This window comes from Streptomyces sp. NPDC048277 (assembly GCF_040652235.1).
Lineage (GTDB): Bacteria > Actinomycetota > Actinomycetes > Streptomycetales > Streptomycetaceae > Streptomyces.
Map to the genome: position 1 here is coordinate 1 of NZ_JBEZLQ010000021.1, position 57671 is coordinate 57671.

At 71.0% G+C, this 57671-nt stretch carries 47 protein-coding genes, 1 rRNA gene and 1 riboswitch (1 of these 49 running past the window's edge); of the genes, 32 read left to right on the forward strand and 16 right to left on the reverse strand.

What is annotated here, in order from left to right; translation table 11 throughout:
• The 11 genes from rrf to AB0D85_RS36020 form a co-directional block, all read left to right on the forward strand.
• A 5S ribosomal RNA gene (rrf, locus tag AB0D85_RS35970) occupies nucleotides 1-95 on the forward strand; the annotation flags it as partial.
• A gap of 112 nt (nucleotides 96-207) precedes the next feature.
• Entirely contained in the window at nucleotides 208-816 is a 609-nt protein-coding gene (locus AB0D85_RS35975; protein ID WP_362329609.1) for a CDP-alcohol phosphatidyltransferase family protein, read from the forward strand.
• Between the two features lie 126 nt (nucleotides 817-942).
• Nucleotides 943-3438, forward strand: coding sequence for a mannose-1-phosphate guanyltransferase (locus AB0D85_RS35980; protein ID WP_362329612.1), 2496 nt, complete (start codon nucleotides 943-945; stop codon nucleotides 3436-3438).
• A 107-nt stretch (nucleotides 3439-3545) separates the two neighbouring features.
• Nucleotides 3546-4457, forward strand: coding sequence for a DUF881 domain-containing protein (locus tag AB0D85_RS35985; RefSeq protein WP_362329614.1), 912 nt, complete (start codon nucleotides 3546-3548; stop codon nucleotides 4455-4457).
• Nucleotides 4454-4786, forward strand: a complete 333-nt coding sequence (locus AB0D85_RS35990) for a small basic family protein (protein WP_046727248.1) — start codon at nucleotides 4454-4456, stop codon at nucleotides 4784-4786. Before AB0D85_RS35985 ends, AB0D85_RS35990 begins: the two co-directional genes overlap by 4 nt.
• A gap of 5 nt (nucleotides 4787-4791) precedes the next feature.
• On the forward strand, nucleotides 4792-5628 hold the full coding sequence (locus tag AB0D85_RS35995) for a DUF881 domain-containing protein (RefSeq protein ID WP_362329618.1): 837 nt from the start codon (nucleotides 4792-4794) through the stop codon (nucleotides 5626-5628).
• A 190-nt stretch (nucleotides 5629-5818) separates the two neighbouring features.
• Nucleotides 5819-6649 (forward strand): FHA domain-containing protein, encoded by an 831-nt coding sequence (locus tag AB0D85_RS36000; RefSeq protein ID WP_362329621.1) that lies wholly within the window; start codon nucleotides 5819-5821, stop codon nucleotides 6647-6649.
• 41 nt (nucleotides 6650-6690) lie between these two features.
• Nucleotides 6691-7428: a MerR family transcriptional regulator gene (locus tag AB0D85_RS36005; RefSeq protein WP_362329624.1), complete on the forward strand. Its 738-nt coding sequence runs from the start codon at nucleotides 6691-6693 to the stop codon at nucleotides 7426-7428.
• A 91-nt stretch (nucleotides 7429-7519) separates the two neighbouring features.
• Nucleotides 7520-7993 (forward strand): bifunctional nuclease family protein, encoded by a 474-nt coding sequence (locus AB0D85_RS36010; RefSeq protein ID WP_026253112.1) that lies wholly within the window; start codon nucleotides 7520-7522, stop codon nucleotides 7991-7993.
• A 265-nt stretch (nucleotides 7994-8258) separates the two neighbouring features.
• The gene (locus AB0D85_RS36015) at nucleotides 8259-8942 is read left to right on the forward strand and encodes a MerR family transcriptional regulator (protein WP_362329628.1); all 684 of its coding nucleotides are present in this window, start codon (nucleotides 8259-8261) and stop codon (nucleotides 8940-8942) included.
• A gap of 92 nt (nucleotides 8943-9034) precedes the next feature.
• Nucleotides 9035-10387, forward strand: coding sequence for a DNA polymerase IV (locus tag AB0D85_RS36020; protein WP_362329631.1), 1353 nt, complete (start codon nucleotides 9035-9037; stop codon nucleotides 10385-10387).
• Nucleotides 10388-10472: 85 nt separating this feature from the next.
• Here the strand turns inward: AB0D85_RS36020 and AB0D85_RS36025 are convergent, their stop codons facing one another.
• Nucleotides 10473-10853: a PRC-barrel domain-containing protein gene (locus AB0D85_RS36025; RefSeq protein WP_362329634.1), complete on the reverse strand. Its 381-nt coding sequence runs from the start codon at nucleotides 10851-10853 to the stop codon at nucleotides 10473-10475.
• 114 nt (nucleotides 10854-10967) lie between these two features.
• A riboswitch (glycine riboswitch) is annotated at nucleotides 10968-11061 on the forward strand.
• Nucleotides 11062-11235: 174 nt separating this feature from the next.
• Between AB0D85_RS36025 and gcvP the strand changes: the two genes are divergently transcribed.
• Nucleotides 11236-14121, forward strand: coding sequence for an aminomethyl-transferring glycine dehydrogenase (gcvP, locus tag AB0D85_RS36030; protein WP_362329637.1), 2886 nt, complete (start codon nucleotides 11236-11238; stop codon nucleotides 14119-14121).
• A gap of 50 nt (nucleotides 14122-14171) precedes the next feature.
• Here the strand turns inward: gcvP and AB0D85_RS36035 are convergent, their stop codons facing one another.
• Genes AB0D85_RS36035 through modA form a run of 3 tightly spaced genes read right to left on the reverse strand, consistent with a single transcriptional unit; the run spans nucleotide 14172 to nucleotide 16912 of the window.
• Nucleotides 14172-15227: an ABC transporter ATP-binding protein gene (locus tag AB0D85_RS36035; RefSeq protein WP_362329640.1), complete on the reverse strand. Its 1056-nt coding sequence runs from the start codon at nucleotides 15225-15227 to the stop codon at nucleotides 14172-14174.
• Between the two features lie 6 nt (nucleotides 15228-15233).
• Entirely contained in the window at nucleotides 15234-16082 is an 849-nt protein-coding gene (locus AB0D85_RS36040) for an ABC transporter permease (protein WP_362329643.1), read from the reverse strand.
• Complete coding sequence (modA, locus tag AB0D85_RS36045; protein WP_362329646.1) at nucleotides 16079-16912, reverse strand: molybdate ABC transporter substrate-binding protein; 834 nt, start codon at nucleotides 16910-16912, stop codon at nucleotides 16079-16081. Before modA ends, AB0D85_RS36040 begins: the two co-directional genes overlap by 4 nt.
• A gap of 207 nt (nucleotides 16913-17119) precedes the next feature.
• On the opposite strand from modA, the gene AB0D85_RS36050 reads away from it, so the two are divergent.
• Nucleotides 17120-17608, forward strand: a complete 489-nt coding sequence (locus tag AB0D85_RS36050) for a molybdopterin-dependent oxidoreductase (protein ID WP_362329649.1) — start codon at nucleotides 17120-17122, stop codon at nucleotides 17606-17608.
• 25 nt (nucleotides 17609-17633) lie between these two features.
• Here the strand turns inward: AB0D85_RS36050 and AB0D85_RS36055 are convergent, their stop codons facing one another.
• From AB0D85_RS36055 to AB0D85_RS36070, 4 genes are all read right to left on the reverse strand, one after another.
• Entirely contained in the window at nucleotides 17634-18029 is a 396-nt protein-coding gene (locus AB0D85_RS36055; protein WP_362329652.1) for a helix-turn-helix transcriptional regulator, read from the reverse strand.
• A gap of 50 nt (nucleotides 18030-18079) precedes the next feature.
• A complete protein-coding gene (locus tag AB0D85_RS36060) occupies nucleotides 18080-18601 on the reverse strand; it encodes a hypothetical protein (protein ID WP_362329655.1) in 522 nt (173 codons plus the stop codon).
• 133 nt (nucleotides 18602-18734) lie between these two features.
• Nucleotides 18735-20690, reverse strand: a complete 1956-nt coding sequence (locus AB0D85_RS36065) for an amino acid transporter (protein WP_362329658.1) — start codon at nucleotides 20688-20690, stop codon at nucleotides 18735-18737.
• A 585-nt stretch (nucleotides 20691-21275) separates the two neighbouring features.
• Nucleotides 21276-22835: a Na+/H+ antiporter gene (locus AB0D85_RS36070; protein ID WP_362330085.1), complete on the reverse strand. Its 1560-nt coding sequence runs from the start codon at nucleotides 22833-22835 to the stop codon at nucleotides 21276-21278.
• A gap of 183 nt (nucleotides 22836-23018) precedes the next feature.
• Between AB0D85_RS36070 and AB0D85_RS36075 the strand changes: the two genes are divergently transcribed.
• The gene (locus AB0D85_RS36075; protein WP_362329661.1) at nucleotides 23019-25514 is read left to right on the forward strand and encodes an ATP-binding protein; all 2496 of its coding nucleotides are present in this window, start codon (nucleotides 23019-23021) and stop codon (nucleotides 25512-25514) included.
• Between the two features lie 181 nt (nucleotides 25515-25695).
• A complete protein-coding gene (locus tag AB0D85_RS36080; RefSeq protein WP_362329664.1) occupies nucleotides 25696-27513 on the forward strand; it encodes an NAD-binding protein in 1818 nt (605 codons plus the stop codon).
• A gap of 8 nt (nucleotides 27514-27521) precedes the next feature.
• Here AB0D85_RS36080 and AB0D85_RS36085 read toward each other — a convergent pair whose 3' ends face one another.
• On the reverse strand, nucleotides 27522-28022 hold the full coding sequence (locus AB0D85_RS36085) for a hypothetical protein (protein ID WP_362329667.1): 501 nt from the start codon (nucleotides 28020-28022) through the stop codon (nucleotides 27522-27524).
• A 286-nt stretch (nucleotides 28023-28308) separates the two neighbouring features.
• Here AB0D85_RS36085 and AB0D85_RS36090 point away from each other — a divergent pair, with 286 nt between their 5' ends.
• The 7 genes from AB0D85_RS36090 to AB0D85_RS36120 all read left to right on the forward strand — a co-directional run bounded on the left by AB0D85_RS36090 (nucleotide 28309) and on the right by AB0D85_RS36120 (nucleotide 38212).
• Nucleotides 28309-30150, forward strand: coding sequence for an APC family permease (locus tag AB0D85_RS36090; RefSeq protein WP_362329671.1), 1842 nt, complete (start codon nucleotides 28309-28311; stop codon nucleotides 30148-30150).
• A 298-nt stretch (nucleotides 30151-30448) separates the two neighbouring features.
• On the forward strand, nucleotides 30449-30538 hold the full coding sequence (gene kdpF / locus AB0D85_RS36095; protein WP_016434100.1) for a K(+)-transporting ATPase subunit F: 90 nt from the start codon (nucleotides 30449-30451) through the stop codon (nucleotides 30536-30538).
• 7 nt (nucleotides 30539-30545) lie between these two features.
• Nucleotides 30546-32207 (forward strand): potassium-transporting ATPase subunit KdpA, encoded by a 1662-nt coding sequence (gene kdpA, locus AB0D85_RS36100; RefSeq protein WP_362329675.1) that lies wholly within the window; start codon nucleotides 30546-30548, stop codon nucleotides 32205-32207.
• Nucleotides 32207-34330, forward strand: a complete 2124-nt coding sequence (kdpB, locus tag AB0D85_RS36105) for a potassium-transporting ATPase subunit KdpB (protein WP_362329678.1) — start codon at nucleotides 32207-32209, stop codon at nucleotides 34328-34330. Before kdpA ends, kdpB begins: the two co-directional genes overlap by 1 nt.
• 24 nt (nucleotides 34331-34354) lie before the next feature.
• The gene (locus AB0D85_RS36110) at nucleotides 34355-34987 is read left to right on the forward strand and encodes a potassium-transporting ATPase subunit C (RefSeq protein WP_362329681.1); all 633 of its coding nucleotides are present in this window, start codon (nucleotides 34355-34357) and stop codon (nucleotides 34985-34987) included.
• The gene (locus AB0D85_RS36115) at nucleotides 34987-35670 is read left to right on the forward strand and encodes a response regulator (RefSeq protein WP_362329684.1); all 684 of its coding nucleotides are present in this window, start codon (nucleotides 34987-34989) and stop codon (nucleotides 35668-35670) included. The genes AB0D85_RS36110 and AB0D85_RS36115 overlap by 1 nt, the downstream gene beginning before the upstream one ends.
• 1 nt (nucleotide 35671) lies before the next feature.
• Complete coding sequence (locus AB0D85_RS36120) at nucleotides 35672-38212, forward strand: DUF4118 domain-containing protein (RefSeq protein WP_362329687.1); 2541 nt, start codon at nucleotides 35672-35674, stop codon at nucleotides 38210-38212.
• Between the two features lie 4 nt (nucleotides 38213-38216).
• On the opposite strand, the gene AB0D85_RS36125 is transcribed toward AB0D85_RS36120, so the two are convergent.
• A complete protein-coding gene (locus AB0D85_RS36125; protein ID WP_362329690.1) occupies nucleotides 38217-38756 on the reverse strand; it encodes a universal stress protein in 540 nt (179 codons plus the stop codon).
• A 333-nt stretch (nucleotides 38757-39089) separates the two neighbouring features.
• Between AB0D85_RS36125 and AB0D85_RS36130 the strand changes: the two genes are divergently transcribed.
• From AB0D85_RS36130 to AB0D85_RS36165, 8 genes are all read left to right on the forward strand, one after another.
• On the forward strand, nucleotides 39090-39437 hold the full coding sequence (locus AB0D85_RS36130; protein ID WP_362329693.1) for an SAV_915 family protein: 348 nt from the start codon (nucleotides 39090-39092) through the stop codon (nucleotides 39435-39437).
• Between the two features lie 23 nt (nucleotides 39438-39460).
• Nucleotides 39461-40795 (forward strand): diaminopimelate decarboxylase, encoded by a 1335-nt coding sequence (gene lysA / locus AB0D85_RS36135; RefSeq protein ID WP_362329696.1) that lies wholly within the window; start codon nucleotides 39461-39463, stop codon nucleotides 40793-40795.
• A 56-nt stretch (nucleotides 40796-40851) separates the two neighbouring features.
• On the forward strand, nucleotides 40852-42669 hold the full coding sequence (locus AB0D85_RS36140; RefSeq protein ID WP_362329700.1) for an APC family permease: 1818 nt from the start codon (nucleotides 40852-40854) through the stop codon (nucleotides 42667-42669).
• 100 nt (nucleotides 42670-42769) lie between these two features.
• Nucleotides 42770-44272, forward strand: coding sequence for a glycoside hydrolase family 43 protein (locus tag AB0D85_RS36145; RefSeq protein WP_362329703.1), 1503 nt, complete (start codon nucleotides 42770-42772; stop codon nucleotides 44270-44272).
• Nucleotides 44273-44409: 137 nt separating this feature from the next.
• Nucleotides 44410-45705 carry an extracellular solute-binding protein gene (locus AB0D85_RS36150; RefSeq protein WP_362329706.1) on the forward strand — a complete coding sequence of 432 codons (1296 nt, stop codon included), beginning with the start codon at nucleotides 44410-44412 and terminating at the stop codon, nucleotides 45703-45705.
• A gap of 5 nt (nucleotides 45706-45710) precedes the next feature.
• Complete coding sequence (locus tag AB0D85_RS36155) at nucleotides 45711-46712, forward strand: sugar ABC transporter permease (RefSeq protein ID WP_362329710.1); 1002 nt, start codon at nucleotides 45711-45713, stop codon at nucleotides 46710-46712.
• A complete protein-coding gene (locus AB0D85_RS36160) occupies nucleotides 46709-47545 on the forward strand; it encodes a carbohydrate ABC transporter permease (protein WP_362329713.1) in 837 nt (278 codons plus the stop codon). The genes AB0D85_RS36155 and AB0D85_RS36160 overlap by 4 nt, the downstream gene beginning before the upstream one ends.
• Nucleotides 47546-47569: 24 nt before the next feature.
• Entirely contained in the window at nucleotides 47570-48622 is a 1053-nt protein-coding gene (locus AB0D85_RS36165; RefSeq protein ID WP_362329717.1) for an endo-1,4-beta-xylanase, read from the forward strand.
• A gap of 117 nt (nucleotides 48623-48739) precedes the next feature.
• Here the strand turns inward: AB0D85_RS36165 and AB0D85_RS36170 are convergent, their stop codons facing one another.
• Both AB0D85_RS36170 and AB0D85_RS36175 read right to left on the reverse strand, forming a co-directional pair.
• Entirely contained in the window at nucleotides 48740-48946 is a 207-nt protein-coding gene (locus AB0D85_RS36170) for a DUF5999 family protein (RefSeq protein WP_362330088.1), read from the reverse strand.
• A gap of 279 nt (nucleotides 48947-49225) precedes the next feature.
• A complete protein-coding gene (locus tag AB0D85_RS36175) occupies nucleotides 49226-49810 on the reverse strand; it encodes a hypothetical protein (protein ID WP_362329720.1) in 585 nt (194 codons plus the stop codon).
• 555 nt (nucleotides 49811-50365) lie between these two features.
• On the opposite strand from AB0D85_RS36175, the gene AB0D85_RS36180 reads away from it, so the two are divergent.
• A complete protein-coding gene (locus tag AB0D85_RS36180; RefSeq protein WP_362329723.1) occupies nucleotides 50366-51886 on the forward strand; it encodes a glutamate--cysteine ligase in 1521 nt (506 codons plus the stop codon).
• Between the two features lie 74 nt (nucleotides 51887-51960).
• Here AB0D85_RS36180 and AB0D85_RS36185 read toward each other — a convergent pair whose 3' ends face one another.
• Nucleotides 51961-53730: a substrate-binding and VWA domain-containing protein gene (locus tag AB0D85_RS36185; protein WP_362329726.1), complete on the reverse strand. Its 1770-nt coding sequence runs from the start codon at nucleotides 53728-53730 to the stop codon at nucleotides 51961-51963.
• Nucleotides 53731-53910: 180 nt separating this feature from the next.
• Between AB0D85_RS36185 and AB0D85_RS36190 the strand changes: the two genes are divergently transcribed.
• Entirely contained in the window at nucleotides 53911-54651 is a 741-nt protein-coding gene (locus tag AB0D85_RS36190) for a type II CAAX endopeptidase family protein (RefSeq protein ID WP_362330091.1), read from the forward strand.
• Here the strand turns inward: AB0D85_RS36190 and AB0D85_RS36195 are convergent.
• The 3 genes from AB0D85_RS36195 to AB0D85_RS36205 form a co-directional block, all read right to left on the reverse strand.
• Complete coding sequence (locus tag AB0D85_RS36195) at nucleotides 54641-55453, reverse strand: PhzF family phenazine biosynthesis protein (protein ID WP_362329729.1); 813 nt, start codon at nucleotides 55451-55453, stop codon at nucleotides 54641-54643. The genes AB0D85_RS36190 and AB0D85_RS36195 overlap by 11 nt on opposite strands.
• A 394-nt stretch (nucleotides 55454-55847) precedes the next feature.
• Complete coding sequence (gene argG, locus AB0D85_RS36200) at nucleotides 55848-57296, reverse strand: argininosuccinate synthase (protein WP_362329732.1); 1449 nt, start codon at nucleotides 57294-57296, stop codon at nucleotides 55848-55850.
• A gap of 54 nt (nucleotides 57297-57350) precedes the next feature.
• A protein-coding gene (locus AB0D85_RS36205) for an FAD-dependent monooxygenase (protein ID WP_362329735.1) crosses the window boundary here: on the reverse strand, nucleotides 57351-57671 show its 3' portion. It continues 777 nt past the right edge of the window; 321 of the gene's 1098 nt are visible here — the last part of the coding sequence; its start codon lies off the right edge, out of view — the gene reads right to left on this strand; the stop codon is at nucleotides 57351-57353.

Genomic DNA, 57671 nt, shown 5'->3' on the forward strand with positions numbered 1-57671 from the left:
AAACGCCCGGTTACATTCCGAACCCGGAAGCTAAGCCTCACAGCGCCGATGGTACTGCAGGGGGGACCCTGTGGGAGAGTAGGACGCCGCCGAACTCCTTTTAGAGCTCTGGCTCTTGGGCAACAAGCCCAAGAGCCAGAGCTTTTTTGCGTTGGGGTAAGGTCAGGGGGAAAAGTTGGCTCGTTTCCCACCACAGGAGGCCCCCGGGTGGAGGTCCAGGAGACCCGTGTCCAGACGGACCGGGTCCTCACCATCCCGAACATCCTCAGCATGGCGCGTCTCGTCGGCGTACCCGTCTTCCTGTGGCTGATCCTCAGGCCCGAGTTCGGCGGGCCCAAGAGCGACGGCTGGGCCCTGCTGGTGCTCCTGTTCAGCGGCGTCAGCGACTACCTGGACGGCAAGCTCGCCCGGCGCTGGAACCAGATCAGCAACCTGGGCCGGCTTCTCGACCCCGCCGCGGACCGGCTCTACGTTCTGTCGACGCTCGTCGGGCTCACCTGGCGCGAGATCCTGCCCCTCTGGCTGACGGCCGCGCTGCTCCTGCGTGAACTGATTCTGCTGGTGATGGTGGGGATCCTTCGGCGCCACGGCTATCCGCCGCCCCAGGTGAACTTCCTTGGGAAGGCCGCGACGTTCAATCTGATGTACGCGTTCCCGCTCCTGCTGCTCAGTGACGGAAGCGGTTGGATCCCGTCACTCGCTGCCATTTTCGGATGGGCGTTCGCAGGATGGGGTACAACGCTCTACTGGTGGGCAGGAGTGCTCTACGTGGTGCAGGTCCGTCGCCTGGTTCGCGCGGACGCCACAGCCGATTGAGCTCGGCGATTGTCCGGACGTAGTGGCCCTCGATTGCTCTCGATGGCCCGCGGCGGAAAAGTGCGGGACAATCTGGACGGGTGAAGTCGGCTAGACCGTCATCTCTTAGAGGAGGACGCTTCCGACATGAAGGCCGTCGTGATGGCCGGTGGTGAAGGCACACGCCTTCGCCCCATGACCTCAAGCATGCCCAAGCCGCTCCTTCCGGTGGTGAACCGCCCGATCATGGAGCATGTGCTACGGCTGCTCAAAAGGCATGGGCTCACCGAGACCGTCGTCACCGTGCAGTTCCTGGCATCGCTCGTCAAGAACTACTTCGGGGACGGCGAAGAGCTTGGAATGGAGCTCACCTATGCCAACGAGGAGAAGCCACTCGGTACAGCCGGAAGCGTCAAGAACGCCGAAGAGGCGTTGAAGGACGATGCTTTCCTCGTCATCTCCGGCGATGCGCTGACCGACTTCGACCTCACCGAACTGATCAACTTCCACAAGGCGAAGGGCGCGCTCGTCACGGTCTGTCTGACGCGTGTGCCCAATCCGCTGGAATTCGGCATCACCATCGTCGATGAGGAAGGAAAGGTCGAACGGTTCCTCGAGAAGCCGACCTGGGGACAGGTCTTCTCCGACACGGTGAACACGGGCATCTATGTCATGGAGCCCGAGGTATTCGACTATGTCGAGGCCGATGTTCCGGTCGACTGGTCCGGCGATGTCTTCCCGCAATTGATGAAGGAAGGCAAGCCGATCTACGGCTATGTCGCCGAGGGCTACTGGGAGGACGTCGGCACCCATGAGTCGTATGTGAAGGCCCAGGCCGACGTCCTGGAGGGCAAGGTCGACGTCGACATCGACGGCTTCGAGATATCCCCGGGCGTATGGGTGGCCGAGGGGGCCGAGGTGCACGCCGAGGCCGAACTGCGTGGGCCGCTGTACATCGGTGACTACGCCAAGGTCGAGGCCGGCGCGGAAATCCGCGAGCACACCGTCGTCGGGTCCAACGTCGTCGTGAAGAGCGGTGCCTTCCTGCACCGGGCCGTCGTCCACGACAACGTGTACGTCGGGCAGCACAGCAATCTGCGGGGCTGTGTCGTCGGGAAGAACACCGACATCATGCGGGCCGCCCGGATCGAGGACGGGGCGGTCATCGGTGACGAGTGCCTGATCGGTGAAGAATCGATCGTTCAGGGCAACGTCCGGGTCTATCCGTTCAAGACCATCGAGGCCGGCGCGTTCGTCAACACGTCGGTGATCTGGGAGTCCCGGGGGCAGGCGCATCTGTTCGGCGCTCGTGGTGTGTCCGGCATTCTGAACGTCGAGATCACCCCGGAGCTGGCCGTACGGCTCGCCGGCGCGTATGCGACCACCCTGAAGAAGGGCTCCACGGTCACGACGGCCCGCGACCACTCCCGTGGTGCCCGTGCGCTCAAGCGGGCGGTCATCTCCGCGCTCCAGGCCAGTGCCATCGAGGTACGGGACCTGGAGAACGTACCGCTGCCCGTGGCGCGGCAGCAGACCGCGCGGGGCAGTGCCGGCGGCATCATGATCCGGACTTCGCCAGGGGTGCCGGACTCCGTCGACATCATGTTCTTCGACGGGCAGGGCGCCGACCTCTCGCAGGCCAGCCAGCGCAAGCTGGACCGGATCTTCGCGCGGCAGGAGTACCGGCGCGCGTTCCCCGGCGAGATCGGCGACCTCTACTTCCCGGCCAGCGTCTTCGACTCGTACACGGGTTCGCTGCTGCGGAACGTCGACACGACCGGGATCGCCGAAGCGGGCCTCAAGGTCGTCGTGGACGCCTCCAACGGCAGCGCCGGGCTCGTCCTGCCCAGCCTGCTCGGCAAGCTGGGCGTGGACTCGCTGACCATCAATCCCGGGCTGAACGAGGCCAGGCCCACCGAGACGGCCGATCAGCGGCGGTCGGGTCTGGTGCGCCTCGGTGAGATCGTGGCGTCCTCCGGGGCCGCGTTCGGCGTGCGGTTCGACCCGGTCGGTGAGCGGCTGTCCCTGGTGGACGAGAAGGGCCGCATCATCGAGGACGACCGGGCGCTGCTCGTCCTGCTGGACCTGGTCGCCGCGGAGCGGCGCAGCGGCCGTGTGGCGCTTCCGGTCACCACGACCCGGATCGCCGAGCAGGTGGCCGCCTATCACGGCACCCAGGTCGAGTGGACGACCACCTCTCCCGACGACCTCACCCGCGTGGGCCGTGAGGAAGGCAGCATCTTCGGCGGTGACGGCAAGGGCGGGTTCATCGTCCCCGAGTTCAGCAGCGTCTACGACGGTACGGCCGCCTTCGTACGCCTGATCGGCCTGGTGGCGCGGACGCAGCTCACGCTGAGCCAGATCGACGCCAGGATCCCGCGGGCGCATGTCCTCAAGCGGGACCTGGCCACGCCCTGGGCTGTCAAGGGGCTGGTCATGCGGCGTGTCGTGGAGGCGGCCGGTGACCGCTTCGTCGACACCACCGACGGGGTACGGGTCGTCGAGACCGACGGGCGCTGGGTGATGGTGCTGCCCGACCCGGCCGAGGCGGTCACGCATCTGTGGGCGGAGGGGCCCGACGACGCCTCCGCGCAGGCCCTGTTGGACGAGTGGTCGGCGATCGTGGACAGCGCCGGACGATAAAAACCGCAGCACGCGTGCGTGCCGGACAGGTGTCCCCAAGGGGCCCGGTCCGGCACGCCGGTGGGGCCATTCGGAGGTACTGGTCGCGACGTGCGACGATGTGCGGCATGCCGCAGCAACCCCCCGTTCGGAGCAGCGCCACCCGGCCGCAGCGCCCGGACGCCTCCATGTCGTTGATCACCAACGTCATGGACCACAGCCTCGACGACGGGTACGCCGAGGCGGCCGCCCGCAAGAGGGCGCAGGGGGAGGGCGGCGGGATGCCGAAGACCCTCCGGGCCAAGCTGGGCCTGGCCGGCGGTCTGGTGCTCGCGGCCCTGGTGGTGACCGTGGGAGCGGCGCAGGCGCGGGTGACGGCGCCCGTCGTGGCCAAGGAGCGCCAGGAGCTCATCGACCGTATCGACCGGGAGACCGCGGCCGCCGACAAGCTCGAGACGAATGTCGACAAACTGCGTGACGATGTCAGCGCCCGCCAGCGTGCGGCGCTGAAGGAGAGCGGCGGCAGCGGGCAGGCGGACCTGGTGGGCATGCTCTCGGGCGCCACCGCGGTGCACGGGCCCGGTGTGAAGCTGGTCGTGAACGACGCCAAAGAGGCGTCCTCCGGCGGCGACGCCGGCAATCCCCGGGAGACCTCCGGGTTCTCCGACACCGGCCGGGTCCGCGACCACGACATGCAGCGTGTCGTGAACGGGCTGTGGGCCTCGGGTGCCGAGGCGATCTCCGTCAACGGACAGCGGCTGACCGCCCTGTCCGCGATCAGGGCCGCGGGAGACGCGATACTGGTCGACAACAGGCCGTTGGTACCGCCGTACACGGTGCTGGCGGTGGGGGACGGGCAGAAGCTCGCCTCCAGGTTCCAGGACAGCCCGGACGGGCTGTACCTGCACGCCCTGGAGCAGAACTTCGACATCAGGGCGACGATCTCCACGGAGAGCGACGTCCGGCTGCCCGCCGCACCCAGCGTGATCGTACGTACAGCACAGCCGTACACCGAGAAGACTGAGAAGGGCACATCGTGATCGCCGTACTTGGCCTCGTCGTGGGCGTCGTGGCCGGACTGTTGGTCCGTCCTGAGGTTCCGGCGGTCGTCGAGCCGTATCTGCCGATCGCCGTCGTCGCGGCGCTCGACGCCGTCTTCGGAGGGCTGCGGGCCATGCTCGACGGGATCTTCGACGACAAGGTCTTCGTGGTGTCGTTCCTGTCCAACGTGGTGGTGGCCGCGTTGATCGTCTTCCTGGGCGACAAGCTGGGCGTGGGCTCGCAGCTGTCCACCGGCGTCGTCGTGGTCCTGGGTATCCGTATCTTCTCCAACGCCGCGGCGATCCGGCGGCACGTCTTCCGGGCGTGAGCGGCATGAGCGAGCACGAGAAGCGGCCGGAGAACCCGCTGCGCAAGGAACTGCCCGACGAGGTGCCCGCCGCGGCGCCGGCGGCCGAACCGGCTGCCGATCGCAAGCCGGAGGCCGGGCTGAGCGGCCGGCAGCGGCTGGTGCAGGGGCTGTGGCCGCTGCGCGTCAGCCGGGCCCAACTGATCGTCGCCCTGCTGCTGTTCGGGCTCGGTTTCGGGCTGGCGGTGCAGGTGGCGTCGAACAGTGACAGCGACAGCGCGCTGCGCGGGGCCCGTCAGGAGGATCTTGTTCGCATCCTCGATGAACTGGACGACCGTACTCAGCGTCTTGAGGACGAGAAGACAGGACTCGACAAGCAGCGTCAGGAGTTGCAGAGCAGCTCCGACCAGGCGGCGGAGGCGCGCAGACAGACGGCCGAGAAGGAGCGGCAACTCGGCATTCTGGCGGGCACCGTGGCGGCGCAGGGTCCTGGCATCACGATGACGGTCGACGACCCGAAGGGGACGGTGCAGGCGGACATGCTGCTCGACGCGATCCAGGAGTTGCGCGCGGCCGGCGCGGAGGCGATCCAGGTCAACGGGGTACGGGTCATCGCAGGTACCTACCTGTCGGACTCGGGCAAGAGCGTGAGCGTCGACGGGAACAAGATCACCCAGCCCTACGTTTTCAAGGTGATCGGCAAGCCGCAGGACCTCGAACCGGCCCTCAACATCCCCGGAGGCGTGGTGCAGACCCTCGAGAAGGAACAGGCGACCGTGACCGTCGAGGGGTCGGCGAAGATCGTCGTGGATGCCTTGCGACCGGCGAAGCAGCCTGACTACGCTCGGTCGTCCTCACAGTGAACCGGTGGTGCATGGGGGACGTCCGGCGAGGGCATGAGGATGCGGGGGGTCGGCGCACCGGGGACCCGGTGCGTGGTGGAAACTGTCTGGTGGATACGGACGTTGTGTGGTTGTCCGGGTCGGCCGGTTTATTCAGTCAGGGTTCGTCCTGCCCCACGGGCGGGTCTGTTTCGGTCAAGGGGAATCGCCCGTGAAGTTGTTTGCGAAGTTGTTCGGCAAGAGCGCGCGAGAGGGCAGCGACAACGCGACCGCCCGCCATCGCGCACAGCCCGATGATGAGGGCCAGCGCCCGCTGTTCCGTGATCAGGTGACTGGTCAGGGGGGTGACATTTCGGGAGGTCAGGGCGCGCCGTCAGTTGACCCGTCCCAGTCCGGCGGCATAGGTTTCGGGCAACCGTCAACCTCAGGTGCGGGTGGAGGGTTCACCTCCGGCCCGTACGCGTCCAACGCCCCGGCGGGGCAGCCGCGGCAGGAGGATCCGTCCATGTCGGCCCTGGTTTGTACGAGGTGCGGTAACCGCAACGCGGAGAACGCCCGCTTCTGTTCCAACTGTGGTGCCCCGCTGCGTGCGGGCGCCGTCCCCGAGCGTGCCGCCGAGACGACGTCCACGATCTCGATCTCCGGCCTGGAGGCCTACGACGCCGAGGTCACCGGCCAGACCCAGATGCCGGCGCTCTCGCCCGAGGCGCAGGCGGCCGTCGACGCGCTGCCGCTGGGCTCCGCGCTGCTGGTCGTGCGCCGTGGCCCGAACTCCGGCAGCCGGTTCCTGCTGGACAGCGACCTGACCACGGCCGGGCGTCACCCGCAGAGCGACATCTTCCTGGACGACGTGACGGTCTCGCGTCGGCACGTGGAGTTCCGCCGCCAGCCGGACGGCTCGTTCACGGTGGCCGATGTGGGCAGCCTCAACGGCACGTACGTCAACCGGGAGCGCATCGACCAGGTCGCTCTGTCGAACGGCGACGAGGTCCAGATCGGCAAGTACCGGCTGGTCTTCTACGCGAGCCGGCACGGCATCTGACCCCCGGACCTCGTCCGGGGGGAACCCAGGGAAGAAGGTCCATGCTGCACACACCGAGCGGCGGTACCGGCCATGGCACCGCCGCCACGGAACCCGGGCTGATGAGCATCGGCACGGTGCTGAACGTGCTGCGCGACGAGTTCCCCGAAGTCACCATCTCCAAGATCCGTTTCCTGGAGTCGGAGGGGCTCATCGAGCCGCGCCGGACTCCTTCCGGGTACCGCAAGTTCAGCGCCGGGGACGTGGAGCGCCTCGGACACGTCCTGCGGATGCAGCGGGACCACTATCTGCCGCTCAAGGTCATCCGGGAGTACCTGGACGCCATGGAGCGCGGGGAAGCCGTGCAGCTGCCCGTCCTCGGGCGGCAGCGGGACGGCGAGGGCGTACTGACGGCCCCTGAGGCGCCCACGGTGGCGCGGATCGGGCGGGACGAGCTGCTCGCGGCCGCCGAGATCGACGAGGTCCGCCTCAAGGAGTGGGAGTCGTACGGGCTGATCGCTCCCCTGGAGGACGGCGTGTACGACGTGGAGGCGGTCACCGTGGCCGTGCTCGTCGCCGAGCTGGGCCGGTTCGGGATCGAGCCGCGCCATCTGCGGGTGATGAAGGCCGCCGCCGACCGTGAGGCGGGTCTGGTGGACCAGGTGGTGGCCCCGCTCAGGCGTCATCGCAACCCGCAGACCAGGGCGCACGCCGAGGCGCGTACGAAGGAGCTGGCGGCGCTCACGATGAAGCTGCACGCCGCACTGGTGCAGACCGCGCTCGGGGTGCGGCTGCCGTGATCGTTGTGACAGGTCCCGGGCGGAGGCCGGATCGGGCGCGCGTTTTTGGCCCGACTACCCAAACGTCCCGGGCACGGCCTAGGGTTGCTGTGTGAACGAGCTCGATGTCGTAGGTGTCCGGGTGGAAATGCCCTCCAACCAACCGATCGTGCTCCTGCGCGAAGTGGGAGGCGACCGTTACCTCCCCATCTGGATCGGGCCGGGGGAGGCGACGGCGATCGCCTTCGCCCAGCAGGGCATGGCCCCCGCGCGACCGCTGACCCACGACCTGTTCAAGGACGTGCTGGAGGCCGTCGGCCAGGAGCTCACCGAAGTACGCATCACGGATCTGCGTGAGGGCGTCTTCTACGCGGAGCTGGTGTTCGCCAGCGGCGTCGAGGTGAGCGCCCGTCCGTCCGACGCCATAGCGCTGGCGCTGCGCACGGGAACGCCGATCTACGGCAGTGACACGGTGCTGGACGACGCGGGCATCGCGATCCCGGACGAGCAGGAGGACGAGGTGGAGAAGTTCCGCGAGTTCCTCGACCAGATCTCGCCCGAGGACTTCGGCACCAGCAGCCAGTGAGACCGCAGCGGCCCGTCACCCACCGGAAGGTCGGGGACGGGCCGGTTTGTGGCTGGTCACAGCCGAAACTCATGGGCAATTGCCAGCGGCCATTGAGAGCGTCCTACGGCTTCCCGCCAGAGCATTCGGCTAGCCTTTCCCCGCGGTGGGGCACGGGAAACCACTCCTAGGGTGATTATCACTCGGCGTGCCGAGTGTGGCGATCGTTGACGCACCCCTGGTGACTGCCTACCGTCGAGAAGGCAGGTCAAGGACGGAGGTCGGCGTGAGAAGCAGCGGCGACGGTACGGCTGGGGGTGCCCCGGGACGCGGTCTCGGGGAGAGCGGTCCGTACCCTCCCCCGGGCTCTCGACTTCGTTCGAGTTGGGGGGACCCCCATCACAGCAGCACTACCGGTCACGCTCCGCAGCGGCCGACGGCAGTGCCGAGCGGCGAAGGGGCGGCGTCCATGGCGACCGAGGAGATCGGCTACCGCGGGCCCACGGCCTGCGCGGCGGCCGGCATCACTTATCGGCAACTCGACTACTGGGCCCGCACCGGCCTGGTCGAGCCGAGCGTGCGGCCCGCCTACGGGTCGGGTACGCAGCGCCTGTACAGCTTCCGGGACGTCGTCGTCCTGAAGATCGTCAAGCGGTTCCTGGACACCGGGGTGTCGCTCCAGAACATCCGCACCGCGGTCCAGCACCTCAGGGAACGCGGTTTCCGCGACCTGGAGCGCATGACCCTCATGAGCGACGGCGCGACGGTCTACGAGTGCACGTCCCCCGACGAGGTGCACGCCCTGCTCCAGGGCGGTCAGGGCATCTTCGGCATCGCGGTCGGCGTGGTCTGGCGGGACGTGGAAAGCGCGCTCTCGCAGCTGCACGGCGAGCGGGTCGACACCGGCGAGACACTCGTCGGGCCCAACCCCGCCGACGAGCTGGCCAGACGGCGCAACCGAGCGGTCTGAAGTCCTGGGCCCAAGGCCCCGGAACGTCCTGTGATGCCCCGGCACGGTCGAGTGCCGGGGCATTGTCAGTGGCGTGGTGCAGCATCGGAGTTGTGAGAAACGCGCCCACGATCCTGCATCTCGACATGGATGCCTTCTTCGCCTCGGTGGAGCAGGCGTCCAAGCCGAGCCTGCGCGGGAAGGCCGTGGTCGTGGGCGGCCTGGGACCACGCGGTGTGGTGGCCACCGCGTCGTACGAGGCCCGGGTGTTCGGTGTGCACTCGGCGATGCCGATGGCCCAGGCGCGCAGGCTGGCGCCGAACGCCGCGTATCTCGTGCCGCGCTTCGGGCTGTACCGGTCGATCAGCGACCAGGTGATGGCGCTGCTGCGCGCGCTGTCGCCGCTGGTGGAGCCGCTGAGCCTGGACGAGGCGTTCGTGGACCTGGAGGCCGGTGGGGCGGCCTGGGACGAGGCGTCGGCACGGCTGGCCGGGCAGAAGCTCCGCGCGGACATACGGGCGGTCACGGCGCTCACCGGGTCGGTGGGGCTGGCCGCCTCCAAGATGCTCGCGAAGATCGCCTCCGAGCGGGCCAAGCCGGACGGGCTGGTGCTGATCGAGCCGGGCACGGAGCGGGCGCTGCTGGGACCGCTGTCGGTACGGACCCTGCCGGGGGTGGGGCCGGCGACGGGGGACCACCTGCGGCGGGCCGGGATCAGCACGGTCGAGGAGATCGCCGAGGCGGGGGAGGACGAGCTCGTACGGCTGCTGGGGAAGGCGCACGGGCACGCGCTGTACGCGATGGCCCTGGCGCACGACGAGCGGCCCGTGGTGGCCGAGCGGGAGACCAAGTCGGTGTCCGTCGAGGACACGTACGACGTGGACATCCATGACCGGCTGCGGGTGGGGCTGGAAGTGCAGCGGCTGGCCGACCGGTGTGTACGGCGGCTGCGGGGGGCCGGGCTGTCGGGGCGGACCATCGTGCTGAAGGTGCGGCGGTACGACTTCTCGACGCTCACCCGGTCGGAGACGCTCCGGGGGCCCACCGACGATCCGGCCGTGGTGCGGGAGGCGGCTGCGCGGTTGCTGGACTCGGTGGACACGACGGGGGGTGTGCGGTTGCTGGGGGTGGGGGTGTCGGGGCTGGCCGACTACACGCAGGAGGATCTGTTCGCGCAGGCGGCGGCCGGGGAGGGGGTGGACGTCCTGGCGGCGGAGGCCGTGCCCGAGCCGGTCGCCGAGCAGGAGGCGGTGGCCGAGCGGCGATGGCCGGCAGGGCACGACGTACGGCACGCGGAGTACGGACACGGATGGGTGCAGGGGAGTGGACTGGGGAGGGTGACGGTGCGCTTCGAGACGCCGGGGTCCTCGGAGCCGGGGAGGGTACGGACTTTCCGGGTCGATGACCCTGGGCTGGAGCCGACGGACCCTTTGCCACTGGTGCCGGGAGGACAGGGGGTGCGGTGAGCGCCCCGTCAGGGGCGCGGGGAACTGCGCGACCAGCCCCCACCGGCCCGCAGGCGACCGACAGCAGCGCACCCACCTTCGGCGCTCACGCCCCCGCGTCCTCCGTTCCCGCCAGTTTGCCGAAGTCGTGGTCCGGGTGGTGCGGGGGTGGTGCGGTCGTGTCCAGGCCGTAGTGGTGGTAGAGCTGGAGCTCCTGCTCCGGGGACAGATGGCGGCCCACGCCGAAGTCGGGGGCGTCTTTGATCAGGGCGCGGTCGAAGGGGACCTGGAGGGTGCCCTCGACCAGTTCGCTGGGCTCCAGGGGCACGAAGGCGTCCCGGGAGAACAGGCCGGTGCGTATGGCCGCCCACTCCGGCACACCGGTCGCGTCGTCGAGGTACACCTCGTCGATCGTGCCGATCTTCGTGCCGTTGCGGTCGAACGCCTTGCGGCCGATCAGGTTGCGCGGATCGATGTCGGTCTGCACGGGCCCTCCACTTGGTCGCAACTCATCCGTAAGCACTACAAAAGAGCACATTCAAGGAGGCGGCCACTCGAAGGCCCGTGCGTTGCCCTCGCTGGTAGGCTGGCAGACGGCTGCTGACCCCGTGCGGGAGAGTCCTCCGGACAACCGGAGGCGCCGAAGGAGCAAATCCTCCCCGGAATCTCTCAGGCCCACGTACCGCACGGACGAGGTCACTCTGGAAAGCAGGGCGGATGTCGACGGCGTCCGCCCTCACCGACGGTGAAAGCCGGAGCCCACGGGCGTCCGGTGAAACTCTCAGGTTGAGATGACAGAGGGGGAGGCCGTCGGGGTACCCATGCCGGGTGCCCCTCGAAGGTCGCGTTCAGACCAGGAGGCCTCCGCAATGACCGCCCACCGCCCTTCGCTTTCCGAACTCGAACAGGGGATTCCGTTCGAGCAGCGTCACATCGGGCCCGATGACGAGGCCCGGGCGAAGATGCTCGCCCAGGTCGGGTACGGCTCGCTGGACGAGCTGACCGCCGCCGCCGTGCCGGACGTGATCAAGAACGCCGACTCCCTGGAGCTGCCGGGCGCGCGTACCGAGGCCGAGGTGCTGGCCGAGCTGCGGTCGCTCGCCGATCGCAACCAGGTGCTCGACTCGATGATCGGCCTCGGGTACTACGGGACCTTCACCCCGCCCGTCATCCTGCGCAACGTCATGGAGAACCCCGCCTGGTACACGGCCTACACCCCGTACCAGCCGGAGATCTCCCAGGGGCGCCTCGAGGCCCTGCTGAACTTCCAGACCATGGTCGCCGACCTCACCGGGCTGCCCACCTCCGGTGCCTCGCTGCTCGACGAGGGCACGGCCGCCGCCGAGGCCATGGCCCTGTCGCTGCGCATGGGCAAGAACAAGAACGGCGTCTTCGTCATCGACGCGGACGCGCTGCCGCAGACCGTCGCCGTCATCCGGACCCGGGCCGAGCCGACGGGCGTGGAGGTCGTCGTCGCCGACCTCGGCGACGGCATTCCGGCGGAGCTCGCCGCGCGTGAGATCAACGGCGTGCTCGTCCAGTACCCCGGCGCCTCCGGTGCCGTACGCGACATCAGGCCGATCGTCGAGCAGGCGCACGAGCTGGGCGCGCTCGTCACCGTCGCCGCCGATCTGCTCGCGCTGACCCTGCTGACCTCGCCGGGTGAACTCGGCGCCGACATCGCCGTCGGCACGACCCAGCGGTTCGGCGTGCCGATGGGCTTCGGCGGGCCGCACGCCGGTTACATGGCGGTCCGCGAGAAGTTCGCCCGCAGCCTGCCCGGGCGGCTCGTGGGCGTGTCCGTGGACGCCGACGGGCACAGGGCCTACCGGCTGGCCCTGCAGACCCGTGAGCAGCACATCCGCCGCGAGAAGGCCACCAGCAACATCTGCACCGCGCAGGTGCTGCTCGCCGTGATGGCCGGCATGTACGCCGTCTACCACGGGCCCGACGGGCTCAGGGCCATCGCGCGGCGCACCCACCGGTACGCCACGATCCTCGCCGCCGGGCTGAAGGCCGGCGGGGTCGGGATCGTGCACGGCGCCTACTTCGACACCCTCACCGCGCGCGTGCCCGGCAAGGCCGCCGAGATCGTCGCCGCCGCCCGGCAGGGCGGGGTCAACCTGCGGCTCGTCGACGCCGACCACGTCTCCATGGCCTGCGACGAGACCACCACCCGCGCTCAGCTCGGCGCCGTGTGGACGGCGTTCGGGGTCGAGGGCGACGTCGAGGCGCTGGACGCGGCCGCCGAGGACACCCTGCCCGAGGCGCTGCTGCGCGCCGACGGCTTCCTGGGCCACCCCGTCTTCCACGACCACCGTTCCGAGACCGCGATGCTCCGCTACCTGCGCAGGCTCGCGGACCGGGACTACGCGCTGGACCGGGGCATGATCCCGCTCGGCTCCTGCACCATGAAGCTCAACGCGACCACCGAGATGGAGCCGGTCACCTGGTCCGAGTTCGGCCAGCTGCACCCCTTCGCGCCCGCCGAGCAGGCGCAGGGCTATCTGACCCTCATCCGCGAGCTGGAGGAGCGGCTCGCCGAGGTCACCGGCTACGACAAGGTGTCGCTCCAGCCCAACGCCGGCTCGCAGGGCGAACTGGCGGGGCTGCTCGCCGTACGCGCCTACCACCGGGCCAACGGCGACGCGCAGCGGACCGTCTGCCTGATCCCGTCCTCCGCGCACGGCACCAACGCCGCCAGCGCCGTCATGGCCGGGATGAAGGTCGTCGTCGTGAAGACCGCCGGGGACGGCGAGATCGACGTCGAGGACCTGCGGGCGAAGATCGAGCAGCACCGGGACGAGCTCGCCGTGCTGATGATCACCTACCCGTCCACCCACGGGGTGTTCGAGGAGCACGTCGCGGACATCTGCGGCCAGGTGCACGAGGCCGGCGGCCAGGTGTACGTCGACGGCGCCAACCTGAACGCCCTGGTCGGCGTCGCCAAGCCGGGCCACTTCGGCGGTGACGTCTCCCACCTCAATCTGCACAAGACCTTCTGCATCCCGCACGGCGGCGGCGGTCCGGGTGTCGGTCCGGTGGCCGTACGGGCCCACCTGGCGCCGTACCTGCCGAACCACCCGCTGCAGCCCGCCGCCGGGCCGGAGACGGGCGTCGGACCCATCTCGGCCGCGCCATGGGGCTCCGCGGGGATCCTGCCGATCTCGTGGGCGTACGTCCGGCTCATGGGCGGCGAGGGCCTCAAGCGCGCCACCCAGGTGGCCGTGCTCAGCGCCAACTACGTCGCCAAGCGGCTGGAGCCGCACTTCCCGGTGCTCTACACCGGGCCCGGCGGGCTGGTCGCGCACGAGTGCATCATCGATCTGCGGCCGCTGACCAAGGCGACCGGCGTGAGCGTCGACGACGTCGCCAAGCGGCTGATCGACTACGGCTTCCACGCGCCGACGATGTCGTTCCCGGTGGCCGGCACGCTGATGATCGAGCCGACCGAGTCCGAGGACCTCGGCGAGCTGGACCGGTTCTGCGAGGCGATGATCGCCATCCGCGCGGAGATCGACAAGGTCGGGGCGGGGGAGTGGCCCGCCGACGACAACCCGCTGCGGGGCGCTCCGCACACCGCAGGCGCGCTCGGCGGGGAATGGAAGCACGCCTACACCCGGGAAGAAGCCGTCTTCCCGGCCGGGGTGTCCGCCGCCGACAAGTACTGGCCGCCGGTGCGCCGGATCGACCAGGCCTTCGGCGACCGGAACCTGGTGTGCTCGTGCCCGCCGCTGGACGTGTACGAGGACTGATCCCCAGCAGGCACCGTGGAGGCCCCGCTTCGGCGGGGCCTCCCGCGTGTCTACGCCGGGTACGCGTGCGTCTGCGTGGCCTTCACCGTCGCCCAGACCGTGGCGCCGGGATGCAGGTCCAGTTCGGCGGCGGCGACCGTGGTGAGGTCGGCGGCGAGGGGGAGCTCGCCGGTCAGGTCGGCGCGGATCTGGTCGCCGTGGGTCTCCAGGCCGGCGACCTCGCAGCGCCAGAGGTTACGGGCGCTGGCGCCGCTGGGGCGGTCCCGGAAGAGGGTGACGGCGCTCGGCGGGAACGCCACGAAGACGTCACCGGCCAGGTCCTCCGTGGTGGTGATCGCGGGGCCTGTGTCCAGTTTGACCGTGTGGCCCTCGGACCGGCCCCGGTAGAGGTTGAGGCCGACCAGGTGGGCGATGTAGTCGGTGCGCGGGTGGCGGGCGATGTCGGCGGGGATGCCCTCCTGGACGACCCGGCCCTCCTCGATGACGATCAGGCGGTCGGCCAGCACCATGGCATCCAGCGGATCATGCGTGACCAGTACGGCCACGGCCTCGAACTCGGCCAGGTGGCGGCGGAGTTGGGACCGTACGTCGAGGCGGGTGCGGGCGTCCAGGGCCGCGAGGGGTTCGTCCAGGAGCAGCAGACGGGGACGGGTGGCCAGGGCGCGGGCCAGCGCGACGCGCTGGGCCTGCCCGCCGGAGAGACGGCGGGGTTTGGCGCCGGCGTGCTCGGCGAGGCCCATGCGGTCCAGCCATGCGGCCGCCTGGGCGCGGGACTCGGCCTTGGTCGCGCCCTGGCAGCGGGGGCCGAAGGCGACGTTGTCGAGGGCCGTGAGGTGGGGGAAGAGGAGGTAGTCCTGGAAGACGACGCCCACCGGACGGGACTCGGGGGGCGTACGGTCCAGCTCCGTGCCGTCGAGGCGGAGGTGGCCGGTGGTGAGCGGGGTGAGGCCGGCGAGGGCCCGGAGGGCGGTGGTCTTGCCCGCGCCGTTGGGGCCGAGGAGCGCGACGACCTCGCCGGGGGCGGCGGCGAGGGTGATGTCGAGGCGGAAGGCGGGACGGGTGACGACGAGGCGGGCGTCGAGGCCGTCGGGGGTCGGATTGGTCATGTTTCCTTACGCCCCCGCCATCCACCGGTCCCGCAGCCCCGCGAGGACCGCGATCGACACGGTCAACAGCACCAGGCTGAGCGCGATCGCCGCCTCGGGGTCGTTCTGGAGGGCCAGGTAGACCGCGAGCGGCATGGTCTGGGTGCGGCCGGGGAAGTTGCCGGCGAAGGTGATCGTCGCTCCGAACTCGCCCAGGGCCCGGGCCCAGGCCAGGACCGCGCCGGCCGCGATGCCCGGTGAGATCAACGGCAGCGTGACCCGGCGGAACGCCGTGAAGCGGGACGCGCCCAGGGTGGTCGCCGCCTCCTCGTAGCGGGGGTCGGCGGCCCGCAGTGTGCCCTCGACGCTGATCACCAGGAACGGCATGGCCACGAAGGACTCGGCGACGACGACTCCGGCCGTGGTGAACGGGAGTGTGATGCCGAACCAGGAGTCCAGCCACTGGCCGACCACCCCGTTGCGGCCGAGGGCGAGGAGCAGGGCCACACCGCCCACCACCGGGGGGAGGACGAGGGGGAGGGTGACCAGCGCCCGTACGAAACCCCGCCCGGGGAACTCCGTGCGGGCCAGGAGCCAGGCCAGCGGGACGCCCAGGAACAGGCTCACGGCCGTCGCCGCCGTCGCGCTGAACAGGGACAGCTGGAGGGCCTGCCACACCTCCGTGCTGGTCAGCAGGGACGGCAGGCTGCTCCAGGGGGCCCGCACCAGGAGCGCGAGCAGCGGCAGGAGGAGGAACGCCAGGGCTACCGCTCCGGGGAGGAGGAGCGGTAGCGGTACGGCTGTCCGGACGCGCCGGCGCCGCAAGCCGCCCGTGAGGGTGTCGGCCGCGGCACCGGACTCGTCGGCCTTCGTCACGGCTTGAGGAACCCGGCCTGGTTCAGGACCTGCTGGCCCTCGGCGGACTGCACCAGCGCGATGAACGCCTTGGCCACCGCCGGGTTCGGGGCGTTCTTCAGCAGGGCGATCGGGTAGTCGTTGATGGCGTTCGCGGACTCGGGGAACTCCACGCCCTCCACCTTGCTGCCCGCGGCCTTCACGTCCGTCTTGTAGACGACGGCCGCGTCGGCCTCCTTGAGGACCACCTTGTTGAGGGCGGACTTCACGTCCTCCTCGTAGGAGACCGGGGTCAGCTTGAGCTTGCTGGCGTCCAGGGCCTTCTGCGCGGCGGCGCCGCACGGCACCGTCTTGTCGCAGAGCACGACCTTCAGGCCGGACTTGGTGAGGTCCTTGAGGGAGGAGATCTTGTCGGGGTTGCCCGGCAGGGTGGCGATCTCCAGCTGGTTGCGGACGAAGGTGGCCGGGGTGGTGGCAGTGTCCTTCTTGTCGGTCACGATCGCCATGGTCTTGGCGCTCGCGGCGGCGAACACGTCGGCCGGCGCACCGCTGGTGATCTGCGCGGCGAGGGTGTCACTGCCGCCGAAGCTGAAGGTGACGGTGGTGCCGGGGTGGGCCTTCTCGAAGTCGGCCTTGAGCGTGGTGAAGCTCTCCTTGAGGGAGGCCGCCGCGAAGACGGTGATCGAGCCCGACAGCTTGGGCGACGCCGACGACGAGGTGTCCGACTTCGTCTTCGCGGACGAGTTGTCGTCCGAGGACGAGGACGAGCAGGCGCTCAGGGCCAGCAGCGCCGCGACCGAGACACCGGCCACCTGGAGCGTCCGCCGGGTCCGGCGCGCGGAACGGGTCATCACGAGTGAACTCCTCTGAACTCATGGGAAAAAGCTGTCGCGCCCTGCAGCGACCCGGGTATCGGCCGCCAGCCGATGATACTGCCGCATTTGCCAGGCGTAAGTCTCCTGTCACATCGCATGAGCTGCATACTTGTGACTTGAGCCTGGCATGTGCGTTTGTACGGTGATGTGCTGTGGGTACCGTCACTCGGGAGGTGGCCGCACATGACGCTCGCCCAACTCGTCCTCACCGGAGATCTGGCGCGACCGGTCCGGCTCACCGTGCCCGACCTCCTGCGCTGGCCCCAGCACCGGGTGCGGGTCAGCTTCGAGTGCGCCACCAGCGGCGTCCAGCACCACGGCTTCACCGGCCCACGGCTGTACGACGTCCTGACCGACGCCGGACCGGGCTTCGACCCCGTCCGGCGCAAGGACCGGCTGCGCTTCCTCATCGCGGTCACCGGCGCCGACGGGCACCACGCCCTGCTCTCGTGGGCCGAGATCGACCCCGATTTCGCCCATGCTCCCGTTCTGCTCGGTGTGAGCATCGACGACACCCCGCTGGACCGGGCGGGTCCGCAACTGGTCCTGCCGCAGGACCGCTGCGGGGCCCGGCACATCAGCGGCATCAGGGCGATACGGGTGGACGGGGAATACGGCGGCCGGCATCCCGCGCCCGCCGCACCCGGCCGCGCGTCAGCGGCGACTCCGTGAGCCGCGGGAACCCGGCCTCACCCGGTCACACGCGGTCGATGTGCACGTTCGTCGACTTCACCCGGGCGGTGGCCTCCATGCCCACCTCCAGGCCCAGTTCCTCCACGGCCTCGCGGGTCAGGAGGGAGACCAGGCGGTGCGGGCCGGCCTGGATCTCGACCTGGGCGGCCACGTCACCGAGCTTGATCGCGGTGACGATGCCGGGGAAGGCGTTGCGGACCGAGGTGTAGGAGGCGTCCTCCTCGCCCGCGCCGGCCTTGGCCAGTTCGACGGAGAACGCGGCGAGGTCCGTGCCGTCGATGAGCCGCCGGCCGCCCTCGTCGCGATGGGTGGCCATCCGGCCCGCGTCCGCCCAGCGGCGGGCGGTGTCCGGGCTGACGCCGAGCAGCCGTGCCGCCTGGCCGATCGTGTAGGAAGGCATGCGCTCACGATAGGGCCGGGGGGCGGGGCACACGGACATCGGGGCGCTGGTCAGGTGAGGCCGGACGCCTCCAGGACCGCGCGTGCGGTCGTGTCGTCGATCTCGTGGCCGAGCCGGGCGAGGACCTCGGCGCCCCGGCGCAGGGTGCCGCGTTCCAGGGAGCGCCGGACACCGGTGTCCAGTTCGTGCCAGAGCAGGGGGTTGGCGTGCAGGACGCCGGGGTCGAGCTCCAGCCGGTTGCCGGCGGTGTCGCGCAGGACCAGATGGGTGGAGAGGTCGCCGTACTGGCCGACGTAGACGAGGGAGTCGGTACGGACGCTGCGGCGGCGGAGCGGGCCGTGCACGGCCAGCCAGCCGGGGCCCGCCGTGACCCGGGCAGGCAGCAGCATGCTGAGGATCGCGGTCGACAGGGCGACCCAGAGCAGGGCGCGGGCCGGGGTGAGGGTGCCGGCGTCCCAGTCCACCAGGAGCGTGAGGCAGCCGAAGCCGAGAGCGCAGCCCAGGGCCAGGCACGCGCTGCCGCGCCAGGTGCGGTCACCGGCCGCCCGGCCCCTGCGTCTTCTGTCCTCCATGGGGCCGACGGTAGGGGCCGGTGGACGCACGGGACCGGCCCCTGACAGGGTTCTTATGCGGACCGAGCGGTTATTGACGGGATTCTTACGGCGCGACCGCGTCCCGGGGTGGACGCGTCCCCGGGGTGGGGGCTCAGCCCGTGTGGACGCGCGGCCGCCGGGCGCGGTCCGGCTCCGCCTCGCGCAGCACCTCGCGGGTGACCGGGGCGACCTCGCCCTGGCCGAAGAGGAAGAAGCGCAGGAAGTTGGCGAACGGGCTGCCCTCGGTCCACTCGAAGTAGATGTGCGGGATGCAGCCGGTCTCGTCGCGGACGTGCAGCAGCAGCGCGGCGAGGGCGTTGGGGATGGAGGCCGACTCCAGGGTCAGGACGCGGTAGCGGTTGTGCAGCACCTCGCCGCGTACCGTCAGGCCCGCCTCGAACTCGGAGGGGTCGGTGACCGTGACCTCGACGAAGACGAAGTCCTCCTGCTCGGGCATGTCGTTGTCGGCCCGGATCTGGTCGATCTTGTCACGGTACTCGGCCTTGTCGCGCCGGTCCGGCTCATTGGCGATGAACCGCATCTTGCGGCTGGCCATGTCACGGATGAAACGATCCGCCATGTCGTCGAGCGTCACGCTCGTCACGCGCAGTTCGAAGGCACGGGCGAGCCGGGACAGCAGCGAGACCAGGATGATGCCGACGATAAAGCAGGCACCGATCTTCACACCGTCGGGGCGTTCGATGACGTTGACGACGGTCGTGTAGAGGAAAACCGCCGAGATCACCGCGAACGCGATGGTCCACCTGCGCTGCCCGGCCTTGCGGGAGGCGATGGTCACCGCGACGGCGGCGGAGCTGATCAGGACGAGGACACCGGTGGCGTAGGCGCCGCCCTGCGCGTCCACGTCGGCGTCGAAGATCCAGGTCACCAGGAAGGCGATCAGGGTGAAGACGATGACCATCGGGCGCACCGCGCGGGCCCAGTGCGGGGCCATGCCGTAGCGGGGCAGATAGCGGGGCATCAGGTTGAGCAGGCCGGCCATCGCGGAGGCGCCGGCGAACCACAGGATGCAGATGGTCGAGACGTCGTAGACCGTGCCGAAGGCGCCGCCCAGGTACTGGTGCGCGAGGTAGGCGAGCGCACGGCCGTTGGCGGCGCCGCCGGCCTTGAACGCGTTCTCGGGGATCAGCAGCGTGGTGATGAAGCTGGTCGCGATCAGGAAGCAGCTCATGATCAGGGCGGCCGTGGTGAGCAGCTTCTTGGTGTCCCGGATCCGGCCGGTGGGCCGTTCCTCGGTGTCCCCCGCGTCGCCCTTGACGTGAGGCATGACGGCGACGCCGGTCTCGAAGCCGGACAGGCCCAGGGCGAGCTTCGGGAACACGATCAGGGCCACGCCGATCATCACGAAGACGTTGCCGTGTTCCGCGGTCAGCGCGCTGGTCCAGTCGGTGACGACATGCTCGGCGGTCAGGACGTGGTAGAAGCCGACGATCACGACGACGACGTTCAGCGCGAGGTAGACGCCGACCAGGGCGACCGCGACGCCGATCGCCTCCAGGAACCCCTTGAGGAAGACCGCGCCGAGCAGGGCCACCAGGAACAGCGTGATGACCATCTGGTGGCCGTGCAGGGTGCTGGTCAGATGCGGGTTCTCGACCAGGTGGGTGGAGGCGTCGGCGGCCGACAGGGTGATGGTGATCAGGAAGTCGGTGGCGGCGAAGCCGAGCAGGGTCAGTACGAACAGCTTGCCCTGCCAGAAGGAGAGCAGCCGCTCCAGCATGGCGATGGAGCCCTCGCCGTGCGGGCTCTCCTCGGCGACGCGGCGGTAGACCGGCAGGGCGCCGGCCAGGGTGACGATGACCAGCACGATGGTCGCGATCGGCGACAGCAGACCGGCCGCCAGGGCGGCGATGCCCGGCTGGTAGCCGAGGGTCGAGAAGTAGTCCACACCGGTCAGGCACATCACCCGCCACCAGCGCTGGCCCTGGTGCGCGGGCTCGGGCTGTGCGTGGGGCCCGGTGTGGCCGCCGCCCTTGCCCATGTCGGACAGCCCCTCCAGCATCCAGGCGCGCAGGCGACTGGGAGGGGGGTGTTCGGTCGTGGCCATGGGGTGGGCTCCTGGTGTCCGGCGCGGGGTGGTTGCGGCGCAGTTCGATTCCGGCCATCACGCGGACGGCGGCACCAGCGTAAGCAGAGAGTGACGCGTGGGCCCACGGATAGCGGCGGGCTGGGCGTCAAGCTTGCGTTAAGAATGGCCTGGCGGGCGGCGGTCGAGCATCAAGAAGAGGTGGCCCGGGGGCCGAAACGAGGCGCTGGGCTGTACGGGGGACGGCGGGCGGGTGCGGGGTACCGGACACCGAGCGTTATCCCGTACGACACCCGGCCCGCGCCTCTTCTCACCCGCTCCGCCCTTCGTGTACGAACGGACTGCCGACCGCGTGGCGCACTTACTCGCCGACCAGCCCGAAGCCGACGGTCCAGGTGCGAACCGCTGTGGGCGTGCGGGCCGTTGCCGCCGGCGGTGGGGCTGACGGCGCCGGGGCTCGGACCTCGGCCTGCGGAGTTCCCTGCGGGACGCACGGCACGCGACTGCCCAGCGGCGCGGGGCTGTGCCGACGCCCGGTTCCGCGGTGCGGTCGCGACCGGCACCCAGGCACCCGTAGCCGAAGAACCGGCCCCTTCCCGCGGAGCGCTATGCGTCCGCCAGCCTCGCCTCCTCCAGGTCCAGCGAGCGCTGCAGCCGCCGCCGCGTGGTGTCGCTGATCGAGTGCTCGTCGTAGAGACGCCGTAGCTCCTGCGCCTCCACCGCTATCAGGTCGCGGCGCAGGTGCCGGTAGACCAGGTCGGCCGACTCGACCGTGCTGTCGGCCAGCCGGTCGCGGGCGTCGTCCAGGCGGGCGTTCAGACCGCGCCGGAGCCGGTCGAGGACCACGTCCGGCACCGCCTCCAGCTCGGACAGCTCCTCCAGGCGCCGGATGCCCGCGTCCGCCAGCCGGCAGCGGGCGGCGGCCTCCTCGCGCTCGGTGTGGTCGGGCTCCAGGGCGATGCCGGAGCGGCGCACGACCGGGGCCAGGGTGAAGCCCTGGACGACCAGGGTGACGACCACGACCGACGTGGTGAGGACCAGCACCAGCGGGCGCTCGGTCAGCGCCGAACCGTCCTTCGCCGCCACCGGGATCGACAGCGCGGCCGCCAGCGGCACCACGCCCCGGGTGCCGGCCCAGGTCAGCACCACCGGCAGCCGCCAGCTCGGCCGCTGTACGCCGCCCTTGCGCTGGACCAGCGCCGACAGCGGGGCGAGCCACAGCAGCCGTACCGCGATCAGTGTGCCGGCCACCGCCAGCGCGTACAGCGGCCATGCCCTGTCACCGTCGGACAGCGCCCGCACCTGGGCGGGCAGCGCGAGCCCTATCAGGCTGAAGACCACGCTCTCCAGCAGGAAGACGACGGTGCCGTAGACGGCGTGCAGCTGGAGCCTGATGCGGGCGTTGGTGAGCCGGTCGCCGCGCCCGCCCAGGACCACGCCCGCGACCACCACGGACGTGACGCCGGAGGTGTGGGCCGCCTCCGCGAGGACGTACGCCGTGTACGGCGTCACCAGCGATATGACCGTCTCCAGGACCGGGTCCTCGGTGCGCCGCCTGATCACCGTGACGACACCGGCGACGAGCGCGCCGATCAGCGTGCCGCCGCCCGCCAGCAGCAGGAACTCGCCGCCCGCGGCGCCCCAGTTCGCCGCCGCCGAGGCCACCGCGACGCTCACCGCGACCCGGTAGAGCACCAGGGAGGTCGCATCGTTGAAGAGGCTCTCCGCCTGGACGAGCATCTGCACCCTCGGCGGCAGCGCCAGCCGGCGGCCGAGCGCGGTCACCGCGACCGGGTCGGTGCTGGCCAGGATCGCGCCGAGCACCAGCGCCATCTGCCAGGACAACGGGGTGACCAGCGAGGCCACCATGCCGACGGCCGCCGCCGAGGCCAGCACCAGTCCTATGGCGAGCACGCCTACCGGCTTCCAGACGGCCTTCAGCTCGCGCCAGGAGACGTCCTCGGCGCTGGCGTAGAGCAGCGGCGGGAGGACGACGAGACCGATGATCTCCGGGCTGATCCGGATCTGCGGGGTGCCCGGCAGCAGGGCCACGGCGAGGCCGGCGACCACGAGTAGCGAGGGGGCGGGAATCCGCCACCGGCGCGCGAAGGTCGCCACGAGCGTGGCCAGTACCACGAGTGCCAGAACCGTACCCACGCCGCGCATGCCGTCCCCCTGGGGCCCGAACGGGAGCCACTCCGACTCCCGGCCGACCAGACTTCCCGGCACACCGCGTTCACCCTATCCGGCCAAAGGTCGTCAAGACAGTGTCAACGTCGTCGTCGGCGGCGCCAGAGACGCGTCAAGACGGCGTACCCGGCGCGGTGCCGCGCGCTTCTCTTTGAGGTGATGAACGACGTACCGCGCGGACGACTGAAGGTCTATCTCGGGGCCGCCCCAGGGGTCGGCAAGACCTACCGCATGCTCGACGAGGCCCGGCGCCGTGCGTCCCGGGGCGCGGACGTGGTGGTGGGGTTCGTGGAGTGCCACGGCCGTCTGCGGACCGAGGCCATGACCGACGGTCTGGAGGCGGTGGCGCGGCTGCGCTGCGACTACCGGGGCGGCGAGTTCGAGGAGATGGACGCCGCCGCCGTGCTGGAGCGCCGCCCGCGGGTGGCGATCGTCGACGAGTTCGCCCACACCAACATCCCCGGCGGCGGCCGGCACCCCAAGCGCTGGCAGGACGTCGAGGACCTGCTCGCGGCCGGCATCGACGTGATCACCGCCGTCAACATCCAGCACCTGGAGTCCCTCAAGGACGTGGTCGAGAAGATCACCGGGGTACCGCAGCACGAGACGGTGCCCGACGACGTCGTCCGGCGGGCCGAGCAGATCGAGTTCGTCGACATCCCGCCGGAGGGCCTGCGCCGCCGGATGGCGCACGGCAACATCTACGCCCCCGAGAAGATCGACGCGGCCCTCGCCAACTACTTCCGCCCCGGCAACCTCACCGCCCTGCGCCAGCTGGCCCTGCTCTGGGTCGCCGACCGGGTCGACGAGGCCCTCCAGTCGTACCGCGCCGAGCACGCCATCGGCGGGGTGTGGGAGACCCGGGAGCGGGTGGTGGTCGCGCTGACCGGCGGTCCCGAGGGCGACACGCTGGTACGACGGGCCGCGCGCATCGCCGACCGGTCGGCCGGCGGCGACCTGCTCGCCGTGCACGTGGCCCGCAGCGACGGCCTGGCCGCCGGTGTCTCGCACGCCTCGCTGGCCCGGCAGCGCAGGCTCGTCGAGGACCTCGGCGGCAGCTACCACTCGGTGGTCGGCGACGACGTGGCCACCGCGCTGGTCGAGTTCGCCCGCGCCGGGAACGCCACCCAGCTCGTCCTCGGCACCAGTCGCCGGGGCCGCCTCGAACGTTTCCTGACGGGGCCCGGCACGGGCGAGACCGTCACCGCGCTGTCCGGGGACATCGACGTCCACCGGGTCACCCACGAGCGCGCCGGACGCGGCACCCTGCTGCCCTCCCGCCGCCGTACCCTCTCCACCCGCCGCCTGATCGCCGGCCCGGTCGCGGGGCTCGTCCTCCCCGTGCTGCTCACCGTCGCCCTCGCCCAGGTCCGCGGCACCGTCAACCTCACCAGCGAGGCCCTGCTGTTCCTGCTCGCGGTGGTCGGCGTGGCCTGCATAGGCGGGGTCGCCTCCGCGGTGATCGCCTCCGTCACCGCGTCCCTGCTGCTCAACTACTGGTTCATCCCGCCCATCGGCCGGTTCACCCTCGACGACCCCAACGCCCTGCTCGCGCTGGGGGTGTTCGCGGTCGTCGCCGCCACCGTCGCCGGGGTCGTCGACCGCTCCCTGCGGCTGTCCCGGCGCGCGGCCCGGGCCACCGCCGAGGCGGAGACCATGTCGTCGCTGGCCGGCAGCATCGTGCGCGGCGGCCAGACCATCCCGGCCCTGCTGGAACGCACCCGCGAGACCTTCGGCACGGACTCCGCCGAACTCGTCGACGAACCGCCCGACGGCGCCGACGTCACCGCGGTGCCCGCGGGACCCGGCAACTACCTGGTCCTGCGCGGCCGTACGCCCTCCGCCTCCGAACGGCGGGTGCTCGCCGCGTTCGCCGCCCACGTCGGCTCGGCCGTGGAGCGGGCCCGGCTCGCCCAGGCCGCCGCCGAGGTCGAGCCCGTCCGCGCCGCCGACCGCATGCGCACCGCCCTGCTGCGCGCGGTCGGCCACGATCTGCGCACCCCGCTCGCGGCGGGCTGGGCGGCGGTCACCTCGCTGCGCAGCCGGGAGGTGGAGTTCACCCCGGAGGACCGCGACGAACTCCTCGCCACCGCCGAGGAGTCCATGGCCCGGCTGAGCCGTCTCGTCGACAACCTCCTCGACCTCAGCCGCCTGGAGGCGGGTGTGCTCACCCTCAACCTGCGGGCCACCGCTCTGGAGGAGGTGCTTCCGGCGGCCCTGGCGGACACCCCGGCGGTGGACGTCCACGGCGAGCTGGAGAACCTGCCACCGCTGCTGGCCGACCCGCCGTTGCTGGAGCGGGTGATCGCCAACCTGGTGGGCAACGCGGCCCGCCACAGCCCGCCCGGCATGCCGGTGCTGGTGACGGCGAGCGCGCTGGGGGGCCGCGCGGAGCTCCGGGTCGTCGACCGGGGGCCCGGACTTCCGGTGAACGGCCGGGACCGGCTCTTCGAGCCCTTCCAACGGCTCGGCGACACCGACAACACCACCGGCCTGGGCCTCGGCCTCGCCCTCGCACGCGGGCTCACCGAGGCGATGGACGGCACCCTGACCCCCGAGGACACCCCGGGCGGCGGACTGACCATGGTCGTCTCGCTGCCCCTGGCCGATCGGGCCCGGCCCCTCCGGACACCGCAGCGCGTGGGGGGTGCCTGATGAGCACCCGGACCGGCCGACGGGGCCAAGGGGGTGCGGCGGTCCTCTTGGCATGTTCTTGACGGATATTTGAACGGGGGGCAGGGGCCCGGCCGGAACCGGCGTCACGGCCGGTGCCGTTCAGGCTGATGTGACGTCAACCCTCCCCGTGCCAGCGGTAACTGGAGAGCGAACCGGGCACATGGTGATCTGCGGCGACGACGGGCTCGCCCACCGGCTCGCCGTCGAACTGGACGCCGTGTGCGGCGAGGTCGTCACGGTGGTCATGCCGTCCGCCGCCGACGTGCACGGCGCCCAGGTCGCCGCCCTGCACCGCGACCCGGACTCCGCCGTCCACCTGCACGTCTCCGCCCGCCCGGACGAGGCCACCCTGCGCGCGGCCGGCGTCGAACGGGCCGCCGCGCTCGCCCTCACCTACCGCGACGACCAGGTCAACGTCACCGCCGCCCTGCTGGCCCGCACCGTCAACCCCTCCGTACGGCTGGTCGTGCGGATGTTCAACCGCGAGCGCGGCAGCCATCTGGAACGGCTGCTGGACCGGGCGGCCGTCCTGTGCGACGCCCCCGCGGCGGACACCTCCACCACCGTCCTCTCCGACGCCGACACCGCCGTACCGGAGCTCGTCGCGGCCGCCGCCGTCGGCCACGGCCACACCCTCCAGGTCGAGGGCAAGGTCTTCCGCGGGGTCGTACGGCCGGCGGGCACCCCGCAGCACGCCACCGATCTCGCCACCCTCGCCGTGCTCTCCGGCGCCCACGAGGACGACCCGGCCAGCCAGGACAGCGCCGAGACGGCCGGCGAGGACGGCACCCAGCTGCTGCCGGACGACCACACGGCGTACCACCGGCAGTTCACCCACGGCCGGCTGATGCTGGAGGAGGTCGTCCACCGCCGCACGGCCGAACCGGCCCGCCGCACCTGGCACTTCCGGCCGGTGCGCTGGGTACGGGCGCGCTTCGCCCATCTGCCGTGGCGGGTCTTCCTGTCCCGCCAACTGGCCGCCGTCTACGGCTCCTTGGCGGCCGTGGTCGTCGCGCTGGCCACCGCCACCGCGCTCTTCGCCGACGAGCACCCCTGGTGGAAGAACGTCTATCTGCCGCTCCTGGACATCTTCACCATGGGCGATCCGGCCACCGAGGAGTCGCCCGCCCGCCGCATACTCCAGCTCGTCGCCGGCTTCGTCGGACTCGCCGTGCTGCCGCTCGTCGTCGCCGCGACCATGAACGCCACCGAGGCGTTCCGTACGGCCTCCGTGAACCATCCGCCCGGGGAGGAGGTCAGCGGCCATATCGTCCTGGTCGGCCTGGGCATGGTCGGCACGCGTGTACTGGACCGGCTGCGCACCACCGGGCACCGGGTCGTGGCCATCGAGCGCGACCCGCGCGCCCGGGGCGTCGCCCTCGCCCGCGAACTCGGCGTCCCGCTGATCCTGGAGGACGCGACCGCCCCCGGCGTGCTGGAGACCGCCCGGGTCCGGCAGTGCCGCTCCCTGCTCGTCCTCACCCGCGACGACGGCATGAACCTCGACATCCTCATGGCCGTGCGGGAGTACAACCCCGGGGTACGGGTGGTGGCCCGGCTCTACGACGACGACTTCGCCGCGACCGTCCAGCGCACCCTGCGCGCGTCGTACCCGGACGCGCTGACCCGTAGCAGGAGCGTTTCCGCGCTGGCCGCGCCCTCCTTCGCCGCCGCCATGATGGGGCGTCATGTGCTGGGCGTGATGCCGGTGGAGCGCGGGTCGCTGCTGTTCACGTGCGTGGATGTGGCCGGGCACCCGGAGCTGGAGGGACGGTCCGTGCACCAGGCGTTCCGGCGGCGGGAGTGGCGGGTGCTGGCGGTGGGGCCGGTCGGTGGCGGTACCGGGATCCTGGGGGCCGACGCCTTCGACTGGCGGCCGGCGCAGGGACGGGTGCTGGCGGCGGGGGACCGGGTGGTCATGGCCACCACCCGGCGGGGACTCGACGTGCTGATGACGGGCGTGCCGGGGAGGGGCTGAGACCGGGCCTACTCCAGGCCCGACGCCTTGAACACGCCCAGGGCGTTCTCGCGGTCGACCTGTTCGCCGAGGCGGCTGAGCGCGAGCGAGCCGCAGAGCAGGGTGCCGGCCGCGGCGGCCTTGCGGGCGCCCTGGTCCACGCGCAGCCAGAGTTCGGGGTTGTCGACGAGGACCTGGGGGTCGATCTCCAGCCGGTCGCCGAGGGTGTCCCGGAACAGCAGGCGGGGGGAGATGCCGTCCAGGCGGCGGACGGAGACGAGGAGGTCCGTGCGGACCCTGCGGGTGCACAGCAGCCGACGGGAGGTCAGCCAGCCGTCCCCGGCACGGACCCTGGCGGGGCAGAGGACCGTGAAGAGGAGCAGGGCGAGCGTCGTCCAGAGGGAGCCGCGCCACCAGCCGAGCGTCCCTGATCCCCAGTCGATCAGCAGGAGCAGGGTGAGGAGGGCGCCTGCGCAACGGGCCGATGCGTAGACGTCTTTGGACCAGCGGCGGTCCTCGGAGGGCTGCATGGGGTGACGGTAGGGAGTGGGGGAGCACAGCGTCAGCAGGTGCGTGGTGTCTTTGACGGGACTCTGACGGTCGTGGGTCGCTGCGGGACGGTGGGGGTTGATCGCGCCCACGCGGCGGTAGCCGCACATCCAATACAGCCCCGCGCCCCTGACGGGGCGCTGACGTCAAGGGCGTATCAAAGTCGAAGCCCCCCGCGCGAAGAACGCGCAAGGGGGCGGCGGGCGTGGCCGGAACGGGTCGGAACCTTGTCGGGCGTTTGTCCCGTTCGTTAAGGAGCACCCTTCCATGTCCGTACTGATCGCCGAACCGGGCGCCGTTCCCGCAGGTGAGGAGCCGCCTGATTGCGGTGAGCGGCACCGGCTCACCGCCGTCACCGGACTCGCCGCGCTGTCGCTGGACGCGATGGCGTCGGTGGCGTACGGACCGGAGGCCATCGTGCTCGTGCTGGCCGCCGCCGGTGCGCACGGACTCGGCTGCACGCTGCCCGTCACCCTCGCCATCGCGGCCCTGCTCGCGGTGCTCGTCGCCTCGTACCGGCAGGTCATCGCGGCCTTCCCGGACGGGGGCGGGTCCTATGCCGTGGCCCGGACCCATCTCGGGGCCCGGACCAGCCTCGTCGCCGCGGCCTCCCTGGTGCTCGACTACGTGCTCAACGTCGCCGTCGCCGTCACCGCCGGAGTCGCCGCGCTCACGTCCGCCTTCCCGGCGCTGTACCCGGACCGGCTGTGGCTCTGCCTGGCCGTGCTGGTGCTGGTCACCGGCGTGAATCTGCGGGGGATCGTGGAGTCGGCCAAGGCGTTCATCGTGCCGACCGCGGTGTTCGTGGGGTCCATCCTCGTGCTGATCGTCGTGGGGCTCTTCCGGTCCTCGCCGGCCAGTACCGTCACCGCCGCCGGACATGCCTCCGCGCTCGCCGACAACGCCTCCAGCGTCGGCGCCCTGCTCCTGCTGAAAGCCTTCGCCTCCGGCTGTGCCGCGCTCACCGGCGTCGAGGCCATCGCCAACGCCGTGCCCTCCTTCCGCGTCCCGCGCGTCAGGCGCGCCCAGCGAACCGAGGTCGCCCTCGGGGCGGTGCTGGGCGTGATGCTGATCGGTCTGTCGGTGCTGATCGGCCGCTTCCACCTCCAGCCGGTCCAGGGCGTGACCGTCCTCGCCCAGCTCGCCGACGCCTCCCTCGGGCACGACTGGGGCTTCTACGTCATCCAGTTCGCGACGATGATCCTCCTGGCCCTGTCCGCCAACACGTCCTTCGGCGGGCTGCCGGTACTGCTCGAACTGCTCGCCCGGGACAACTACCTGCCACATGTCTTCGCGCTCAAGGCCGACCGCCAGGTGCACCGGCACGGTGTGCTCGCCCTGGCCGCGGTCTCGGCGGCGCTGCTGGTGTTCTCCGGCGGCGACACCGACACGCTGGTGCCGATGTTCGCCATCGGGGTCTTCGTCGGCTTCACGATCGCCCAGGCGGGCATGGTGAAGCACTGGTGGCTGGAGCGCGGTGCCGGGTGGCGGGGGAAGGCGCTGCTCAACGGGTTCGGGGCCGTGCTGACCGGCGTCGCGACCGTCGTCGTCACCGCCGGCAAGTTCACCGAGGGCGCCTGGCTCGTCGTGCTGATGCTGCCGTTGCTCGTCGGCGCCTTCGTCGCGGTGCACCGCGCGTACCGGCGGATCGGGGAGCGGCTCGGGCTCGGGCGGATTCCCGAGCCGCCGCACCGGGAGCGGTCGGTCGTGATCGTGCCGGTGTCGTCGCTGTCCCGGCTCACCTCCGAGGCGCTCTCCGCGGCCGCCTCCCTCGGCGACGAGGTCCGTGCCGTCACCGTCTGCCATCCCGACCCCGAGGACCGGGCCCGGCTGCACGCCCTGGAGCGGGCCTGGGCCGAGTGGGACCCCGGCGTGCCGCTGGTCCGGCTGACCTGCGAGCGGCGCACGCTCGGCCGTTCCGTCGCCGTGTACGTCCGTGAGGTGACCGCGGCCGAGCCGGCCACCCGGGTGACCGTGCTGATCCCGGAGACCGAGCCCGAGCGGCTCTGGCAGCAGCTGCTGCAGAACCAGCGCGGTGCCGTCGTCGCGCATGCCGTGCGGCGGGAGACCGACGCGGTGATCTGCCGTCTGCGGTTCCGCCTGTCCTGACGCGTCCGATGCGCCTGAGACCGACGTTCCCCCAGTTCAGGGGGGTTTCGGCAGCCGAATGGCGCTTTCCGGTCGCGGGTCGGTACGGCACGCGTAAGAGTCCCGTCAAAGGCGCGAACGCCGCCGTAAGGGACCCGTCAACGGGGGCCGAATCCGGCCGGAAAGACGCTTTCCTCTAACAGTCCACGTCCGTTCCGCACCTCATCCAGGAGTTCACGATGGCCGATCTGGCCTTCGTCGTCACCGTTCTCGCGGGTTTCGCGCTGGTGGCCCTCGTCGCCAAGGGGGTGACCAAGCTGTGACCGCCGAGAACATCGTCGGCCTCGTCGTGGCCGTCGCCCTGCTGGGCTATCTCGTCCTCGCCCTGATCTTCCCGGAGAGGTTCTGAGACAGCCATGGGTCCCGTAACCGCCGCCGTGCTCCAGCTCGTCGCTCTCATAGGCGCGCTGGCGCTCGCCTACATCCCCTTCGGCACCTACATGGCCAAGGTCTACTCCGCCGACCGGCACTGGCGCGTCGAGAAGTGGATCTACAAGGGCATCGGCGCCAACCCCGACACCGAGATGCGCTGGCCCGCCTATCTGCGCGGCGTCCTCGCCTTCTCGGCGGTCGGCGTCCTCTTCCTCTACCTGCTGCAGCGGCTCCAGGGCGTCCTGCCCGGCTCGCTCGGCTTCTCCTCGGTGAACCCGGCGCAGTCGTTCAACACGGCCGTCTCCTTCGTGACCAACACGAACTGGCAGTCGTACTACGGCGAGCAGACCATGGGGCACGTCGTGCAGACCGCCGGTCTGGCCGTCCAGAACTTCGTGTCGGCGGCCGTCGGTATCGCCGTCGCCGTGGCGCTCGTACGCGGCTTCGCGCGCTCGCGCACCGGTGAGATCGGCAACTTCTGGGCCGACCTGGTGCGCGGCACGATCCGCATCCTGGTCCCGTTCGCCGCCCTCGCCGCGATCATCCTGGTCGCCTGCGGTGCCATCCAGAACTTCTCCGGCATCCACGAGGTCGGCCAGTTCATGGGCGGCTCGCAGCAGTGGAACGGCGGCGCCGTCGCCTCCCAGGAGGCCATCAAGGAGCTGGGCACCAACGGCGGCGGTTACTTCAACGCCAACTCCGCCCACCCCTTCGAGAACCCGACGCCCTTCACCAATCTCTTCGAGATCTTCCTGATCCTGCTGATCCCGTTCTCGCTGACCCGCACCTTCGGTGTGATGGTCGGCTCGGTGAAGCAGGGCTACGCGATCCTCGCGACGATGGGCACCATCTGGCTGGGGTTCGTGGCCCTGATGATGTGGACCGAGTTCGCCCACCACGGCCCGGCCCTCCAGCTCGCGGGCGGCGCCTACGAGGGCAAGGAGGTCCGCTTCGGCGTCGGCGGCTCGTCGATCTTCGCGGTGTCGACCACGCTCACCTCGACCGGCGCGGTGGACTCCTTCCACTCCTCGTTCACCGGCCTCGGCGGCGGCATCACCCTGCTCAGCATGATGCTGGGCGAGATCGCGCCCGGCGGTACCGGCTCCGGCCTCTACGGCATCCTGATCATGGCGGTCATCGCGGTGTTCATCGCCGGTCTGATGGTCGGCCGTACGCCCGAGTACCTGGGCAAGAAGATCGGTGCCCGCGAGATCAAGCTGTCGGCCGTCTACATCCTGATCACCCCGGCGCTCGCGCTGGTCTTCGCGGCCGTCTCCATGGCTCTGCCGACGCCTCCGCACTCGATGCTGAACTCCGGGGCGCACGGCTTCTCCGAGGTGCTGTACGCCTTCACCTCGGCGGCCAACAACAACGGCTCGGCCTTCGCCGGCCTGAACGCGAACACCGACTGGTACAACACCATGACCGGACTCGCGATGCTGTTCGGCCGCTTCCTGCCCATGGTGTTCGTGCTGGCGCTGGCCGGCTCGCTCGCCGAGCAGCGGCCCGTCCCGGCCACGGCCGGCACCCTGCGCACCGAGAAGCCGCTGTTCACCGGCCTGCTGGTCGGCGCGATCCTGATCATCACCGGTCTGACCTACTTCCCGGCCCTGGCGCTGGGTCCGCTGGCCGAGGGGCTGGCGTGATGACCACCCGAACGGAAGCCCACGAGGACACCATGTCCACTCCCACCCTTGCGCCCCACCAGGACGCGCCCACCGGGCACAAGCCCGCCGAAGGCCGTGTCGGCGCGGGCCTCTTCGACCCCAAGCAGCTGGTCAGGTCCCTCCCCGAGGCCTGCCGCAAGCTCGACCCGCGGGTGATGGTCAAGTCGCCGGTGATGTTCGTGGTGTGGGTCGGCTCGATCCTGACCACGGTCTTCTCCTTCAAGGACCCGGGCGACTGGTTCGGCTGGACCATCAGCGCCTGGCTGTGGCTGACCGTGATCTTCGCCAACCTCGCGGAGGCGGTCGCCGAGGGCCGCGGCAAGGCGCAGGCCGACACCCTGCGCAAGGCCAAGACCGACACCGTCGCCCGGCGGCTGACCGGCTCCACCGAGGAGCAGGTGCCCGGCACCGAGCTGAGGATCGGCGACCTGGTCGTCTGCGAGGCCGGCGACATCATCCCCGGCGACGGTGACGTCATCGAGGGTGTGGCCTCCGTCGACGAGTCGGCGATCACCGGCGAGTCGGCCCCGGTCATCCGGGAGTCCGGCGGTGACCGCAGTGCCGTGACCGGCGGCACGAAGGTGCTGTCCGACCGGATCGTCGTCCAGATCACGACGAAGCCGGGCGAGACCTTCATCGACCGGATGATCAGCCTCGTCGAGGGCGCGGCCCGGCAGAAGACGCCGAACGAGATCGCGCTGAACATCCTGCTCGCCTCGCTGACGATCGTCTTCCTGCTGGCCGTCGCCACCCTCCCGCCCTTCGCCGACTACGCGGGCACCCACCTGACCATGGTCGTGCTGGTCGCCCTGCTGGTCTGCCTGATCCCGACCACCATCGGCGCGTTGCTGTCGGCGATCGGTATCGCGGGCATGGACCGCCTGGTGCAGCGCAATGTGCTGGCGATGTCGGGGCGTGCGGTCGAGGCCGCCGGCGACGTCTCCACCCTGCTGCTCGACAAGACCGGCACCATCACCCTCGGCAACCGCCAGGCGTCCGAGTTCGTGCCGGTGCGCGGGACGACCGAGGCCGAGGTCGCCGACGCGGCCCAGCTGTCGTCGCTGGCCGACGAGACCCCCGAGGGCCGCTCCATCGTCGTACTGGCCAAGGAGAGGTACGGGCTGCGCGAGCGGCACCAGGGGGAGCTGGCCGGTGCGGAGTGGATCGCCTTCACCGCCCAGACCCGGATGTCGGGTGTGGACGTCGACGGACGCAAGATCCGCAAGGGCGCGGCCGGTTCGGTCATCGCCTGGGTCCGCGAGCAGGGCGGCACGGTCGCCGAGGACGCCGACACCCTCGCGGCCGCCATCTCACAGGCGGGCGGCACCCCGCTGCTCGTCGCGGTCGAGGACGCCGGGGGCGCCCGGATCCTGGGCGTGATCCACCTCAAGGACGTCGTCAAGGACGGCATGCGGGAGCGGTTCGAGGAACTGCGCCGGATGGGCATCAAGACGGTCATGATCACGGGTGACAACCCGCTGACCGCCAAGGCGATCGCCGAGGAGGCGGGCGTCGACGACTTCCTCGCCGAGGCCACCCCCGAGGACAAGATGGCCCTCATCAAGCGGGAGCAGGCGGGCGGCAAGCTGGTCGCGATGACCGGTGACGGCACCAACGACGCGCCGGCCCTCGCCCAGGCGGACGTCGGCGTGGCCATGAACACGGGTACGTCGGCCGCCAAGGAGGCCGGCAACATGGTCGACCTCGACTCCAACCCGACCAAGCTCATCGAGATCGTCGAGATCGGCAAGCAACTCCTCATCACCCGGGGCGCGTTGACCACGTTCTCCATCGCCAACGACGTCGCGAAGTACTTCGCGATCATCCCCGCGCTGTTCGCGGCCGTCTACCCGGGCCTGGACAAGCTCAACATCATGGGCCTGTCCTCACCGGACTCCGCGATCCTGTCGGCCGTCATCTTCAACGCGCTGATCATCATCGCGCTGGTACCGCTCTCCCTGAAGGGCGTCCAGTACCGGCCGGTCAGCGCCGACAAGATGCTGCGGCGCAACCTGACGATCTACGGCATCGGCGGACTGATCGCGCCCTTCATCGGCATCAAGATCATCGACCTGCTCATCTCCCTCATCCCCGGGCTGTAATTATTTGAAAGCGTGCTGATCGCCATGAACAACTCCGTTACGAACACTGCCCGGTTGCTGGGTGCGGGGCTGCGGGCGCTCCTCGTGCTGACCCTGGTGACGGGTGTGATCTACCCGCTGGTCGTCACCGGCATCGCCCAGGCCGCGTTCCATCACAAGGCCAACGGCTCCGAGATCACGTCGGAGGGCAGGGTCGTCGGCTCCTCGCTCATCGGGCAACAGGGCTACAGCCTCGACTACTTCCAGTCGCGTCCGGCGAACGGCCTGGGCACCAACTCCGTCAACACCCAGTACAAGCTGATCCTTTCGGGTGCGACCAACCTCGCCGCCGACAACAAGAAGCTCGTCGCGTCGGTCGCGGAGGCCAAGGCCAAGGTGGTCAAGGACAACTCCACGGCCGACTACAAGGTCCTGCCGTCCCAGGTCCCCGCCGACGCCGTCACCTCCTCCGGCTCCGGACTGGACCCGGACATCTCCCCGGCGTACGCGGAACTCCAGGTGCACCGGGTGGCCGAACGCAACCACCTGCCGGTCGCCTCGGTGGAGAAGCTGGTCAAGGACCACACCGACGGCCGCACCCTCGGCTTCATCGGCGAGCCGCGGGTGAACGTCCTGGAACTCAACATCGCGCTCAAGGAACTGACCAAGGGCAGCTGATGACCCGGGTGCTGGTCGTGGAAGACGACCCCCAGCTGGTACGGGCACTCGTGATCAACATGCAGGCACGCCAGTACGGAGTGGACGCGGCGCCCGACGGCGCCACGGCCCTCCGGCTGGCGGCCGCACGCCGGCCGGACGTGGTGATGCTCGATCTCGGACTGCCCGACATGGACGGGGTCGACATCATCAGGGCGCTGCGCGGCTGGACCCGGGTACCGATCCTGGTGCTGTCGGCGCGTCAGGCCTCCGACGAGAAGGTCGCCGCGCTGGACGCGGGTGCGGACGACTACATCACCAAGCCGTTCAGCATGGACGAACTCCTCGCCCGGCTGCGGGCGGCGGTCCGCCGTACCGAGGACGTGCCGTCGGCCCCCGGGACCACTCTGGTGGAGACGGACGACTTCACCATCGATCTGCTCGCCAAGAAGGCCGTACGCTCGGGCCGCGACATCCGCCTCACCCCCACCGAGTGGCATCTGCTGGAGATCCTGGTCACCAACCCCGGCCGGCTCGTCACGCAGAAGTACCTGCTGCGCGAGGTGTGGGGTGTATCGCAGCGCAACAAGACCAACTACCTGCGGGTCTACATGGCCCAGCTCCGCCGCAAACTCGAGGCGGACCCCTCACACCCCCGGTACCTGATCACCGAGCCCGGCATGGGCTACCGCTTCGAAGGATGACATGGCACGCGGCAGGCTCCGGATCTACCTCGGCGCGGCTCCCGGCGTGGGCAAGACCTACGCCATGCTCTCCGAGGCCCACCGCAGGACCGAACGCGGCACGGACTGCGTCGTGGCGTTCGTCGAGCACCACGGGCGGCCGCGCACCGAGGTGATGCTGCACGGCCTGGAGGAGATCCCGCGCCGGGAACTGGAGTACCGGGGCGCGGTGTTCACGGAGATGGACGTCGACGCCGTCCTCGCCCGCGGCCCCCGGGTCGCCCTCGTCGACGAGCTGCCGCACACCAACATCCCGGGCTCCCGCAACGCCAAGCGCTGGCAGGACGTGGAGGAACTGCTGGCGGCCGGGATCGATGTCGTCTCGACGGTGAACATCCAGCACCTGGAGTCGCTGGGCGATGTCGTCGAGTCCATCACCGGGGTACGGCAGCAGGAGACCGTGCCCGACGAGGTCGTGCGGCGCGCGGACCAGATCGAGCTGGTCGACATGTCCCCGCAGGCACTGCGCCGCCGTATGGCGCACGGCAACATCTACAAACCGGACAAGGTCGACGCGGCCCTCTCGAACTACTTCCGGCCCGGCAACCTCACCGCCCTGCGCGAACTCGCGCTGCTGTGGGTGGCGGACCGGGTCGACGAGTACCTGAACGCGTACCGCAGCGAGCACCGGGTGTCGGCGATCTGGGGTTCACGGGAGCGGATCGTCGTCGGGCTGACCGGCGGACCCGAGGGGCGCACCCTGATCCGGCGGGCCGCCCGGCTGGCCGAGAAGGGCGCCGGCGGTGAGGTGCTGGCCGTCTACATAGCGCGCAGCGACGGCCTCACCTCCGCCTCCCCGAAGGAACTCGCCGTCCAGCGCACCCTCGTCGAGGACCTCGGCGGCACCTACCACCATGTCGTCGGCGACGACGTCCCGGCCGCGCTGCTCGACTTCGCGCGCGGGGTCAACGCCACCCAGATCGTCCTCGGCGTCTCCCGGCGCCGGAGCCGGCAGTACGTCTTCGGGCCGGGCGTCGGCGCCACGGTCGCCCGGGACTCCGGACCCGACCTCGACGTCCACCTCATCACGCACGACGAGGCCGGCAAGGGGCGGCTCCCGCTGGGGCGTTCGGCACGGCTCGGCCGGTCCCGGCTCATCTGGGGCTGGCTGACCGGCGTGCTCGGGCCGGCCCTGCTCACCTGGCTGCTGACCGGCGCCGCCCCGGAGGTGGGCCTGGCCAACGACATGCTGCTGTTCCTCGCCCTGACCGTGGCCGCGGCCCTGCTCGGCGGTCTGCTGCCCGCGCTGACCTCGGCGGTCGTCGGCTCCCTGCTGCTCAACTGGTTCTTCACCCCGCCCGTCCACACCCTCACCATCGCCGACCCCGAGAACATCGTCGCCATAGCGATCTTCGTCGGGGTCGCGGTGTCCGTGGCGTCGGTGGTGGACCTGGCGGCACGGCGCACCCAGCAGGCGACCCGGCTGCGCGCCGAGTCGGAGATCCTGTCCTTCCTCGCCGGCAGCGTGCTCAGAGGGGAGACCAGCCTGGAGGCGCTCCTGGAACGGGTCCGCGAGACCTTCGGCATGGAGTCGGTCGCGCTGCTGGAGCGGGCGGACGACGTGGCGCCGTGGACCTGCGCCGGCAGCGTGGGGCCACAGCCGTGCCGGACACCGGAGGACGCCGACGTCGACATGCCCGTCGGCGACCATATGACCCTCGCCCTGTCGGGGCGCGTACTGCCGGCCTCCGACCGGCGGGTGCTCGCCGCGTTCGCCGCCCAGGCGGCCGTCGTCCTCGACCGGCAGCGGCTCCGGCAGGAAGCCGGCCGGGCGAAGGAACTGGCGGAGGGCAACCGCATCCGTACGGCGCTGCTGGCCGCCGTCAGCCACGATCTGCGCACCCCGCTGGCCGGCATCAAGGCCTCGGTGTCGTCGCTGCGTTCGGACGACGTCGAGTGGTCGGAGCAGGACCGGGCGGAGCTCCTGGAGGCCATAGAGGCGGGCGCCGACCGCCTCGACCACCTCGTCGGCAACCTCCTCGACATGTCCCGCCTGCAGACCGGCACCGTCACGCCCATCGTCCGCGAGACCGACCTGGACGAGGTGGTGCCGATGGCGCTCGGCGGGGTCCCCGAGGACAGCGTCGAGCTGGACATCCCGGAGACGCTGCCCATGGTCGACGTCGACAGGGGGCTGCTGGAGCGGGTCGTCGCCAACGTGGTCGAGAACGCCGTCAAGTACAGCTCCGCGGGCACCCCCGTACTGGTGAAGGCCAGTTCCCTGGCCGACCGGGTGGAGGTACGGGTCGTGGACCGCGGACCCGGCGTCCCCGACGAGGCCAAGGAGCGCATCTTCGAGCCCTTCCAGCGGTACGGCGACTCACCGCGCGGCGCCGGGGTCGGCCTCGGTCTGGCCGTGGCCCGGGGCTTCGCCGAGGCGATGGGCGGCGGGCTCACGGCCGAGGACACCCCGGGCGGCGGACTCACCATGGTGCTGAGCCTGCCGCTCGCGCCGGGACGGCGACCGGGGCGGCCGGACCTCTCGGCCGCGGTGACGTCGTAACGCCTCAGGACGACAACTGCCGTACGTTCAACGGCAGATGCCAGGTGTTACGGCGGTGCGCGGAGGCCAGCGCGTCCTCCAGCGGGGACGGCGGTACCGCGAGGACCGGGCAGTGCGCATGGGCCAGGCAGTAGCGGGCGACGCGGCCCGAGAAGGCGCGGTGCCAGCCGCGCCGGCCCGCGCCGACGACCAGGATGTCCTCGTCCCGGTCGGCCGTCTCCACCAGGGCCGGACCGGGGGTGCCGCGTACGAGGAGACCGTGCAGCGGGACACCCGAGGGCCCCGCCCCGCCGAAGACGTCGTCGAGCACGCCCAGCAGCCGCTCCCGGGCCGTCCGCTGCCACTCCTCGACCAGCTGCGGCGGGGTGGGCGAGCGGCGCGCCGCCGACTCGCCGCCCGGCGGCTCCCAGGCCAGCACCGCCCACAGCTCCGTCTCCCGCCGCCGGGCCTCCGTCGCCGCCCGGCGCAGGGCCGTCACGCTGCCCAGCGAACCGCTCACACCGACGACGACCCGACCGGGCGTACAGGTGTCGTAACCGGACATGTATCCACCGTACTTCCGCAGCGGCCCCCGGGCGTCTCCCGGGAGCGGACCGCTTCCATGACACGTCCCGAGGCGGGGCACGGGACAGCCCGGCGGCCACTTCTTGGCACGCCTCTGACGCCGGCGGCCGGCGCCGGCGGGCCCTTCGTCAGCGTCCCGTCAACGTCGCGGCGATCACCGTCAGCGTCCCGTCAGGAGGCATCGGAGGGCCGCCGGGGGCGGGCATAGCGTCGTGGCAGAGCCCCGGTCGGCGTCCTTGCGTCCGGGGCGCCCCAGCTCCTTCCGAGGCCCTGCCGAGCGCCTTTCGAGCGCCTTTCGATCCAGGAGACATCCATGCCAGAACTCTTGTGCGGTGACGATCCGGAGCCCTCCGATCGCTCCCCGGCCGGCCCCCTGTTCGTACCGGTCCGGCCGGGACCCGCGGGGTGCGCGGCCCGGCTGTTCCGCACCCCCCTCGGCGAGCGCACCGCCGTCGGTTTCACCTCGGCCCGCGCCCTCGCCGCCACACTCGGCCCGGACCAGCCCTGGATCCGGCTCGCCGAACCCGCGCTGCGCGCCCTGACCGCACCGCTCGGCGTCACCACCGTCACGGTCGATCCGACGCTGTCGGCCCCGGCTCCCATGCCGGTGCGGCCGCTCGCGCCGGTCGCCGTGTCCCCGCGGATCGCCCGAACCGCCTGAACCGTCCGAGAGGGGAGCGGTCGATGACCACCCTGCACGAACCCGTCGTCACCACCACGCCCGCCGATCTGTCGGTGTGGCCCGCCTCCACCACCGAGCCCCGGCCCGGCGATCCGGCCGTGGGCGGCGTCCCGCTCGCCGAGGTCGCCGACCGCTTCGGCACCCCCGTCTACGTCCTCGACGAGAACGAGGTCCGCGAGCGCTGCCGCACCTACCGGCACGCCTTCCCCGACGCCGAAGTCCTCTACGCGGCCAAGGCGTTCCTGTGCCGGGCGATGGTCCACTGGACCGAGGAGGAGGGCCTGGGCCTGGACGTCTGCTCGGCCGGCGAGCTGGAGCTGGCGGTCACCACCGGGTTCCCGCCGGAGCGGATCGTGCTGCACGGCAACGCCAAGTCCCCGCGCGACCTGGAGACCGCGCTGCGGCTCGGCGTCGGGCGGATCGTCATCGACAGCCCCTCCGAGATCGCCCGGCTCGCCGCCGCGGTCGGACCCGACGGGCACCAGAAGGTCATGGTCCGGGTGGTGCCCGGGATCAGCGCGGGCGGCCACGAGAAGATCCGCACGGGCACGGACGACCAGAAGTTCGGCCTCTCCATCGCCGACGGGTACGCCCAGCACGCCATCGCCCGGATACTGGACCAGCCGCAGCTCGAACTCACCGGCCTGCACTGCCACCTGGGCTCCCAGATCACCACCGTCAAGCCGTACCTGGCCGCCGTGCGCCGGGTGGTCGGGCTCATGGCCCGGCTGAACGGGCAGCACGGACTGGTCCTGCCCGAGCTGGACCTCGGCGGCGGCCACGGCATCGCCTACCGGCCCGGCGAGGCGGCCCTCGACCTCACGGCACTGGCCCGGCGGGTCCGCGCCGAACTGTCCGACGCGTGCGCGGCGGCGGAACTGCCGGTACCCCGGCTGGTCATCGAGCCGGGGCGGGCGATCGTGGGGCCGGCGGGGATCGCGGTCTATCACGTACTCGCCGTCAAGCGGACCGGTGAGCGTGTCTTCGTCGCCGTGGACGGGGGGATGAGCGACAACCCGCGCCCCGCGCTGTACGGCGTGCGGTACGCGCCCCGGCTCATCGGCCGGGCGAGCGCCGCGCCGGTGGCGGCGGTGACGGTCGTCGGGCGGCACTGTGAGGCCGGGGACGTGCTGGCCACCGACGTCGAACTGCCGTCCGACCTGCGCCCCGGCGACCTCCTCGCGGTCCCGGTGGCCGGCGCCTACCACCTGTCCATGGCCTCCGGCTACAACATGGTCGGGCGGCCGCCGGTCGTGGCGGTACGGGACGGGTGCGCCCGGCTGCTGGTCCGTCGTGAGTCTCTGGACGACATGCGGCGGCGGGACGTGGGGCTGTAGGCCCTCCCGGGCGACACTGGTCGCGACCTGTCCCACCCGGCCGTGATGGGGTCCCGATGGCGTACGGCATGGCCCGTCGTGAACTGAGACCGCGTGTTCCGCTGCGCCCCGGCGAAGGCGAGAAACACCATCTGACCAGCCTGGAAGGGCTGGCCGCGCTGTCGTTGGACGCGCTCAGCTCGGTCGCGTACGGTCCCGAGGCGATCGTGCTGGCGCTGGTGGTCGCCGGTACCGGGGCGCTCACCGCGACCCTGCCCATCACCCTCGCGATCACCTTCCTGCTCGCGGCGCTCGTCGTGTCGTACGGCCAGGTCATCGCCGTTCACCCGGACGGCGGTGGTGCCTATGCCGTCGCCAAGGCGGACCTCGGCGCCACCGCGAGCCTGCTGGCCGCCGCCAGCCTGGTGGTGGACTACGTCCTCACCGTCGCCGTCAGCCTCGCCGCCGGTGCCGACGCGCTGGCCTCCGCGTTCCCGGCCTTCGCCCACGACAAGCTGATCGTCTGTCTGATCGGCCTGGCCCTGCTGGCGGCCGTGAACCTGCGAGGCGTCTCCGACAGCGCCCGGGTGCTGATGCTGCCGACCGTGCTGTTCATCGTGGCGATCCTCGGCGTCGTCCTGCTCGGCCTGCTGCGCCCGCACCCGGTCGCCGTCGTGGGCACCGCCCAGCCCGTGCACGCGACCGAGGCCCTCAGCCTGCTGGTGATCCTCAAGGCGTTCTCGTCCGGCTGCTCGGCCCTGACCGGCGTGGAGGCCATCGCCAACGCCGTCCCGACCTTCCGCACCCCCAGGGTCGGACGCGCCCAGCGCACCGAGCTGATGCTGGGCGCGCTGCTCGGGACCATGCTGATCGGCCTGGCGGTCCTCATCCACCGCGACCATGTGGTGCCGCGCGGCGGGGTGACCGTCCTCGCCCAGCTCACCGCGGGCGCCTACGGCACCGGCTGGCCCTACTACGCGACCAACCTCCTCGTCACCCTCGTCCTGGGCCTCGCCGCCAACACCAGCTTCGGCGGACTGCCCGTCCTGATGAGCCTGCTCGCCCGGGACAACCGGCTGCCCCACATCTTCGGCCTGCGCGCCGAACGCCCCGTGTACCGCTACGGCGTGGTCGCCCTCGCCCTGCTGGCCGCACTGCTCCTCCTCGCCACCGACGCCGACACCCACCGCCTGCTCCCGCTCTTCGCCATCGGGGTCTTCATCGGCTTCACCCTCAGCCAGGCCGGCCTGGTCCGGCACTGGGCGACCCGGCGCCCGCCCGGCTGGAAGCGCCGCGCGGCCGTCAACGGCACCGGCGCCCTGCTCACCACCCTGGCCGGCGTCATCCTGCTGCTCACCAAGTTCCTCGCCGGCGCCTGGGTGGTGGTGATCGCCGTACCGCTGATGATGCTGCTGTTCGCCCGTATCCAGCGCTACTACACCGAAGTGGGGGAGGAGCTGGGCCTGGGGCGGGTCCCGGAGCCGCCGCTGCGGCGCACCGCCAGTCTGGTGATCGTGCCGGTCGGCGAGGTCAGCAAGCTCGCCCGGCACGCCCTCGGCGCGGCCCTCGCCCTCGGCGACGAGGTGGTCGCGGTCGCGGTGCACGGCGACCCCGCCAAGTCCCGTGCGCTGGAAGAGGCCTGGGAGCGCTGGAACCCGGGCGTGCGCCTCGACGTCATCGACAGCCCGCACCGGTCGCTCGTGCAGCCGATCGTCGACTATGTGCGGCGGGCGGCGGACGACGGCCGCCAGGTCGCCGTCCTCATCCCCGAGGTCGAACCCCGCCACCGCCGCTACGAGATCCTCCAGAACCAGCGGGGCCTCCTCCTCGCGACCGTGCTGCGGGCCCGCACCGATGTCGTGGTGTGCATGCTGCCGTACCGCCTGAAGGTGTAGGAACGCTCCTTGTCGGGCCCCGACCGCCCTTCTACAGTGCGCCTCGTAAAGTTCGCCGACCTCGCCGAAACTTTCGGCGACGCGGGAGGGGCACAGACGTATGCGGACGTACGACAACCCGGTCATCCCCGGCTTCCATCCCGACCCGAGCGTGTGCCGGGTGGGCGAGGACTACTACCTCGTCTGTTCCAGCTTCGAGTACTTCCCCGGCGTCCCGCTCTTCCACAGCCGGGACCTGGTGCACTGGCGGCAGCTCGGCAACGTCCTGGACCGGCCGCTGCCCGAGGACGCACCGGCCTCGGGCGGGATCTACGCGCCGACCATCCGGCACCACGACGGGCTCTTCCACGTCATCACCACCGACGTCAGCGGCGGCGGCAACCTCCTCGTCACCGCCGAACGGCCCGAGGGGCCCTGGTCCGACCCGGTGTGGATCGACCTGCCCGGCATCGACCCCGACCTCGCCTGGGACGACGACGGCGACTGCTGGTGCGCCGTGGCCGGGGTGGCGGTGGCCAGGATCGACACCCGGACCGGGAAGGTGCTGGAAGGGCCGCTGCCGATGTGGTCCGGGACCGGGCTGCGGGACCCCGAGGCGCCGCACCTGTACCGGGTCGGGGACTGGTGGTACCTGCTGGTCGCCGAGGGCGGTACGGCCCTCGGGCACGGGGTGTCCGTCGCCCGCGCCCGCTCGCCGCGCGGGCCCTGGGAGCCCTCGCCGGGCAATCCGCTGGTCTCCCACCGGGGCACCTGGGAGGCGGTCCAGTGCACCGGGCACGCCGATCTCGTGCAGGCGGCCGACGGCAGCTGGTGGGCGGTGCTCCTCGGCACCCGGCCGCGCGGCTGGTTCCCGGAGTTCCACGTCCTCGGCCGCGAGACCTTCCTGGCGCCGGTGGAGTGGGCCGACGGCTGGCCCCGGATGGGGCCGGTGAAGGAACGCCACCCGGCTCCGGGCGTCTGGCACCCGGTCGAACAGCCGCCGGTACGGGACGACTTCACGGACCCCGCCCTCGCGCCGCAGTGGATCTCCCCGCGCGGCCGGCCGGCCGGGTCCTCGTCGCTGACCGAACGGCCCGGGTGGCTGACCCTCACGGCCACCGGGGACAGCCTCGACCGGCCCGGGCACACCTTCGTCGGCCGCCGTCAGCAGCACGCCGACTGCCGTGCCGCCGCGCTGCTCGACCCGGGCTCGGCACGCGCCGGTCTGTCGGTGCGCATCGACGAGGCCCACCACTACGACCTGGAGGTCAGCGGGGGAGTGGCGAGCGTGGTCGCGCGGATCGGGCCGCTGCGGCAGCGGATCGCCGAACACCCGGTACCGCCGGGCCCGTTGACCCTGGTCGTCGAGATGCGCACGGACCGGGTGCCGCCGCCCACCGCCGTCGCGCCCGGACAGGAGGTGCCGCCCGGCATCCGTCCCGCCGGGCCCGACTCCGTGACCCTTTCGATAGAAACCTCCGAAAGTGTCGTCCGGCTGGCCGAACTCGACGGCCGCTATCTCTCCACCCAGGTGGCCGGTGGCTTCACCGGCCGGGTCATCGGCATGTACGTCACCGAACACCGGGCCGCCTTCGACTGGTTCGACTACGCGCCCATCAGCTGATGCGCGACACCTTGACGCTCCTGATCCGCCTTTCTAGAGTCGCCGTTCGGAACGTTCGGTGGAAACGTCGAATGTTTCGATCGGCAGCCAGTTAAACCAGGACGGCGTCGGTCGTCCCGTACCTCAAGGAGCGCATCATGGGCGACCCGGCACTGTCCCGGCGCGGGTTCCTGGCGGCCACCGCGGCCGCCGGGCTCGGCATGACCGCCCTCAGCGGCTGTGGCGGCGGCTCGGACGGAGGATCGTCGGGTGGTACCACCACCATCGAGTGGTGGAACATCTCCACGACCAACCCGGCGAAAGACGTGTGGGCGGCCCTCGCCAAGAAGTTCGAGGCGCAGAACCCCAAGGTCAAGATAAAGATCGTCCAGCTGGAGAACGACGCCTACAAATCGAAGATGACGGCCCTGACCGCCTCCGGGAAGCTCCCCGACATCTTCCACACCTGGGGCGGCGGCGTCCTCCAGCAACAGGTGGACGCCGGACTCGTCAAGGACCTCACCGAGCCCACCAAGTCCTTCGCCGACGGCCTGCTGCCCGTGGCCAAGGAGCCGTACATCCTGGACAACAAGACGTACGGCATCCCCTTCGACATCGGCATGGTCGGCTTCTGGTACAACAAGGCGCTCTTCAAGAAGGCCGGGATCAGCACGCCCCCGACCACCTGGAGCGCCTACCTCGACGCGGTGAAGAAGCTGAAGGCCGCCGGTGTCACCCCCCTCGCCCTGGCCGGCAAGGAGAGCTGGACCGGGATGTACTACTGGGCGTACCTCGCGATGCGCACCGCCGGGATCGACGCCCTGAAGAAGGCCAACGACGACAAGGACTTCACCGGCGCCGGGTTCGTCCAGGCCGGACAGCACCTCAAGGACCTCGTCGCCCTCCAGCCGTTCCAGAAGGGCTTCCTGGGCGCCGCCTACTCCAGCCCGACCGGCCAGGCCGCCACCGTCGGCAACGGCAAGGCCGCGATGGAGCTGATGGGCCAGTGGGCGCCGAACGTCGAGGCCGCCGCAGGCAAGGGCATCGGTGCCGACCTCGGCTTCTTCCCCTTCCCGGCCGTCGAGGGCGGAAAGGGCGCGCTCACCGAGGTGTTCGGAGGCGGCGGCGGACACGCGCTGCGCGCCGACGCCCCGCAGGCCGCCGTCGACTTCCTGAAGTTCTTCGCCTCCGAGACCACGGACGTGGAGCTGGTGAAGAAGACCGGCGTGCTGCCTGTCGTGCCGGCCGCCGAGAGCGCGCTCACCGACGCCAACCTCAAGCTCGTCCAGGCCCAGTTGAAGGCCGCCACCGGGTTCCAGCTCTACCTCGACCAGGCGTACGCGCCCGCCGTCGGCCAGCAGGTCAACGACAGCGTGGCCGGTCTGATCGCCGGGTCCAAGTCGCCCGAGGACGTCACCCAGGCGATCACCAAGACCGCGAAGGAAGAGCAGTAAGGCCCATGACCTCCACCTTCCTGCCGGACAAGCGCAGCGGCGGGCGCGCGGCCGCCCTGCCGCCACCGGTGGCCGGTGCCGGTGGCGGCAGAGCCCGGCGCCGGCTGCTCAACTGGCTCACCGCGATGGGCTTCCAGCTGCCCGCCCTGGTGCTGTTCGGCGTCCTCGTGCTGCTGCCGATCCTGTTCGCGCTGTACGCCTCGTTCTTCCGCTGGGGCGGCTTCGGCATGCCCTCCGACTACACCGGCACCGACAACTTCACCCGGCTCTTCCAGGACGACGTCTTCCTCGGCGACCTGTGGCGCTGTCTGCTCCTGGTCCTGCTGTCACTGGCGCTGCAACTGCCGTTCGCCCTCGCCATGGCGGTGCTCCTCAACCAGAAGATCCGCGGCCGGGCCGTCTACCGGATGCTGTTCTTCGCGCCGTACGTGCTCTCCGAGGCGATCACGGGCGTGCTCTTCGGCATGATCTTCGCCCCCGACCAGGGGCTCGCCGACCACGTCCTGGGCGCCGTCGGGCTGGAGGGTCTCGGCGGGGAGTGGTTCTCCGACCCCTCCACCGTCATGGCCACCCTCTTCCTGGTCATGACCTGGAAGTACTTCGGCTTCCACATGATGCTCTACCTGGCCGGACTCCAGTCCATCCCGGCCGAGTTGACCGAGGCGGCGATCGTCGACGGCGCGAACGCCTGGCAGCGCTTCCGCCATGTCACCCTGCCGCTGCTCGCGCCCACCCTGCGCATCAGCGTCTTCCTGTCGGTCATCGGCTCCATCCAGCTCTTCGACCTGGTGTGGGTGGTCACCGCGGGCGGCCCCGACCACCATTCGGAGACCATGGCCGTGACCATGTTCCAGTACGGCTTCAAGCGCTACCAGGTCGGCTACGCCAGCGCGATCAGCGTGGCCATGTTCGCCATCAGCCTCGTCTTCGCCCTCGCCTACCAGCGGTTCGTGCTCCGCCGCGACCTGGCGGGCGCCACCACGAACATGAGGGGAGACGGCGCATGAGCAGCAGCCGTGGGACCTCCGTACGGAACCTGCCGGTGCACCTGGTCCTCGTCGTGGTCGGCGCGTTGATGGTCGCACCCCTGCTCTACGCCCTGCTCTCCGGGTTCAAGTCGACCGCCGAGCTGTCCCGCAACCCGGTCGGGCTGCCCGACTCCTGGGTCACCTCCAACTACACCGGCATCCTCGGCTCCGGCGCCTTCTGGCGGCTGGTCGGCAACAGCACCCTGATCGCGGTGGCCACCACCGTCCTCGTGGTCGCGGTGTCGGCGCTCGCCGCGTTCTCCTTCGCGCGGTTCGCGTTCCGCGGGCGCGAGGTGCTGTTCACGGTGTTCACGGTGGGGCTGATGTTCCCCTTCGCGGTGGCCGCCCTGCCCCTCTTCCTGCTGCTGCGCTCGATGCACCTGCTGGACAACCCGCTCGGCGTGATCCTTCCGCAGGCCGCGTTCGGGCTGCCCATGACCATCATCATCCTGCGCGGCTTCTTCCGGGAGATTCCCGGGGAGTTGGAGGAGGCGGCCACGCTGGACGGCTGCGGGCCGTTCGCCTTCTTCTGGCGGATCCTGCTGCCCATGGCCCGGCCCGCGCTCGGCACGGTCTCCGTGCTCGCGGTCGTCACCAGCTGGAACAACTTCTTCCTGCCGCTGCTGGTCTTCACCGACTCCACCTGGTGGACCATCCCCATCGGCGTGCAGCAGTTCCAGGGCCAGTACGTCACCGACACCGCCCGGGTCTTCGCCTATCTGGTCCTCGCCATGGTTCCCGCCCTGGCCTTCTACTCGGTCGCCGAACGCCAGCTGGTCGGCGGCCTCACCGCCGGCGCCACCAAGGGCTGAGCCCCTATCGATTGGAGTCGCACGATGTCCCGCACACGTCTCAGACTCGCCGGTGCCCTCGCGGCCTTCCTGGTGGCAGCGGGGGTGGCCACCGGCCCCGCCGCCCAGGCCCACGACCGGCAGCCCACCCTCGCCGAACTGGCCCAGCGCCACGGCCGCTACTTCGGCAGCGCCACCGACAACCCCGAACTCACCGACACCGCCTACACCAGGCTGCTCGGCAGCGAGTTCGACATGATCACCCCCGGCAACGGCATGAAGTGGTACGCCACCGAACCCGAACAGGGCGTCTTCGACTGGACCAACGGCGACCAGATCGTGAACCTCGCCCGCGCCAACCACCAGAAGGTCCGCGCCCACACCCTGGTCTGGCACAGCCAGCTGCCGAACTGGCTCACCTCCCGCACCTGGACCGCCGACGACCTGAGGGCCGTACTGAAGAAGCACATCCAGACGGAGGTACGGCACTACCGGGGCAAGGTCTACTCGTGGGACGTCGTCAACGAGGCGTTCAACGAGGACGGCACCTACCGCGAGACCCTCTGGTACAAGACGCTCGGCCCCGGCTACATCGCGGACGCGCTGCGCTGGGCCCACCAGGCCGACCCGCACGCCAAGCTCTACCTCAACGACTACAACATCGAGGCCACCGGCCCCAAGAGCGATGCCTACTACGCGCTCGCGCAGGAGTTGAGGGCCCGGCACGTGCCGCTGGACGGCATCGGTTTCCAGGCCCACCTCGCGCTCCAGTACGGCTATCCGTCCACCCTGGAGGAGAACCTCCGCCGGTTCTCCCGGCTCGGTCTGGACACCGCGCTCACCGAGGTGGACGTACGGATGCAACTGCCCGCCACGGACGAGAAACTGGCCGAGCAGGCGACCTGGTACGCGGACCTGACCAAGGCGTGCCTCGCGGTGCGCAGGTGCGTGGGCATCACCGTCTGGGACTACACGGACAAGTATTCCTGGATCCCGGCCTTCTTCCCCGGTGAGGGCGCGGCCCTGCCCTGGGACGAGCAACTCGCCCCGAAGCCGGCCTACTTCGCACTGCGCGAAGCGCTCGGTTACACGGGGTAGTCACCCCCGGACATGCGTCGGGGCCGGTGCGCACCGTGTGTGTGCGGCCGGCCCCTCATGTCACCGGGCGGAGCGGCGGGGCCGCCCGGGGTGGTGCGGTGTTCCTTCAGCGGTCTTTCAGGCGGCGGTCACCACGCGGCCGGCACCGACCGGGCGGTGCGGCGCGATGATCTGGCCGTCGGGCAGGAGCTCACCGGTGTCCTCGAAGACGAGAACGCCGTTGCACAGCAGGCTCCACCCCTGCTCCGGGTGGGACGCCATGAGGCGGGCGGACTCCCGGTCGGCGGATTCGGCTGTCGGACACGGCGGCTGGTGCTGGCACATGGGTGGGGTCTCTCGCTTTGTCGTGGTCATGTCGGTCCCCCGTGGTGATGAGTCGGTCGGAAACCAGTGTTGCCCTCCGGGCGTTGTTCCGCAGGGATTTCGCTGCACCGCTTCTCACAGGTTGGAGACGCGTCACCCGCGCGGACGGTTCATCCCGACCGGGCCGCCCATCCGGATGGTTTTGCATGGCCGGATGGGGCTAGTCCACGTGGGGCCGGTGGGGATCGCACACCCACCCCGCCGCCCTGGTCCGGGTGGCGGGGTGCGGCCGGGCCGGTCTCAGGCGGGCGTGATGAGCAGGGGCGCCGGGGTGACCCGGTGGGTCAGCACCGGGAGCAGCTCGTCGACCAGGTGGGGGCGGTGGGCCGCGATCCCGGGCGGGGCCGGGGCGAGCGGGACAAGGAGGTCGGTGGCGGCCGGGTGGCCCTCGGCGCCGTCCGCCGTGCAGTCGCCGTGCAGCCACAGGGTCAGCATGTAGAGGCCGGGCACGGACAACAGGCGCGGCTGGTAGGTCTGTTGCAGGGCCTCGGCCTGGTGCAGGGCCCGCTCGGTGGAGGTGATGTAGGGCCCCTCGAAGAAGTGCGAGAAGGCCCAGCCGTCCGGGGTGAGCATCGTCTCGGCCGCGGCCACCGCCCGGTCGCCGCAGCGGATCAGGAAGCGCCAGCCGGTCAGCCGGGTGGCGGACACGCCCTCCGGGGTGATCCGGTCCAGTACGTGCACGGGCAGCGGGAGTTCGGGGATCGCGGGTCCCTGCGCGGCGCGCAGGGAGGGGGTACGGGCCTCACGGACCGCGGTGGGGGAACCGAGGGCGGTGAGGACGGAACGCAGTGCGGGTGCGGGGGCAGGGGGGACTTGCAGCGGCATGGTGGTCGCCTCTCATTCGACAGGCGCGGTGGCGCGAGGGCGGGGGCGGACGGCGCTGTCAGCTCACGGGGGGTCAGAGAGGCGGCGGCCCGGTTCGGTGAAGAGAGGTGCGGGCGTTGCCTGCCGCACGCAATCGGACGGCAGGAACCAGGACCGTGGGCGCCAGCCTTCTGCCTTGTTCGCGGAGTTTATACGACGCCTGTTCAGACGGTGTTTCACCGGGCCGTTTCACAGAACCGGACAAGGCGCAATTCAGCCGTCGATTCGCGGGGAATCCTCCCGGTTTTCTGCCTGCCGAAGCCCTGCTGACCTCGGAATACGAGGTTGTCGCGGTCGGCCGAATGTCGTCGGCGTTTTTCACGAGGGGAACAGGGAACCCGAAGTTGCACGATGCTCCATGCCCCGTGAATGTGCCGCAGGACACATTCCAACAGAGTAGCGGGTGCCGGTCCCGCGCGCGACGTTATCGATCGCCTCCGCTGGGCATCATCCCACCTGGACCCGGGACACCGGCGGCCGGAACCTCGGCCCGCCCATTCGAGGAGGGACGCTTCGATGGGGGAGAAGGTCGTGGCGGGCCGGTTCGACCTGTCCGATCGCCAGCGGTACCGCGAAAAGCTCCGTGCCTGTCTGTCGGGGCTGGAGCGGCTGCTGGTGGAGAAGCGGTTCGACCGCCCCAAGAACCTGATGGGTGTCGAGATCGAATTGAATCTCGCCGGCGCCGACGGCATGCCGAGAATGCTGAACGGGCCGGTTCTGGAACGTATCGCAAGCCGAGATTTCCAAACAGAACTCGCCATGTTCAACCTGGAAGTGAACATAGCTCCACATCGGCTCGGCGGCCGGGTATTCGACCGGCTCGCGGAAGAACTCCGGACCTCGCTGGCGTACGCCGACCGCAAGGCGGGCGAGGTGGACGCCGGAATCGTGATGACCGGCATTCTGCCCACGCTGGAACGGGACGACCTGGTCTCCGCGAACCTCTCCGAGGTCGACCGGTACACCCTGCTCAACGACCAGATCGTGGCCGCCAGGGGCGAGGACTTCCGGCTGGACATCGAGGGCGTGGAGCACCTCGTGTGCACCTCGAAGTCGATCGTCCCCGAGGCCGCCTGCACCTCCGTGCAGTTGCACCTCCAGGTCACCCCGGCCCGCTTCGCCGACGTGTGGAACGCGGCGCAGGCGGCGGTCGCCGCGCAGATCGCCGTGGGCGCGAACTCCCCCTTCCTCTTCGGCCACGAACTGTGGCGCGAGTCCCGCCCCCCGCTGTTCCTCCAGGCCACCGACACCCGCCCGCCGGAACTCCAGGCCCAGGGCGTACGGCCGCGGACCTGGTTCGGCGAACGCTGGATCACCTCCGCGTACGAGCTGTTCGAGGAGAACCTGCGCTTCTTCCCGGCGCTCCTCCCGATCTGCGACGAGGAGGACCCGCTCGCCGTCGTCGAGGCCGGCGGGGTGCCGAAGCTCGCCGAACTCGTCCTGCACAACGGCACGGTGTACCGCTGGAACCGGCCGGTCTACGGCATCGCCGACGGGGTCCCCCACCTGCGGGTGGAGAACCGTGTGCTTCCTGCCGGGCCGACCGTCACCGACGTCATCGCCAACGCGGCGTTCTACTACGGCCTCGTCCGCGCCCTCGCGGAGGAGAGCCGCCCGGTGTGGACGCGGCTGCCGTTCGCCACGGCGGAGGCGAACTTCGACGCGGCGTGCCGGTACGGGATCGACGCGCGTCTGGTCTGGCCGAGGAGGGGCCGGTACGGCGGGGGTACGGCCGAGGTCGACGCGGTGACCCTGGTCCGCGACGAACTGCTGCCGCTGGCGGAGGCGGGGCTGGACGCGTGGGGGGTGGAGGCCGCGGACCGTGACTTCTACCTGGGCGTGATCGACGAGCGGTGCCGGCGGCGGGTGAACGGGGCGTCCTGGCAGGCGGCGACGTTCCACCGGGCGCTGGAGCAGGGGCTGCCGAGGGATGTGGCGCTGGCCGCGATGACGCGGCGCTATGCCCAGCTGATGAATGCGGGGGAGCCGGTGCATACGTGGCCGGTGGGGTTGTTGGAGCCGGTGCTGATGGGGTGAGCGCGGTTGGAGGTGGGTGCGGTGGGGTGCCGGGTGCGGCGCCGTGGGGGCTGGTCGCGCAGTTCCCCGCGCCCCTAACGGGGCGCTTCAGTCGCCCCTGCTGCCACGATTGCCTGCAGAATCACCGTGTGGATCTGGGACGGGTCGTCTACCTGGTGGCCTGAGCCGCCCGTGGCTTCCGCTATCTGCTGGGCCTCTTCCTTCGAGGCGTCCGAGCCCACGGCGATGACGATGAGCGGGACCGGCTTCTCGGGGTTGGTGAGTCTGCGCAGGTCCGTGATCAGCTGGGTGCGGGAGATGCTGCCGGGGTCCTGGTTGACGCCGTCGGTCAGGATGACCAGGGCGTTGAACTTGCCCTTGGCGTAGGTGGACGTCGCCTCCTTGTACGCGGCCAGCGTCGTGTCGTAGAGGCCCGTCGCGCCGTTCGGGACCGGCTGGAGGTTGCTGAACGCCGAGGAGAGGACGTCGCGTTGGGTGCCGTTGCCCTTGGTGTCGCCGAGGCGTTCCGTGGGGACCAGGACACGGTAGTCCTTGTCGCCGTCCAGCTTCGTGGAGAACTCCCAGAGGCCGATCTCGTCCTCGGGCGTGAACGTCGCGAGGGCCTGGAGGAGGGACGCCTTGGTGACGTCCATCCGGGACCGGCCCCCGGAGACGGGCTCGGCCATGGACCCGGACGCGTCGACCACCGTGGTGATCCGGGCGCTCTGCACGGTGATCGTCCAGGTGCCCAGGGCGTCCCGCACGGCCGACTCGGAGGCCGGTTCCACCGTCGGCTCGGTGTAGGGCTGCGGGTCGCGGCCCCCGGCCTGCCGGACCAGCGCCGTCGGCACGGTCGAGTCGTCCGTGCGGAAGCCGGCCTTTGTGAGCAGCTGCTGCTGGGCGGGCTGCTGTACGTACGTCAGGAACCGCAGTGCGGCCCGGCTCTCGTCGGTGCTCAACTCCGGCTCGTCGACGAGGGCGTAGGGATAGTCGAGGGCGGGTGAGCCGTCCTTCGGATAGAAGAGGTCGAGGCGGCGGGCGGAGTCGGCGGTCGCGTTGTGGGCGAACGCCGCCTGTTCCGTGAGGATCAGCGCCTGGTTGCGTTTGGGGTTGCCCTGTTCCGTGCCGGAGGAGTCACGGGGCAGGGTGTCGACGACCTGGGCGTCGGTGTCGGAGACGCGCTGCGAGAGCGTCTTCATCATCGCGGCCGCCTGGGTGGCCCCGTCCTTCACCTTCGCCGCCGCCGTACTGAGCTGGGTGAGCGCCAGCAGCCCCGTCGCGCTGCGCGCCGGATCGGCCGCGCCCAGCTTCAGCGAGTCGCCCCGCATCGCGGCCCCGGCCAGCTCCAGCCAGCTGTACGCCTTGTCCGGCCAGCCGAGCGACTTGGCGGCGGCCGGCACCATCGCCATGGCGACCGGTGTCGTGGCCACATTGCCGACCGAGGTCACCTCGGGCGCCGTACCGTCCGCCGCGACCCGGTCCAGCCACAGCGAGGAGTCCGGCACCCACACCTGCGCGTCCGGCTTCCTGCCGGTCTGGAGCGCGTCGGTGACCTTGTACGACTCCTGGGCGCTGACCGTGACCGCGATGCACCGCCCGTCGGAGGTGACGTTCTGCTCGCGGGCCCGCTCGGCCGCCGCCGTCAGCGCGGGCGACAGGTCGGGGGAGGCGGCGACCGTCACCCGTACGGGGTCGTCCTTGCAGGATGCGCCGAAGGAGATCAGACCGGTCTGCACGGCGGCCGCGGTGCCCCCGGCGACGACCAGCACGAGGGCCGTCGCGACGGCCACCGTACGGCGGCGGGCGCGTGGACGGGGGTCGGCCGCGCCCGCCCCATGGTGATCGGGCAAGCTGTGACGTCCCATGACGGTGGTGCCCCTCCCTGTCCCCCCGACAGCCCGGCGCGCACGGTCTTCGTAACTGCTTTCGAGACAGTAGCGGGGCGAAGATGGGCATGGGGCGGGATTGCTCAACTGGAGGCAGGAGTGCAGGTGGAGGCGGAACAGGTGGCCGGTGCGTACCCGCTGGAGCGGCCCTCGCGGCGCATGTTCAGGGACGAGACGCTGCTCGTTCTGGGGCTTTCGCTCGGTGCGAGCGGAGTGTCCGCCCTGATCAGCTTTGTCGGATCGGTCACCAAACCGGGCGGGCTCAAGGACCAGGCGGCGACCATGAACGCCTCGGCCGCGCCGGGCCGTCCATGGCTGGATCTCGCCTGGCAGCTGTTCGGCATCGCGTCCGCGCTCGTCCCCGTCTTCCTGGTCGCCCATCTCCTGCTCCGCGAGGGCGCGAGCCTGCGCACGCTGGGCTTCGACCGCACCCGCCCCTGGCCCGACCTCGGGCGCGGGGCGGGGATCGCGGCGGTGATCGGCAGCACCGGAATCGCCTTCTACCTGGCCGCCCGCGGTCTCGGCTTCAACCTCACGGTGGTGCCGGAGGCGCTGCCCGGCGTGTGGTGGAAGTACCCCGTGCTGATCCTCTCCGCGATGCAGAACGCGATCCTCGAAGAGGTCATCGTGGTGGGGTATCTGCTGCGCCGCCTCGACCAGTTGGGCTGGAGCGCGGGCGCGGCGCTGGTGGCCAGTTCCGTACTGCGCGGCTCGTACCACCTCTACCAGGGGATCGGCGGCTTCGTCGGCAACATGGTGATGGGCGTCGTCTTCGTCTACCTGTACCGGCGGTGGGGCCGGGTCGGCCCCCTGGTGGTGGCGCATTCCCTCCTCGACATCGGCGCGTTCGTCGGCTACGCGCTGCTCGCCGGCAAGGTGGGCTGGCTGCCTACGGCGTGAGCAGTTCCCCGTCGACGACGGTGACGGCGCGCCCGGTGAGCAGGGTGCGGTCGCCACGCAGGGAGGTGCGGACGAGTCCGGTACGACGGGATGCCTGCAGCCCCGTCAGATCGTCCCGGCCGAGCCGCCCGGACCAGTGCGGCGCGAGGGCGGTGTGCGCACTCCCGGTCACCGGATCCTCGTCGATGCCGACGTTCGGGAAGAAGCAGCGGGAGACGTAGTCGTAGCCCTTCTCCGGGTCCGCGGCACGGGCGGTCGCGATGATCCCGCGCGCGGAGCAGGCGCCGAGGGACCTGTGGTCGGGGGAGAGGCCGAGGACGGTCTTCTCGTCGGCGAGTTCGAGCAGCAGATCACCGACGTTCGGCCCGGTGTCGAAGACGGCGACGGGTTCGGCACCGAGCGCGTCCGCGACGCCGGCGGGGGCGTCGACGCGGGTGAGCGGGGCGGTGGGGAAGTCGAGAGTGATCGCTCCGTCCGCGCCGGCCGAGGCGATCAGCACCCCACTCCTGGTGGCGAACCGCACGGGCCCCGCGCACACGCCGGTCGTACTCAGGACGTGGGCGGTGGCCAGCGTGGCATGCCCGCACATCGCGACCTCGGCGACCGGGGTGAACCACCGCAGCGCCCAGTCGGCGTCCCCGCCCTCGGGCAGCGGGTGCGCGAAGGCGGTCTCGGCGTGGTTCACCTCCATGGCGATGTTCTGCATCCACTCGTCATCGGGAAAGGCGTCGAGCAGCACGACACCGGCAGGGTTCCCGGCGAAGGCCCGCTCGGCAAAGGCATCGACGATTCGAATCCGCATGCCCCAGACGCTAGGCCTTCCCCACCAAGCCCGCCCAAGGCCAATCCCACACCCCTGGCCCGATTTCCCCCAGGCGGCCCCGGCACTGGCGCCCCGTCAGGGGCGCGGGGAACTGCGCGACAAGCCACGACGGCGCCGCACCGGCGGTCGGACCCTGGCCACGATGGCGCCCGTCGGGGGCGCGGGGAACTGCGCGACAAGCCACGACGGCGCCGCACCGGTGGTCGGACCCTGGCCACGATGGCGCCCGTCGGGGGCGCGGGGAACTGCGCGAAAACGCACGACGGCGCCGCACCGGCCATCCGACCGCAACGCCCCCACCGGCCATGCCCCGCAATCCCCGGCAACGAAAAGGGCCGACCCGGTGTCGGGTCGGCCCTCCTGAGCGGAACGCTCAGTCCGTGCCCAGTTCCATCGCAGCCCGGTCCAGCAGCTCGTCGTCGTCCGGCGCAGCCTCCCCGCGGGACGCGATCGCCTCGGCGCCGCCCTTCGGCAGCGTGCCGATCAGCCCCGTCGCCGCCGCCTGCGCCGCACCGATCGCCGGGTTGGCGGAGCCGATCAGACCCAGCCCCGCGTACTGCTCCAGCTTCGCGCGGGAGTCGGCGATGTCGAGGTTGCGCATGGTCAGCTGGCCGATCCGGTCCACCGGACCGAACGCGGCGTCCTCGGTGCGCTCCATCGACAGCTTGTCGGGGTGGTAGCTGAACGCGGGGCCGGTCGTGTCGAGGATCGAGTAGTCCTCGCCGCGCCGCAGCCGCAGCGTCACCTCACCGGTGATCGCCGCGCCGACCCACCGCTGCAGCGACTCGCGGATCATCAGCGCCTGCGGGTCCAGCCACCGGCCCTCGTACATCAGCCGACCGAGCCGCCGGCCCTCGTTGTGGTACTGCGCGACCGTGTCCTCGTTGTGGATCGCGTTGACGAGGCGCTCGTACGCGGCGTGCAGCAGCGCCATGCCCGGCGCCTCGTAGATGCCGCGGCTCTTCGCCTCGATGATCCGGTTCTCGATCTGGTCGGACATGCCGAGCCCGTGCCGGCCGCCGATCGCGTTGGCCTCCATGACCAGCTCGACCGCGGTCTCGAACTCCTTGCCGTTGATCGTCACCGGCCGGCCCTGGTCGAAGCCGATCGTGACGTCCTCGGGAAGGATCTCGACCTCGGGGTCCCAGAACCGCACGCCCATGATCGGGTCGACGGTCTCGATGCCGTTGTCCAGGTGCTCCAGGGTCTTCGCCTCGTGCGTGGCGCCCCAGATGTTGGCGTCCGTGGAGTACGCCTTCTCCGTGCTGTCCCGGTAGGGCAGCCCGTGCGCGAGCAGCCACTCGGACATCTCCTTGCGGCCGCCGAGCTCCGTCACGAAGTCCGCGTCCAGCCAGGGCTTGTAGATCCGCAGGTGCGGGTTGGCGAGCAGCCCGTACCGGTAGAACCGCTCGATGTCGTTGCCCTTGAAGGTCGACCCGTCGCCCCAGATCTGGACGTCGTCCTCCAGCATGGCCCGCACCAGCAGCGTGCCGGTGACGGCACGGCCGAGCGGCGTGGTGTTGAAGTACGCCCGCCCGCCGGAGCGGATGTGGAACGCACCGCAGGTCAGCGCGGCCAGGCCCTCCTCGACCAGCGCGGCGCGGCAGTCGACCAGGCGGGCGATCTCGGCACCGTAGGTGTGCGCGCGGCCGGGCACCGACGCGATGTCGGGCTCGTCGTACTGGCCGATGTCGGCGGTGTAGGTGCACGGGACGGCGCCCTTGTCGCGCATCCACGCGACCGCGACCGAGGTGTCGAGCCCGCCGGAGAAGGCGATGCCGACGCGCTCGCCGGCGGGAAGGGAGGTGAGGACCTTGGACATAGGAAGATTATGCATGAGAACGCATGGTCATGCAACGCCCCTGTTCGGTCCGCCTCAGACGGCTGGCGCCGTGGTGAGCATCCAGTGGCTGAAGGCGGCGTACCGCTGCGCGAACTCGGCGGCGTCGGCGGCGAGCTCCACGGCCGCGGAGTGCTCGCGGACCTCCTCGAAACGGGCGATGCGCGCGGCCTCGTACCGGAGGAGCGCCTTCGCGGTGTCCGGCTCGGCGTCCAGGCTCGCGCGCAGCACCCCCGCGTCCTCGACGCCCAGCGTGCCGCCCGCCGAGATGTGCGGCGACAGACCGTGCGCCGCGTCCCCGATCAGCGCGACCCGCTCGCCCGTCCAGCGCTGAAGCGGCGGGACGAACATGATCTG

Bases quoted from the DNA above. Each gene is read 5' to 3' on its own strand.
- AB0D85_RS35980 (WP_362329612.1), top strand. From the start codon at position 943: ATGAAGGCCGTCGTGATGGCCGGTGGTGAAGGCACACGCCTTCGCCCC.
- AB0D85_RS35985 (WP_362329614.1), top strand. From the start codon at position 3,546: ATGCCGCAGCAACCCCCCGTTCGGAGCAGCGCCACCCGGCCGCAGCGC.
- AB0D85_RS35995 (WP_362329618.1), top strand. From the start codon at position 4,792: ATGAGCGAGCACGAGAAGCGGCCGGAGAACCCGCTGCGCAAGGAACTG.
- AB0D85_RS36005 (WP_362329624.1), top strand. From the start codon at position 6,691: ATGCTGCACACACCGAGCGGCGGTACCGGCCATGGCACCGCCGCCACG.
- gcvP (WP_362329637.1), top strand. From the start codon at position 11,236: ATGACCGCCCACCGCCCTTCGCTTTCCGAACTCGAACAGGGGATTCCG.
- AB0D85_RS36035 (WP_362329640.1), bottom strand. From the start codon at position 15,227: ATGACCAATCCGACCCCCGACGGCCTCGACGCCCGCCTCGTCGTCACC.
- modA (WP_362329646.1), bottom strand. From the start codon at position 16,912: ATGACCCGTTCCGCGCGCCGGACCCGGCGGACGCTCCAGGTGGCCGGT.
- AB0D85_RS36050 (WP_362329649.1), top strand. From the start codon at position 17,120: ATGACGCTCGCCCAACTCGTCCTCACCGGAGATCTGGCGCGACCGGTC.
- AB0D85_RS36055 (WP_362329652.1), bottom strand. From the start codon at position 18,029: ATGCCTTCCTACACGATCGGCCAGGCGGCACGGCTGCTCGGCGTCAGC.
- AB0D85_RS36060 (WP_362329655.1), bottom strand. From the start codon at position 18,601: ATGGAGGACAGAAGACGCAGGGGCCGGGCGGCCGGTGACCGCACCTGG.
- AB0D85_RS36065 (WP_362329658.1), bottom strand. From the start codon at position 20,690: ATGGCCACGACCGAACACCCCCCTCCCAGTCGCCTGCGCGCCTGGATG.
- AB0D85_RS36070 (WP_362330085.1), bottom strand. From the start codon at position 22,835: ATGCGCGGCGTGGGTACGGTTCTGGCACTCGTGGTACTGGCCACGCTC.
- AB0D85_RS36075 (WP_362329661.1), top strand. From the start codon at position 23,019: ATGAACGACGTACCGCGCGGACGACTGAAGGTCTATCTCGGGGCCGCC.
- AB0D85_RS36080 (WP_362329664.1), top strand. From the start codon at position 25,696: ATGGTGATCTGCGGCGACGACGGGCTCGCCCACCGGCTCGCCGTCGAA.
- AB0D85_RS36085 (WP_362329667.1), bottom strand. From the start codon at position 28,022: ATGCAGCCCTCCGAGGACCGCCGCTGGTCCAAAGACGTCTACGCATCG.
- AB0D85_RS36090 (WP_362329671.1), top strand. From the start codon at position 28,309: ATGTCCGTACTGATCGCCGAACCGGGCGCCGTTCCCGCAGGTGAGGAG.
- kdpA (WP_362329675.1), top strand. From the start codon at position 30,546: ATGGGTCCCGTAACCGCCGCCGTGCTCCAGCTCGTCGCTCTCATAGGC.
- kdpB (WP_362329678.1), top strand. From the start codon at position 32,207: ATGACCACCCGAACGGAAGCCCACGAGGACACCATGTCCACTCCCACC.
- AB0D85_RS36110 (WP_362329681.1), top strand. From the start codon at position 34,355: ATGAACAACTCCGTTACGAACACTGCCCGGTTGCTGGGTGCGGGGCTG.
- AB0D85_RS36115 (WP_362329684.1), top strand. From the start codon at position 34,987: ATGACCCGGGTGCTGGTCGTGGAAGACGACCCCCAGCTGGTACGGGCA.
- AB0D85_RS36120 (WP_362329687.1), top strand. From the start codon at position 35,672: ATGGCACGCGGCAGGCTCCGGATCTACCTCGGCGCGGCTCCCGGCGTG.
- AB0D85_RS36125 (WP_362329690.1), bottom strand. From the start codon at position 38,756: ATGTCCGGTTACGACACCTGTACGCCCGGTCGGGTCGTCGTCGGTGTG.
- AB0D85_RS36130 (WP_362329693.1), top strand. From the start codon at position 39,090: ATGCCAGAACTCTTGTGCGGTGACGATCCGGAGCCCTCCGATCGCTCC.
- lysA (WP_362329696.1), top strand. From the start codon at position 39,461: ATGACCACCCTGCACGAACCCGTCGTCACCACCACGCCCGCCGATCTG.
- AB0D85_RS36140 (WP_362329700.1), top strand. From the start codon at position 40,852: ATGGCGTACGGCATGGCCCGTCGTGAACTGAGACCGCGTGTTCCGCTG.
- AB0D85_RS36145 (WP_362329703.1), top strand. From the start codon at position 42,770: ATGCGGACGTACGACAACCCGGTCATCCCCGGCTTCCATCCCGACCCG.
- AB0D85_RS36150 (WP_362329706.1), top strand. From the start codon at position 44,410: ATGGGCGACCCGGCACTGTCCCGGCGCGGGTTCCTGGCGGCCACCGCG.
- AB0D85_RS36155 (WP_362329710.1), top strand. From the start codon at position 45,711: ATGACCTCCACCTTCCTGCCGGACAAGCGCAGCGGCGGGCGCGCGGCC.
- AB0D85_RS36160 (WP_362329713.1), top strand. From the start codon at position 46,709: ATGAGCAGCAGCCGTGGGACCTCCGTACGGAACCTGCCGGTGCACCTG.
- AB0D85_RS36165 (WP_362329717.1), top strand. From the start codon at position 47,570: ATGTCCCGCACACGTCTCAGACTCGCCGGTGCCCTCGCGGCCTTCCTG.
- AB0D85_RS36170 (WP_362330088.1), bottom strand. From the start codon at position 48,946: ATGTGCCAGCACCAGCCGCCGTGTCCGACAGCCGAATCCGCCGACCGG.
- AB0D85_RS36175 (WP_362329720.1), bottom strand. From the start codon at position 49,810: ATGCCGCTGCAAGTCCCCCCTGCCCCCGCACCCGCACTGCGTTCCGTC.
- AB0D85_RS36180 (WP_362329723.1), top strand. From the start codon at position 50,366: ATGGGGGAGAAGGTCGTGGCGGGCCGGTTCGACCTGTCCGATCGCCAG.
- AB0D85_RS36185 (WP_362329726.1), bottom strand. From the start codon at position 53,730: ATGGGACGTCACAGCTTGCCCGATCACCATGGGGCGGGCGCGGCCGAC.
- AB0D85_RS36190 (WP_362330091.1), top strand. From the start codon at position 53,911: ATGTTCAGGGACGAGACGCTGCTCGTTCTGGGGCTTTCGCTCGGTGCG.
- AB0D85_RS36195 (WP_362329729.1), bottom strand. From the start codon at position 55,453: ATGCGGATTCGAATCGTCGATGCCTTTGCCGAGCGGGCCTTCGCCGGG.
- argG (WP_362329732.1), bottom strand. From the start codon at position 57,296: ATGTCCAAGGTCCTCACCTCCCTTCCCGCCGGCGAGCGCGTCGGCATC.